Genomic DNA, 44,349 nt, shown 5'->3' with positions numbered 1-44,349 from the left:
ACGATTCCACGATCCAGCTTCCCTCGTTCAAGCATCTTTCATCACCCATGCTTATTTTACCATATAAATGCGAAAAAGCCCAGCTATGCTCGACTTTTTCGACAGCCTGAGAGCCGGGCCGTCTTCCGACGGCCCGGCTCTTTGTCCATCCGTATAATCTCTCCCGTTCCGGGCACACTGACCCAAGAAAACCTTGGGAGGCATCTCTATGGAATACGTCAACGCGTTTCTCTGCGGCGGCATCCTCTGCGCCATCGGACAGATCCTCATCGACAAGACAAAGCTGACCCCCGCCCGCATCCTGACGGGCTACGTAGTGGCGGGCGTCCTTCTGGGGGCCGTGGGCGTCTATCAGCCCATCGCCGACTGGGGCGGCGCCGGGGCCACCGTCCCCCTGACGGGCTTCGGCTTCTCCCTGGCCAAGGGCGTGCAGAAGGCCGTGGCGGAGAAGGGCTGGCTGGGTGTCTTCACCGGCGGGCTCACCGCCACCGCCGGGGGCATCGCCGCCGCCGTGGTGTTCGGCGTGGTGATGGCCCTGATCTTCAAGCCCGGCGACAAGCGATGAGCCCCGGTGTCCGGAAAATCAAAGACCGTCCCGCCATCAGGCAGGACGGTCCTTGCCGTTTCATGGAGAATGTTTACGCGAACAGGGCGTTGAAGCTGCTGACGATGCCGTCGCAGCCGCCGTTCATGCACACCAGCATCACATAGTTCCCGTTGGAGACGATCTGCGTGCTGTTCTTCCACGCCTCCACCGTGGCGGGATAGAAAGCCCCCTGTTCGATCTGGTAGTCGATCCGGGACTGGAAGATGTCCTTCACCGTCTGGACGTCGCCGGCGGAGGCCGTCTCCACCAGGGCGATCTCCGCCCCCACGGCGGAGATCATGGGGGTGTACACCAGGCACTGCCTGGGCTTCAGGTCGTTCAGGCCGGGATACAGGGCGTCCAGGGTGTCGCCGGTGAGGGCGGCCATGGCCGGGAAGTTGTCCCCGGCGCTGACGGTCTCATAGAACGCCGCCAGATCCACGGACTGGGCCGTCTCCGTACCGCCGGAGGAGGAACTGCCGCCGTTGGAGGAGCCGGACTGGCCGCTGCCATTGTCCGGCTTTTTGTCCGGCGTGGAGGCGGGCTTCTCCGCGGGCTTGCTCTCCGGCTGGGACGGGGCGGCGGGCTGCTGGTCCGCAGGCTGTTGGTTTTCGCTCTGTTCACCCTCGGGCTGCTGGTCTTCCGGCTCCGCCGTCTCCTCGTCGCTCTCCGCCGGAAGGGATACGTCTCCCGCCGCGGGGACAGAGACGTCCGGGCCGGAGGACGCGGCGCCGTCCTTTTCGCCGCAGGCCGTCAGGGCGGCCGCCAGGGCCAGGGCCAGCATCAGTGTCATCCATCTTTTTTTCATGGGTTTCTCCTTTTGTTTCATGTTCTGGAGATACAGACGGACGGAGAATCAGAAAAGTTCCCGGCGCTCCGGATTTTTTTTCACCGCCGTCACCACCACCGGCAGGTCCACCACGTTCACCCGCTGCCGCAGGGCGTATTCCACGGTGTACCGGGTGCCCCCCGCCGTGCCGTCGCACACGGCGATGAGCAGAGACGCATGGTCCACCAGATACCGGTTCCGCCGCTGCATACAGTCCCGGGTGTAGTGATCGGACACCATGGTCTCGTAATCGCAGGCCCGCACCAGCGTCCGGTAGCGGACCTGCTCCGCCTCCGGCCACTCCGCCGCCTGGGTGGGGCAGGGGATGGCCGCCTCCACCGTCACGTCCGGATGCCGGGCCCGGAGGGCCAGGACACACTCGCAGAAATAGAGGTCGCAGCCCTGGGCCATACCGCAGAGGAAATGGCGGTAGCCCTCCTGATAGGCGGTGTCCACGGCGTCCCGGATGCGGCGCTTCAGGTCCACGCACCGGGGGTCCCGCTCATTGTATCTCCAGGGCAGCTTGCCGGGCCGGTGGCCGGTGAAGCTGCACGACGACGGTCTTCCCCGCACGGCGGGTCCCCCCCTTCCTCCGGGACGGTCCGCCGCGGCGCCGTCCCCCTTTTTGCCTTTTATTATAGAACATCTGTTTCTGCCTGTAAAGGCTTATTTTGGGGGTTGCAATTTCGATGATCCTGTCGTATACTACCGTCAGAAAACAACTGAATTCTTTGTCTTCAGGGCGGGGTGCGACTCCCCACCGGCGGTACAGTCCGCGACCGGCGCGTCCTTCGGCGCGTCCGCTGACCCGGTGAAACTCCGGGACCGACAGTAACGGCCTTTCCGGTGCCGAAGTCTGGATGGAAGAAGATGAGTGCGGCGGAGCCGCGCGCCGTTGGTGCGCTCCTTTGCTGTTGATTCACCTTGGAGATCCCGCAAAGTATCCAGGGTGTTTTCAGACAGTAAAAAGGAGTGTTTTATTATGTCCGATCCCACCGTCCGCGCCGCAAGCCGCACCAGCGCCATGTCCCGCACCCACAAGCTCACCGTCACAGCCATGCTGTCCGCGGTGGCCTTCGCCCTGATGTTCATTGAGTTCCCCATCCCGGCGCTGATCCCGTCCTTCGTGAAGCTGGACATCTCCGATCTGCCGGAGCTGCTGGCGGCCTTCTCCCTGGGCCCCGTCTACGGCGTCACCGTCACGTTCCTGAAGAACCTGCTACACATCCTCATCAAGGGCACCTCCTCCGCCTATGTGGGCGAGCTGTTCAACTTCCTGATGGGCTCCGTGTTCGCCTTCTCCGCCGGTATGATCTATCAGTGGAAGAAGTCCCGGAAGACCGCCCTCATCGGCTCCGTGGCGGGCGCCGTCCTCATGGCCGTGCTCTCCGTGCCCCTGAACTACTTCCTGGTCTATCCCGCCTATGTGGTGTGCTACGGCCTGCCCCTGGACGCCATCATCGGTATGTACCAGGCCATCCTGCCCTCCGCCGACAGTCTCATCAAGTGCCTCGTCATCTTCAACATGCCCTTCACCTTTTGCAAGGGGATGCTGGATGTGGCGCTGTGCTTCCTGATCTACAAGCCCCTGTCCCCCCTTCTGCACAAGTAAGAGGAACCATATGTACGGCAGGCGCTGCGGCGTCTGCCGTTTTTTCCCTTTTGATTTTCCAATATCCCCCAGAGAGGAGCTATGAAGTATGGAACCGGAACTGCTGACCACCGGTACTGCCCCCACAATTGAATTCCCGGAGGAGACCGGCGGCGCCGTGCCGGACGCCCCCGTCACAGATACCCACGTATCGGACGCCCCCGCCGAAGCATCGGAGGGCGTCTCCCAGGAGACGGAGGCGCCCCGTTCGCCCCGGTTCCGGCGGCTGCAGGCCTTCCTGCTGCACCGGGAGAACGCCGCCCGGGCGGTGTTCGTCATCGGCCCCTGGCTCACCTATCTCATGGTGGAGTACCTGAACAACAACGACCCCTTCCACTCCCTGACTACGGAACAGGTGGCCCTGAACCTGATGTGGTACTATCTGATCTTCTGGCTGTTCCGGCTGGTGCTGGGCCGGAAGGGTCTGGCCGCCTGGACCGCCTCCGCGGCCTGCTTCCTGTTTGCCCTGGCCAACCACTATGTGCTGACCTTCCGGGGGCGCATCATCTTCCCCTGCGACCTGTTCAGCATCGGCACCGCCGCCAACGTGGCCGGGAACTTCGACTACACGCCGGACAAAAACGTCTGGATCGCCGCCGGCATCCTGGCGGGGTACTGGGTGCTGCTGCTCCTGGGCCAGCTGGTATTCCACCCCAAGGGACGGCAGAAGCTGCGGCTCCCGGCGGCCATCGCCTCCTGGGCGGCCATCGCCGTGTACTTATACGTGTTCTTCTGCACGCCCCTGCTGCCCACCATCGGCATCTACGCCCAGCAGTGGAAGACCCAGGCCAACGGCTTCCTGCTGAACTTCATGACCGCCCTGCGGTACAGCTTCGTCTCCGCCCCGGAGGACTACTCGGCGGAGCGGGCACAGGAGCTGGCGAATGAGATCGATCAGCAGCCCGCTGTCTCCAGCGGACTGGAGCTGCCGGAGAATCTGGTGGTGATCATGAACGAGTCCTTTGCGGACATGGCCGCCGCCTTCCCCAATCTGGAGCTGACGGAGGACCCCCTGCCCTTCTTCCACAGCCTGACGGAGAACACCGTCAAGGGCACCATGATCTCCCCCGTCACCGGCGGCGGCACCGCCAACGTGGAGTTCGAGTTCCTCACCGGGGACTCCCTGGCCTTCCTGCCCTCCTCCACCGTGGCCTATCAACTGTACTGCTACGACGGGATGCCCTCCCTGGTGTCCCAGCTGAAGAAGCTGGACTATCACGCCATCGCCTTCCACCCCTATCTGTCCTCCGGCTGGAACCGGACCTCCGTGTACCCCTGGATGGGCTTTGACCGGCAGTTCTACCAGGAGGACGTGGAGAATCCCCGGCTCATCCGGAAGTACGTCAGCGACTCCAGCGACTATGAGCAGCTCTATCGCTGGACCGATGAGACCGAGGGCCCCGCCTTCCTGTTCAACGTCACCATGCAGAACCACAGCGGCTACGCCCAGGGCTGGAACAATCTGGACCGCTCCGTGGAGGCGGCGGCCCCTGACGGCGCCTCCTCCAGCGCCGTGGCCCAGTACCTGTCCCTGGCGAAGGAGAGCGACAACGCCATCCGGGAGCTGATCGAGCACTACAGTGCCAGCGACGAACGGACCATGGTGGTGTTCTTCGGCGACCATCAGCCGCCTCTGGGCAGCGACTTCTACAAGGCGGTGTACGGCAAGAATCTGGACGACCGCACCACGGAGGAGGTCTTCCAGGAGTACGCGGTGCCCTTCTTCATCTGGGCCAACTACGACATTCCGGAAGCGGAGGACCTGACCATCTCCGCCAACTATCTGGGCACCCTCACCGCCTATCTGGCGGGGCTGGAGCTGACGGACTACCAGAAGCTCCACTGGGAGATGATGTCCCAACTGCCGGTGGCCACCACCATCGGCTTCATGCTGCCGGACGGCACCGTCACCGACAGGGAGGACGATCTGCTGGAGGAGGCCCGGACGCTGTACGAAGCCTACCGCATTCTGGCCTACAACCACCTGTTCGACGAGGACAACCACCCGGATGGGTTCTACGACTGAGAAAACGCCCGCCGCGTGATCGCGGCGGGCGTTCTGCTTGTCGAAAAACCCTGTCTGAAGGAAAAGGGTCCTTTTTTGCAGGGGGAGTACGAGGGGGCGGGAGCCCCCTCGTGTTGGATTGAATGCCTGCAAAAAGCCTGTGTCAGCAGGCGTTTGCGCCGCGCAGCGGCAGCTTTTCGGCCCGCGGCGCGGGCAGAAAAGCGAGGATTTGTGAAGGCTGTCGAAAATTACCTACGGAGTTTTTCTAAAGCGTTAACGCCCGCCGCGTGATCGCGGCGGGCGTTCTGCGCTTACTTATGGGGCGTCTACTCCGGCGTCCCGCTCCCATTCGGGCAGACGCATCCGGTAGAGGTACTGTCCGCCCATGAGCTTACCGAACCGGAAGCGGTTGGCGGCGGACTCGAACAGCACGTACAGCTGGCCGCCGTCGTACACCGTCTCCTCGGAGTAGGGCGGCAGATGGAGGACGTCCACGCAGCTGCCGGTGTCCAGATAGTAGATGGGGATGGGGGTTCCGTCGTTCCAGTAGATGCCGTGGGGGCTTTGCACCACGGTCTTCCGGTCGTGGAAAAACAACTGGGAGCTGTTGCGGAAGCTGGAGGCCGACAGGACGATGCGTCCGTCGCCGGTGACACAGGTGCCCTGGACCCGTTCCGGGATGGAGTAGGCCCGATCCGGCTCCGGCTCCACGCCGAACTCCGCCTCGCCGTTCAAGGGATAGGACAGCAGCACCGCCGTGTTGCGGTCCCCGGCGGGGGTGGTGATGTGGTGGGACTCCTCGGTTTTGAACCGGCCGTACTCATACTCCCCCACCAGCAGATGGTCCTCCGTCAGATAGCAGAAGGAGGCGGCGTTGTCCGTCTTCAGCACCCCCAGCACGTTGGCCTCATAGGAGGCGCTGTCGAAAATGTCCGCCGAGGGCAGGACGTAGCAGTTCCCGCCGCTGCCCGCCAGATAGGTGAAGGGCCCGTTGGTGCAGATGCCGCCGGAGTGGCTCACCAGGGGCTTTCCGTCCCTGTCCACCACCCGGATCAGCCGGGCCGCGCTGTTGGCCTTGATATAGTACAGCCGGGAGACGCCGGTGGTGGAGATATAGCCGCTGATGAGGAACTCTCCGCCGCCGCAGGCCTCCAGTCCCTGGGGCACGAAGTTCTCCGCCAGGCCGGGGATGTGGACGTCCGCCACGGCGGCGCTGTAAAATTCGTTGTAATAGACGCGGAAGCCCAGCCAGAAGATGCCCAGCGGCGCCAGCACCGCCAGGATCATCAGCGCCGGCAGCCGCCGGAGCCATTTCCGGCTCCTTCCGTTCTCTCTTGATTGTCTCACGGACGGTCCCCTCTCTCTGCATACCGGACTCACCGGCCGCGGCCGGTCCGGCAGACAGTAGTATAGCACATCCCGCCGGAAAAGAACAGCTCCCCCGGCGGCGCCTCTTTGTGCAGGTCAACGGGGAACTGGAAAAAAACGGCGGTCATTTTGTGGATTTCTCTTTCCTATCCCGTCGGTTTATGCTATCATTCACTTATATGACCCATGCTATGAGCGGCCGGGACGGCCCGTGGATCGCTGTATCCGCCGTCCGCCGATGGAGGTTTTTTTATGCTGATGGAACACGATGCCGCCCTGGATGCCAGCGCCGCGCTGGAACGGGCCTTTCAGGAGCCGGGCTTCCTCCGGCGTCTGCGGATGAACCAGGCGGACGCCCGCCGCCTGCTGGAGCAGGTGAACTGGAACGCCGCCCTGCGGCCCCTGCTGCCCATCCGGCAGCGGCTGACCTGCGGCCAGGTGCTGGAGCTGTGCCGCCCCATGCTGTCCGCCGCCGCGCCGGAGCCGGAGGAGGGCTGGCTGCCCTTCGCCTATCACACGGCGGTGTCGCTGCTGTATCCGGAGCTGGACCGGAAGCACTCCGCCGCCCAGACCGACGCCGCGCTGTGCTTTTTGCAGGTGCTGCGGGTACTGCTGGACATGGAGCGGCGGGACCTGCCCTTCGACCCCCAGTACGATTTCGCCTTCTGCACGGAGGAGGAGATCCGCCGCAGCTTCGTGGCGGAGGAGTACCGCCGCTTCCTGACCCGCTTCCGGGAGGAACACGTCTACGAGCTGCTGCGCCTGGGCCGGGAGGTGACGCCCTTCCGCACCCTGGAGCACATCGCAGGCGTCCACCACGTGTCCATGACCGTAGCCCGGGCCTTCGAGGCCGCCGGCGGACTGGTGGATCTGGCCCTGATGAGCGGCGCCGCCGCCGGCCACGACATCGGCAAGTTCGGATGCAAGGCCGGTGAGCGGGTGCCCTATCTCCACTACCACTACACCAACCAGTGGTTCTCCCAGCGGGACCTGAACACCATCGGCCACATCGCCGCCAACCACTCCGTCTGGGATCTGGAGATCGAGAACCTGTCCGCCGAGTCGCTGATCCTGGTGTACGCCGACTTCCGGGTGAAGCAGTCCCGGGACGAGAGCGGCAACGAGATCGCCCGCATCTACTCCCTGGCGGAGGCCTTCGACGTGATCCTGGCCAAGCTGGACAACGTGGACGACGCCAAGCGCCGCCGCTACCGCTTCGTCTACTCCAAGCTCCACGACTTTGAGGAGTACCTGCTGTCCTTCGGCGTGGACGTGACGCTGCACGGCAACGACACGCCGCCCCTGCCCCGGAAGGACGCCGCCCTGCTGACCCCCGACGAGGTGGTGTCGGCCCTGCGGCGCACCGCCGTGGACCACAACATCCGGCTGATGCACAGTCTGACCCATGACCAGCTGTTCGCCAGCATTCTGGAGGCCGCCCACAGCGAGAAGGACCTGGGCCGCCTGCGGGCCTACGTGTCCGTGTTCGAGGAGTATTTCACCTATCTGTCCTCCTCCCAGAAGGACCAGACCCTGGACTTCCTGTACGAGCTACTGATGAATCCCGACGGCGACATGCGCCGTCAGTCCGCCACCCTCATCGGCCGCATTCTGGCGGGGTATCACTCCGGCTACAAGAAGGAGCTGCCCGCGGGGTCCGCCCCGGACCCGGAGGACGACCGGCCCTTCCAGCGTTGGGCGGAGTATCTGGAGAAGCTCATCCGCCCCGACGGGCTGCTGACCCCTGCCCAGACCAGCAAGATCCGCTACACCGCCAAGCTGGTGGTGGACGCCCTGCTGGAGAACTGCTCCGACGCCGACGTCTCCCGGTTCGCCGCGGAGCTGCTGCGCCACTACACCGACCCCGCCCAGGTGGACGTGGACACCGCCTTCGCCCTGCTGGATACGGTGGTCAGCTTCCCCGCCAGCCGCTGCGACGAGGCCACAGTGCTGACCCTGGCGGACTTCGCCTCCTACTGGCTCCGCACCGGGGGACTGCCGGAGCGGGCGGCCGCCCTGCGGCTGTTTCTCCACCTGCTGGCCGTCCGGCCGGGGGACGAGGTGCTGCGGCAGCGCATTGCCGGCGACGTGCTGGCGGCAGACTGCCAGTCCTCCGCGCCGCTGCTGTTCCTCCAGGTCCAGCTGGGCCGCGCCCTGGGCTCCGACGTCTCCGCCCAGGAGCGGGAGCTGGCAGACCCGGACGTGGTCAGCAACGTCTTTCTTGACAACCTGAAGACCGCCACCCACTGGGTGCTGAAGGCCGTGGGCGTGGAATACCTGCTGGATCAGGTGGAGCGGGGCATCAACCCCAACGTCCTCCACATCGCCACCCACTTCTCCAATCTGATGAAGGTCAGCGAGCACGTGGTGGTGCGGCGTCTGGCCGGCGGGTCCCTGCTGGCGCTGGCGCCGTCCCTGACGCCGGACCGGCGGAACGAGATCGCCGTGGAGCTGTCCAAGTCGTTGGAGACCGGCCAGTCGGAGATGTCCAAGTACATTCCGGAGTACCTGGGCCGGTTCGCCCTGTGGCTGACCCCCCGGGAGCTGGACGAGGTCATCGCCCAGATGCAGTCCCTGCTGTCCTCCCCCAGCGACAGCGTGGTGGCCGCCGCCCTCAGCACCATCGGCTCCATGCTGGAGTACTACGCGGTGTACGGCGGCCGGTTCCATGAGGAGGAGGACGTGCTGGAGGCCCGCCGCCGCCAGCTGATGGGCCTGCTGCTGCGGGGCCTGGCGTCCTATCGGGAGCCGGTGCGCCAGGAGGCCCTGCGGATCCTTGGCGAGGGGCTGTACGCCTCCCAGACCCTGTCCTACGTGGAGAAGACCAGCCTGTTCACCCTCACCGCCAAGAAGGTGCTGTGCCTCATTCAGGAGGGCGACGAGGGGGATCTGATCTTCTTCTACACCGCCGCCGCCCTGTCCCACATCTACCGCTTCATCGTCCTCCACCGGATCGAGAGCGGTCCCTTCCAGTTCACCATCCCTCACAAGGCCGCCTTCTTCCCCGGCACCTTCGACCCCTTCTCCCTGTCCCACAAGGGCATCGTCCAGAACATCCGGGACCTGGGCTTCGAGGTGTATCTGGCCATCGACGAGTTCTCCTGGTCTAAGAAGGCCCAGCCCAGCCTCATCCGCCGCCAGCTGGTCAGCATGTCCATCGCCGACGAGTTCGACGTGTACCTGTTCCCCCACGACATCCCCGTGAACCTGGCCAATCCCGGCGACCTGAATCGCCTGCGGGAGGTCTTCGCCGGACGGGAGCTGTATCTGGCTGTGGGCTCCGACGTGGTGGCCAACGCCTCGTCCTACAAGGCGCCCCCCTCCCCCGGCTCCGTCCAGAACATGAACCACATCGTCTTCCGCCGGGCCAGCGACAACGACGGCCATGAGATCGAGGCGGACCTGACCCGCATCCGGGGCAAGGTGCTGCAGCTCCAGCTGCCCACCCATCTGGAGGACATCAGCTCCACCCGCATCCGGGAGAACATCGACCTGGGCCGGGATATCTCCAACCTCATCGACCCCAGCGTGCAGGACTTCATCTACCGCAACAGTCTGTACCTCCGGGAGCCCCAGTACAAGCAGCTCATGCGGGTGGGCGCTTTGGACTTCTCCTACGCCGCCCATCCCGGCGAGGGACTGGTCCGGGAGCTGGAGGAGTTCCTGGCGGCCATCGGCCGCCGGGTGAAGCTGGACCCCCGGGACGCCCTGATGATCCTCCGGGACCGCACCGGCCGTGGCCGCATCCTGGGCGTGCTGTCCATGCGGGTGGTGAACACCGTGGGACTGTACAGCGCCCTGGGCGACGCCCGGCAGGCCAACTACATCCGGGCCCACTCCGCCGGACGGGTGTGCCTGCTGACGGGTCTGTATGCCCAGCCCCATCCCGGCGGAAACTATGACGTGCCCCAGCTGCTGCTGACCGACGCCCTGGTGCAGGCCCTGTCCGACGACTGCTGCTACGCCGTCTACGCTCCCCGGGAGTCCTCTCCCGCCGAGGTGGACGATCTGATGCGCCGCACCGGCTTCCTGCCGGTGCCCGCCGAGCCGGGGGACCGTCCCCTGATGCTGGTGGACATGCGGGCGCCGGTGGCCGTCATCCAGAACATCCCCACCACCCTGAAGGAGCCCTTCGCCTCCGACCGCAATGTGCTGGCCGCCGTCCGGAAGGCCCACGTGAAGTTCCAGGCCGCCATCACGGAGCTGTATCCCGGCGGGCTGGTGCTGTCCCTCAACGCGGAGGTCATCTACCACCGGCTGGTGCGGAAGATCGTGGAGATCAACGGCGTCCCGGCGGAGCCCACCCATCCCCGGGTGCTGGGCCCCAAGATGTGCGTCCCCTTCGGCAAGATCCTCCGGGGCAACGCCATCCCCAACACCGTCACCAAGACCATCCACACCGACAAGGTCTTCGCCCCGGACCTGCGCTCCTTCACCATCGAGGCCTTCCCCGGCTACGCCCCTCTGGAGAGCCAGATCCGCACCATCAAGTCCTTCCGCCGCCCCGTGATCCTGGTGGACGATCTGCTCCACTCCAGCAACCGCTTCCAGGTGCTGGACCCCATGCTCCGCCGGTACGACGTGCCCATCGACCGGGTGCTGGTGGGCGTCATGTCCGCCCGGGGCCGGGACCTGATGGCGGACCGGAACATCGCCGCCGACTGCGTCTACTTCATCCCCAACCTGCGGGCCTGGTTCATCGAGTCCACCATGTATCCCTTCATCGGCGGCGACACCGTCAGCGGCGCCAAGCCCTCGGTGCCCGGCCTGACCCCCGCCGTCAACCTGATCCTGCCCTACGCCTTCCCCAACTTTTACAAGGAGTGCAGCCACCAGACCGTGTTCCGGTTCTCCCGGGCCTGCATTGAGAACTCCCGGGACATTCTGGCCTCTCTGGAGACCGCCTACCGGGAGCGGTTCGCCCGGAACCTGACCCTGTCCCGGCTGAACGAGGCCGTCATCCTGCCGCTGTCCCCGGACAAGGGCAACTGTCTGGCCTACGACCCCAACCTGCCCGCCTCGCTGTGCCTGGACAACGACCTCCAGGCCCTGCTGCGGATGCGGAACGTGCTGGAATAAGGCCCATCCCGCCAAGCGCCTGTGACCGGACCGGTCCGGAAAGGAGCCGCCGCCATGAAAGCGAAACGAACCCTCCTCCCCGTCCTGCTGCTCCTGCTGGCTCTGGCAGCCGCGGGACTGTTCGTCCTCCGGGACGCCGCCATGCTCTATCACGGGCCGGTGACGGAGGGTGCCCAGGAATATTATGTCAACAGCCTCAGCCGTCGGGCCTTTGCCGGAAGCTGGCTCTGGGACGGCGACCCGGACCACATGACCGTCACCGTCCCGGACAGCGTGGACGGAGTGGCCGTCACCGCCCTGGGAGGATACTATGGCCGGGGCGTGCCCGTCCGGTTCGGCGTGACCCTGCCGGAAGCGTACCGCTCCACCCTGGAGCCCAGTCCGGACATACCCCTTGCGGAGGAGCTGGTGTTCACCGTGGAGCTGGGGAAGTCCGTCACGGAGATCCACGCGGCGGACACGGGCTATGACACTGTGGCCGTGGGCACCGGCGCCGCCGTGGCCCGGTATCACGTGTCCTACCGCTATGTCTGTGACGCGGAGAACCCCGTCTTTTACGCAGAGGACGGCGTGCTGTACCGCCGGGACGACGGCCGGCCCGCCCTGTCCTGAAACGATTTTCTTTGCCTGAAGGAGAGATCACCCATGTACTGCTATTCCCTTGATGATACCACGGCTGCCTCCCTGCTGCCGGACCTGCCCCTTTCCCACGCGGACGCCCCGGCGGAGACGCCGCAGCGGTTCCTGGTCAGCCGGGACCCGTCGGACGGCCGCGCCCTGTTCTGCGTCTCCGATCCCCGGCAGCTGGCGGCGGAGACAGACGATCTCCGGGCGCTGGACCCCGGCCGCATCCCCAACCCCGCACCGGAGCTGCCGGAGGACGTGCTGCGGGCCATCGGTGAGCGGCGGCTGTCCGCCGTCAACGTCCGCCATCCCAGATGGCGGGAGGCCCTGACCTTCTGCCGCCCCCGCACCGGCAAAAAGCGGGTCCACATTCTGGCGGTGGGCGACGTGGGCAGCACCCTGCTCACCGCCCTGAAGCTGGCGGGCGGCGACTGCATCGGCACCATCGGCATCTGCGACCTCAATGAGAGCACCGTCCGGCGGTGGGTGGCGGAGATGAGCCAGATCTCCGCCCCGTGGGACTACGATGCCTTCCCGGAGGTGGTGGCCGTGGACCTGGACCACCTGTTTGAGTGCGACGTGTTCGTGTTCATCGCCACCAAGTCCATCCCCGCCGTGGGCAGCGGCGTAAAAGACGTGCGGATGGCCCAGTTCGAGGCCAACCGGTCCATCGTGGCCCACTACGCCCGGCAGGCCCGGGCGGCGGATTACCGGGGGCTGTTCATCGTCATGAGCGACCCGGTGGACCCGTTGTGCAAGGCGGCGTGGCTGGCGTCCAATGAGGATGAAAACGGTGCGTGGGACGGACTGGGCCTGCTGCCGGAGCAGGTCCACGGCTTCGGTCTGGGCGTCATGAACGCCCGGGCGGCGGCGCTGGCCAAGCAGAACGACGCCTACCGCTCCTTCCTGACGGAGGGCCGCAGCTTCGGCCCCCACGGCCAGGGGCTGATCATCGCCAACTCCGTGGCGCACTACGACGACGATGTCTCCCAGGCGCTGACGAAAGAAGTGGTGGAGGCCAACCTCCGCATCCGGGAGATGGGCTTCAAGCCCTACGTGGCCCCGGCCATCTCCTCCGGCGCGTTGCAGTTGCTTCTGCTGCTGCGGGGCCAGTGGCACTGCGGCTCCGTCCATCTGGGCGGCGTCTGGTTCGGCTGCCGGAACCGCTACACCCCCGCCGGTCTGGAGACGGAGGCCCTGTCCCTGCCGGACGGCCTGTTCGCCCGGCTGCGGGAGACGGAGCAGATCCTGGCCGGGATCATCTGACCCGGGGCGCGTTCCCGGCAGGCGCTCCGGAAACTCGATTTGGAAGGAGACAGCCCCATGTCTGATCTGCTGACCGTCATCTGCCCCGGCGGCATCGCCGGGGAACGGTTCACCACCACGCTGGAATACGCCCTGAAGGGCCATCCGGCCCGGGTGCTGACCCGGCTGGAGGGGCCCGTCTCCCATGCCCGCATCCTGTTCGCCGTCCCCCTGGACGACGCCGGCATGAACGACGGACTTTGGCCCCTGCTGGCGTATCTCCGGCGGCATCCCGGCTGTCTGGCCGGGTCCGTGGGCGGCATTCTGGTGGACGGCCCCAGCGACCTGTACACGAAAGCCGCCGCCCGGGATCTGGCCCTGGCGGCCAATCAGGCGGGGTGCCTGCTGGTGGGCCGGCCCCTGGTGGAGGCCACTGGGGACCTGCGGAACTTCACCGTCCAGGCGAAAAACGCGGACTGCTCCCTGGAGGACGCCTACCGTCTGGCGGCCCGGGATCTGGCGGCCCGGATCCTGGACTTCGCGCCGGTGCGGCATCCCCGGCCCCGGATAACGGTGCTCCACGCCTCCAGCCGCCGGACCTCCAACACCCTGGACCTGTGGGGCGCGGTGCGGTACCGGCTGGCGGACCGGTGCGACATCACGGAGATCGGCCTGCGGAACGGCACCATGGAGGACTGCGCCGGGTGCCCCTACACCACCTGTCTCCACTTCGGTGAGAAGGGCGGCTGCTTCTACGGCGGCGTCATGGTGCAGGAGGTCTATCCGGCGGTGCGGGACACCGACGCCCTGGTGCTGCTGTGCCCCAACTACAACGACGCCCTGGCCGCCAACCTGACGGCGGCCATCAACCGCCTGACGGCCCTGTACCGCACCACCCCCTTCACCAACAAGGCCGTCTACGGCATCGTGGTGTCCGGCTACTCCGGCGGCGACATCGTGGCCCGGCAGCTCATCGGGGCGCTGTCCATGAACAAGGGGTTCTATCTGCCCCCCATGGCCTGCCTGCTGGAGACCGCCAACGACAAAGGCTCCGCCATGCGCCTCCCCGGCATCGAGGACCGTCTGGCCGCCTTTGCGGGCCGGATGCGGGAACAGCTGTGTACGTGAAAAGGGACCCGCTGTTTTGCGGCGGGTCCCTTTTGTCCAATTCAACGATTTACCGCAGTGAAATTTCAGCAGTCCGCCAAAATCAAAATTGGCCCTTGACATTTCCGCTTTCCGGGGAGTATACTCTCCACAAGTTCAAAGCAGAAAACCGATGACGCAGACGAGTAAGCAGAGAACCCCTCTTTCAGAGAGCTGCCGGTGGTGGGATGGCAGCAGAGACGGCTCTGACGAATGGACTGCGGAGGGCGGGCTGAACGCGTGAGCCAGTAAGCGCCGACGGGCTTTTCCCCCGTTATCAGGGAAAGACGTGTGATGGCACGTCGCCGAGCGGGCGAGGAATTCGCCAATTTGGGTGGCACCGCAGAAGTTTCAGACTTTTGTCCCAAAGGACCCTATTCATTTAGGTCCTTTGATGGGACAGAGGTCTTTTTTGTTTCCTTTTCCCCAAAGGGCCGCAGGACGAAAGGAGACACACCATGAAGTACGACAACAACATCCCCTACAAGATCTATCTGGAAGAGTCCGAGATGCCCGCGGCCTGGTACAACGTCCGGGCGGACATGAAGGTCAAGCCCGCGCCCCTGCTGAATCCCGGCACCGGCCAGCCCATGGCCTTTGAGGATCTGCGGCCCGTGTTCTGCGACGAGCTGATCCGCCAGGAGCTGGACGACGATACCGCCTATATTCCCATCCCCCAGGAGATCCGGGACTTCTACAAGATGTACCGTCCCGCCCCGCTGGTGCGGGCCTACTGCCTGGAGGAGAAGCTCCAGACCCCGGCGAAGATCTACTACAAGTTCGAGGGCAACAACACCTCCGGCTCCCACAAGCTGAACAGCGCCATCGCCCAGGCGTACTACGCCAAGATGCAGGGGCTGAAGGGCGTCACCACCGAGACCGGTGCCGGCCAGTGGGGCACCGCCCTGTCCATGGCCTGCTCCTACTTCGGCCTGGACTGCAAGGTGTTCATGGTGAAGGTCAGCTATGAGCAGAAGCCCTTCCGCCGGGAGGTCATGCGGACCTACGGCGCCTCCGTCACCCCCTCCCCCTCCGAGACCACCAACATCGGCAAGGCCATCCTGAAGGAGCATCCCGGCACCACCGGCTCCTTGGGCTGCGCCATCAGCGAGGCCGTGGAGGCCGCCACCTCCACCCCCGGCTACCGCTACGTGCTGGGCAGCGTGCTGAATCAGGTGCTGCTTCACCAGTCCATCATCGGTCTGGAGACCAAGGCGGCGCTGGACAAGTACAACATCGTCCCCGACATCATCATCGGCTGCGCCGGCGGCGGCAGCAATCTGGGCGGCCTGATCTCCCCCTTCATGGGCGAGAAGCTCCGGGGCGAGAAGGACTATCAGATCATCGCCGTGGAGCCCGCCTCCTGCCCCAGCTTCACCCGGGGCCGCTTCGCCTATGACTTCTGCGACACCGGCAAGGTCTGCCCCCTGGCCAAGATGTACACCCTGGGCAGCAACTTCATCCCCTCTCCCAACCACGCCGGCGGCCTGCGGTATCACGGCATGAGCTCCATCCTGTCCCAGCTGTACCACGACGGCTACATGGAGGCCCGCTCCGTGGAGCAGACCAAGGTCTTTGAGGCGGCGGAGCAGTTCGCCCGGGTGGAGGGCATCCTTCCCGCCCCCGAGTCCAGCCACGCCATCCGGGTGGCCATCGACGAGGCGCTGAAGTGCAAAGAGACCGGCGAGGAGAAGACTATCGTCTTCGGCCTGACGGGCACCGGTTACTTCGACATGGTGGCCTACGAGAAGTTCCACAACGGCGAGATGAGCGACTATATCCCCTCTGACGCCGAGCTGGAGGCCAGCTTCGCCACCCTGCCCCAGGTCCCGGGCCAGGAGTGATACTGATTCTTGATGAAAAAGTTTCATCAAGAATCCCGCGTGCTGCGCACGCTCGAATTGTGCAGAGGCACAATTCGGCGTCTCATAAAAACTGAACGCGCTTCGCGCTATAAAACGGTTTGAACCGTTTTAATCAGTTTTAATATATTTTTTCCCAAAATAGCAGCAGGCGCGCGGCAGTTTGCCACGCGCCTGTTTCGTTATGCCTGCGCGTCTCCGCGCTTCCGCCGCAGGAAGTACCCGCCGCACAGGGCGATCTGTACCACGGTGGAGGCGGGGGTGGACAGTCCCAGATGGAACAGCGATCCCGGCGACAACCGGCTCACGAGGAACGCCATGGGCAGCCGGACGCCCAGCGCCCCGGCGAAGCCCTGGAACATGACGAACACGGTCTGTCCGCAGCCGTTGAAGTAGCCGGTGAAGCAGAACAGGAAGCTGGTCAGCAGACAGTCGATGGCGTAGGCCTTCAGATACTCCCAGGCGGCAGCGATGACCGCCGTGTCCCTGGCGAACAGTCCCGCCAGCACGTCCCCGTGGAAGAACGCCGCCCAGCCCATCAGCAGTCCCGCCGCCACGGAGGAGGCGATGCCGCAGGCCAGCGCCCGCCGTGCCCGGTCCTCCCGTCCCGCGCCGATGTTCTGGGCCACGAAGGCGGACATGGACTGCATATAGGCGGAGGGCACCAGCATCACGAAGGCGCACATCTTCTCCGCCACGCCCACACCGGCGGAGGCCACGGTGCCCATGGCGTTGGCGATGGCGATGATGGCCAGGAAGGACAAACTCACCAGCAGGTCCTGGAGGGCCACCGGACTGCCCAGCCGGAGGATGCGGCCGGTGATTTCCCGGTCAAAGCGGATGTCCGCCCGGGTCAGGGCAAAGGGCAGCTTCCGGCGGCGGATGATGACCATGGACAGGGCCACGCTGATGCCCTGGGCGGCCACGGTGGCGACGGCGGCTCCCGCCACCCCCATGCCGAAGCCCCCCACCAGCAGCAGGTCCCCGGCGATGTTGAAAAAACAGGCGATGGCCACGGTGATCAGGGGCATGTTGGAGTCCCCCAGCCCCCGGAAGATGCTGCCCAGGATGTTGTAGGCCACAATGAACACCGCCCCCGCGGAGCAGATGCGGACGTACCGCACCGTGCCGTCGAAGGCGTCCGCCGGGGCCTGCATCACCACCGCCATTCCCGGCGCCGCCAGCAGCATGACGGCGGTGACGATCAGCGTCACCGCGGCGAACAGGCAGATGCCGCAGCCCACGGTGCGGCCCGCCTCGTCGGGCCTGCCCTCGCCGATCTTCTGGCCCAGCAGCACCGTGACGCCCATGGCCAGGCCCGTGATGACCATGGTGACGGTCTGCATGATCTGGCTGCCGGTGGAGACGGCGGAGATGTCCGCCGCCGCGCCGAATCTCCCCACCACCTGCAAATCCACCGCGCCGTACATGGCCTGCAGCAGCAGCGCCAGCAGCACCGGCAGCGCGAATCGCAGCAGGGCGGACAAAATGGGTCCCTGGGTAAAATCGTGTTCCCGTTCCATGGTTCTCCTCCTTCTTTCCGGGCAAAAAGAAAAGCCGGCTAAGACCCCGGGCGCACCCGGCATCTTATCCAGCTTTGCGATTGCGATCACAAGCCCTCCGATGAACGTCCTATAATCTAGCACAGCGCCGCCGGATTGTCAAGGCCGCGCCTGAAAAAGCTGGTCTATTCCGGACAAACCCCTCATAGCCTGATAGTGAGCTTACGGGACACGCCTTCACCGGCGTCTCCCAATCCTGTATGAAAGATACTTACGACCGAGGTGTACGATATGGATGAGATCAGCCGCAATCAGGTGGAGCTGGAGGGCCGGGTCCTCACCGCCCCCGTCCTCTCCCACGAAAACCACGGGACCCGCTTTTACCGCTTCTCTCTGTCCGTTCCCCGCCTGTCGGGACAGGCGGACCTCCTGCCCGTTCTGGTGACGGAGCGGTATTTGCCCCTGGCGGCGCCGGAGGCGCCCCTGCGGATCCGGGGACAGTTCCGGTCCTTCAACAACCGCAGCGGACACGGCAGCCGTCTGGTGCTGACGGTCTTCGCCCGGGAGGCGGAACCGGGCACCGGCACGCCGGAGAACCGCATTCTCCTGTCCGGCACGCTGTGCAAGCCGCCGGTATACCGCCGGACGCCCCTGGGCCGGAGCATCTGCGACCTGATGCTGGCGGTGCCCCGCCGGTACGGCCGGGCGGACTATCTGCCGGTGATCGCCTGGGGGCAGCTGGCCTCCCTCCTCAGCAGCCGTGGGGTGGGGGATCGGTTGGCTCTGGAGGGCCGCGTCCAGAGCCGGCTCTACACCAAGGTCACGGAGGACGGCCCCCAGGAGCGCACCGCCTACGAGGTGTCGGTGATGCACCTGACGGAAGAGGATGGCCAGTAACACACAGCGCGCCGGGATCTCTCCCGGCGCGCTCAGCTTGTCGAAAAACCCTGTCTGAAGGAAAAGAGTCCTTTTTTGCAGGGGGAGTACGAGGGGGCGGGAGCCCCCTCGTGTTGGATTGAATGCCTGCAAAAAGCCTGTGTCAGCAGGCGTTTGCGCCGCGCAGCGGCAGCTTTTCGGCCCGCTGCGCGGGCAGAAAAGCGAGGCATTGTGAAGGCTGTCGAAAAAGTCCATCGGACTTTTTCGACAGCCTGAGCGCGCCGGGATCTCTCCCGGCGCACTGTTGTTTACCGTTGATATTCAAACTCGAAGTCGTACATGGAGACGGTGTCGCCGTCCTGAATGCCCATCTCCTCCAGACGCTGGAACAGGCCGGACTCCCGCAGGGTCTTGTCGAAGTACATCCGGCTCTCGTAGTCGCTGAAGTTGGTGTTGGACATGACCCGGGCCAGCCAGGGGCCCTCCACGATCCAGGTGTGGCCGTCGTCCACCCGCTGGATGTCCAGGGGCTGGTCCGTGTCCGGCTTGGGGGGCTGGGGCACGTACTCCGGCTCGAACACCCGCACCGGCGGTAGCACGGACAGCATCTCCGCCACCTTCTTCACCAGCTCCCGGGTTCCCATGTGGGCCGCCGCGGAGATCTCGAACACGGGATAGCCCAGTTCCTCCGCGTGCTTCCGCAGCCGCTCCAGATTTTCCGGATCCTCCATGATGTCCACCTTGTTGGCGGCCACGATCTGGGGGCGGTTGGTCAGTTCGGCGCTGTACTGCTTCAGCTCCTCGTTGATGGCGTCGAAGTCCGCCACCGGGTCCCGGCCCTCGCTGCCGGAGACGTCCACCACGTGGACCAGCAGGCGGCAGCGGTCGATGTGCCGCAGGAAGTCGTGACCCAAGCCCGCGCCCTCGCTGGCGCCCTCGATGATGCCGGGGATGTCCGCCATGACGAAGCTGACGCCCTCGTCCACCCACACCACGCCCAGGTTGGGGTACAGGGTGGTGAAGTGGTAGTTGGCGATCTTGGGCTGGGCCTTGGACACCACGCTCAGCAGCGTGGACTTGCCCACGTTGGGGAAGCCGATGAGGCCCACGTCCGCCAGCAGCTTCAGCTCCAGGATCACGTCATGGGCCTCGCCGGGAAGGCCGCCCTTGGCGAACCGGGGCACCTGCCGGGTGGGGGTGGCGAAGTGCATGTTGCCCCAGCCGCCCCGGCCGCCCCGGCACAGGACGAAGGGCTCCCGGTCGGACATGTCCTTCATGATCTCGCCGGTCTCGGCGTCCCGCACCAGCGTGCCCAGGGGCACCTTGATGATCAGGTCCGCACCGTCCTTGCCGGACTTCCGGGCGCCCTGGCCGTCGGCGCCGTTGGGGGCCACGTACTTGCGCTTGTAGCGGAAGTCCATCAGGGTGGACATGTTGTCGTCCACCTGGAGAATGATGGAGCCGCCCCGTCCGCCGTCGCCGCCGTCGGGACCGCCGGCGGCCACGTACTTCTCCCGGTGGAAGGCCACCACGCCGTTGCCGCCGTTGCCCGCCCGGACGGTGATACGGGCTTTATCGATGAATGTTGTTGCCATCTCTGTATCCTCTCAAAATTGATGTCTTGTCATTAGAATGTCCAGTTTCGTCCATTTTAGCGAAAACACCGGCACTCGTCAAGACAATGGGGCAAATCCGGCGGTTTCGCACCGGCGGCGCTCTGTGAAAAACGCCCCCCGGACGCTTGTCCGGGGGGCGGCAGAGCGGCAAAAACGAATGCTTTTGCCGCTCTGCCTGATGTCTCGATTTTTGGAACGCTGTTCGTTCCAAAAACCTGCCGCTGTGCGGCGCAAACGCCTGCTGCCGCAGGCTTTTTGCAGACATCCGATCCCATTCGAGGCGGGCTCCGCCCCCTCGAGCTCCCCCCGCAGCGGATGACCTTTCTTTTTCAGGAAACGACCCCGCAGAAAACGGCCCCCGGACAAGCGTCCGGGGGCCGTTCTGTCAGCCAGTTATTCCGCGACAGTCTCGATGAAGACCTGCTTGCGGTCTTTGCCCAGGTGGGAGAAACGCACCACGCCGTCAGCCTTGGCGAACAGCGTATTGTCGGTGCCCATGCCCACGTTCACACCCGGATGGATGTGGGTGCCCCGCTGGCGCACCAGAATGTTGCCGGCCTTGACGAACTGGCCGTCAGCCCGCTTGGGACCCAGGCGCTTGGCCTGAGAGTCACGGCCGTTCTTGGTGGAGCCGCCGCCCTTTTTGTGGGCGAAGAACTGTAAACCGATACGGATCATGTTAGGGACCATCCTTTCTGTAGATTTTAGAATGGGGAGGAATCACTCTTCCTCCAGAACCTCGATGTTTTCAGGATACTCGTCGTGAAGCTCCGCGAAATACACCATCAGTCCCGTCAGCAGGGACTGGCAGGCGTACTCCGCCTCCGGCGAGAGACCGCCGGGGAGCCGCAGCTCAATGCGGGTGTCCTGTTCCCGGACCTTCACCGACGCGGCCAGGCCCAGCACATCGTTCACCGTGGCCTCCACCAGGCGGATGGCGCTGGTGACGGCGGCGCAGACGATGTCCGCGCCCTCCTCGGCGTAGCCGCTGTGCCCCTGGGAGTCGAAGCCGGTGAGCCGGTCGCCCTCCATGTGAAAGGTGACGGTGGTCATCTTACACGGAGATCTTGCCGATGGTCACCTTGGTGTAGGGCTGACGATGGCCCTGGCGCTTGCGGTAACCCTTCTTGGGATTGTACTTGAAGATACGGATCTTCTTGCCCTTGCCGTTCTTCTCGACGGTGGCCTCCACGGAAGCGCCCTCCACCACGGGGGTGCCGAAGGTGGCGTTGTCGCCGTCCAGGATGGCCAGGACCTTGTCGAACTTGACGGTGTCGCCGGCGTTGACGTCCAGCTTCTCGATGAACAGGACGTCGCCCTCCGCGACCTTGTACTGCTTGCCGCCGGTCTCGATGATAGCGTTCATTGTGTTTTCAACTCCTTCAATACGGGCTCGCTGTCGGGGGCGGCGCGCAGGGCGCACTTGTAGACCCATTCAAAGCGGCTTATCAAGTATAACAGTCCGTTTTCAAAATGTCAACAGGTTTGGCGGAAAAAATCCGCTTTTCCGGTCAGGCGGCGGAATTTTCCCCGGCGCCGTGGAAGTCCCTCCCGGAAAAGTTCTGGCCCCAGTCTATCACAGACTGGGGCCGGTTGTCACGCAAAGGGCATTTGCGGCGGGTCAGTAGGCCAGTTTTTCCACGGTCCAATCGGAGATCAGCTCCGCGTACCAGCGGCAGACCGCCTTGCCGGTGTCCACATCCAGATTGGCGTAGTTGCCGCACTCCATGGCGCTCCTGCCGGGCATCTCCCCCGCAAAGTCCGCCGCCTTGGCAAAGACCTCCTGCAAAAGCTGGATGGCCCCCTCGCAGGACAGCAGCTGGTTGTTGAACAGGAAGTAGAAGCCGGTCTGACAGCCCATGGGGCCGAAGTAGACCACCGCCTCCTGGTCCTCGGAGTTCCGCAGCAGCGTGGCGATGAGATGCTCCACGGAGTGCATCTCGCTGTTGGTCAGCAGGTCGCCGGTGTTGGGCTTTTTGAACCGCAGGTCGAAGGTCAGGATGTCCCCGTCCCGGCGGGACAGGTACAGTCCCGGCTGGAGCTTGGTGTGGTCCACGGTAAAGCTGGCGATGCGTTCCAGTTCTTCCATATCGTCTTCCCTTTCCGCCGCCGGCCGGCGGCACGAATCGAAACGGTCTTCAGGGTTCTTCCTTCTGCAAGGTCTGGGCCAGGGGCAGCAGCAGACGTCCCAGGTCCGTCAGAGCCTGCTGGAAGTCGAAGAACTCCTCGGCGTTGTTCTCCCGGAACAGGTGGTCCGACACGGACTTCACCGCCACGAACTTCACGTTGTTCCGCAGGCACACCTGGGCGATGGCGCAGCCCTCCATCTCCACCAGGGTGGGCTGGAAGGTGTCCCGGATCCAGGCGGAGCGGTCGCCCTTGACGGCGAACCAGTCGCCGGTGGCCACCCGGCCGATGCCGGCGTTGAAGCCCAGGTCCTTCAGGATGGCCGCGCACCGCTCCGGCTCCCAGGTGGGGAAGGCCACCCGGTTCACCGTGGATACCAGACCCACGGGGTCTCCGATGGCGGTGGTGTCCACGTCGTGCTGGACGAACTCCGACGCCACGATGAGGGAGCCCACCGGCAGGTCCGTGGCGCAACCGGCCACGCCGGCGTTGATGATCATGTCCACGCCGTATTTCAGGCAAAAGATCTCGGCGGCCATGGCGGCGTTGACCTTGCTGATGCCGCCGGCGCAGGCCAGGATGCCCGGCGCCGCCTGATAGAAGGGCACGCCGGAGACGGTCTCCACCGGCTCCAGATCCTTGGCCCCTGGCAGGGCGTGGAACTCCTCCGGCATGGCGAATTGCAGTCCGATCTTCATAGGTTCCTCCTTGTGGTAAATGTGGTAAAATTTGTCCGCCCCTGCGGGCGGACAAATTCAGGCTGCTGAAAAAGTCCTGCGGACCTTTTCAGCGCCCGAATAATGTCTCGGTTTTCTGACCGCACAGCGGTCTGAAAACCTGCCGCTGTGCGGCGCAAACGCCTGCTGCCGCAGGCTTTTTGCAGACATTTGATTTGATTCGAGGCGGGCTCCGCCCCCTCGAGCTCCCCTTCCTGCTTCTTTCAGTCTGTCCGCTGACAGCAAGTTTTCGGCAAGCTGAATTTGTCCGCCCCTGCGGGCGGACAAATTCTTTCGGTGCAGCGGAACTCTTACTTCTGGGTCAGAGCGGCGGTGTCCTTGGCGATCATCAGCTCTTCGTTGGTGGGGATCAGCAGGATCTTCACCTTGGAGTCAGCGGTGGAGATGACGCACTCCTTGCCCCGGACGTTGTTGGCCTCGGCGTCCAGCTTCACGCCCATGTACTCCAGGCCCTGGCAGACCATGGCGCGGATGCCCTTGTCGTTCTCACCCACGCCGGCGGTGAAGATGATGGCGTCCACGCCGCCCATGGCCGCCGCGTAGGCGCCCACGTACTTCTTCACCTCATAGGCGAACTTCTCCTCGGCCAGCAGGGCACGCTGATTGCCCTCGGCGGCGGCGTTCTCCAGATCGCGGAAGTCGGAGCTGACGCCGGACAGGCCCTCCACGCCGGACTTCTTGTTCAGCACGTTCAGCATCTCGTCGATGCCCATGCCGTACTTGTTCATCAGATACTGGAGGATGCCGGCATCCAGGTCGCCGGAGCGGGTGCCCATGGGCAGACCGGCCAGGGGGGTGAAGCCCATGGAGGTGTCCACGCTCTTGCCGCAGTCCACGGCGGCGATGGAGGAGCCGTTGCCCAGGTGGCAGGAGACCAGCTTCAGCTCCTCGGGCTTCTTGCCCAGCATGGCGGCGGCGCGGCCGGAGACATACTTGTGGCTGGTGCCGTGGAAGCCGTAGCGGCGGACCTTGTCGGTCTCATAGTAGGCGTAGGGCAGGGCGTACATATAAGCCTTGGCGGGCATGGTCTGATGGAAGGCGGTGTCGAACACGGCCACCATGGGCACGCCGGGCATCACCTTCTGGCAGGCACGGATGCCGGTCAGGTTGGCGGGATTGTGGAGGGGGGCCAGGGGGATGCAGTCCTCAATGGCCTTCAGCACCTCGTCGGTGATGACCACGGACTGGTTGAAGGCCTCGCCGCCGTGCACCACCCGGTGGCCAACGGCATCGATCTCCTGCATGGAGCCGATGACGCCGTTCTTGGCGTCCACCAGAGCGTCCAGCACGGCCTGGATGGCCTCGGCATGGGTGGGCATGGCCACGTCCACGGCGCTCAGGGTCTCCTTGCCCTCGATCTGGGGCTTGTAGGTGAACTTGCCGTCGATGCCGATGCGCTCGCACAGGCCCTTGGCCAGCAGATCGCCGGTGTCGGGGTTCAGCAGCTGATACTTCAGGGAGGAACTGCCTGCGTTGATGACGAGAATGTTCATGATGTTGACTCCTCTTTCGTGGGACCCTCTTGCGGATATCCCGTTTTTCGTGTAAAATACAGTTGTGTTCAGCATGCGTTTTCCGTAAATTTTCCAAGGGAAACGCAATGTTACCATATATTATAGCAAATCCTCCGCAGGTTACAACCTGCATTTTTACCGAAATGTCACTTTTTTGTCATCGAATCAGGGTGAATTATATGCAAGTCGCTGGTATCATAGCTGAGTATAATCCCCTGCATACCGGCCATACGGGCCTGATGGCCCGCGTCCGGGAGACGCTGGGTCCGGACACCGCCGTGGTCTGTGCCATGAGCGGACAGTTCGTCCAGCGGGGCGGTGCCGCCATCCTGCGCAAGCACGTCCGGGCGGAGGCCGCCGTGCGGGACGGCGCGGACCTGGTGCTGGAGCTGCCCCTGCCCTGGGCCGTCAGCTCGGCGGAGCGGTTCGCCGCCGGCGGCGTGGAGGTTCTGGCGGCCACCGGTGCCGTCACCCATCTGGCCTTCGGCAGCGAGTGCGGCGACGCGGCCGTGCTGACAGAGATCGCCCGCTGTCTCACCACGGAGGCATATCACGCCGGAGTCCGGCGTTTTCTGAACGAGGGCATGAGCTTCGCCGCCTGCCGCCAGTCGGTGGTGCGGGAGCTGCTGGGGCCGGAGAAGGCCGCCCTACTGGAGACCCCCAACAACAATCTGGGCGTGGAATACTGCAAAGCCCTGCTGCTGCGGAACAGCGCCATCCGGCCGCTGGCCTTTCTCCGGGAGGGCGGGGCCCACGACAGCGCCGACGCCGTCCCCGGCTCCGCCGGCGCCATCCGGCGGCTGCTGCGGCAGGGGCGGCGTGAGGACGCTCTGTCCCTGATGGCGCCGTCCATGGCCCCGCTGTACAGAAGCGAGGAGGACGCGGGCCGGGCTCCTGTGCTGCTGGAGACCTGTCAGCGGGCCATTCTGTCCCGGCTGCGGAGCATGAGCGAGGCGGACTTCGCCGCCCTGGATCAGGGCCGTGAGGGCCTGTACCGCCGCCTGTACGCCGCCAGCCGGTCCGCCGCCACCCTGGACGCCCTGCTGGAGGACGCCAAGACGAAGCGCTACGCCCATGCCCGGCTCCGCCGGATGGTCCTGTGGGCGTATCTGGGGCTGACGCCGGAGGACTTTCCGGAGACGGTCCCCTATCTCCGGGTGCTGGCCGCCAACGAGACGGGCCGCACCCTGCTGGCCCGGATGCGGAAGACCGCCGCCGTCCCGGTACTGACGAAGCCCGCCGATGTGCGGCAGCTGAGCCCCGCCGCCCAGGCGCTGTTCGCCCTGGAGGTGCGGGCCACGGACCTCTATGCCCTGGCCTATCCCGATCTCAGCGCCGCCGCGGGCGGCAGCGAGTGGAGGACCGGGCCGGTGATGATATAATCGCTCCGCGTCCGGCCGGTATGGACCGCCGGACAAGTCCGCAGCGCGTCCGGGGCCCGTTGGAGCAGCCGCCGTCCCAGGCCGTGGGACCGCGGCTGACGGCGCGGTCTTCAGCCGCACCCAAGGGAGGGATCTCCATGAAGACACTTGTTACTCATATCACATCCTGCCTTCTGTGCGCCGGACTGCTGTGCGGCTGCGGCGCCGCCTCCGCCTCCATGATGGTAGACCGCTCCGTCTCCGTGCAGTACGAGGCCATGGGCACCGCCGCCTCCTCCGTGGGGATGGTCCCTCAGACGCCCCGGGAGGTGGGCATCACCTATGCGGTGGAGACGGAGGTCCTGGAGAGCGAGTCCTTCTCCGAGGACGGCGTGAAGCTCATCTCCTCCCGCTATGAGCTGCCGGTGCTCCGTGCCCTCCGCAGGGACGGCGAGACGCTGGAGACGGCCTCCACCCCGGCGGAGGAACAGGCCCTGCTGGTGGTCAACACCTTCAACGCCGCCTTTGACGCCTGGCGCTCCGAAATGGAGGACGTGAAGGATATGGCCCTGGCGGATTATGAGCTGCGGCCGGAGATGTTCCTGGAATACGGCATGTACTATCAGGACTCCCTGACCTACACCGTCTACACCACAGACCATCTGGTCAGCGTTCTGGCCTCCACCTACAGCTATTACGGCGGCGCCCATCCCAACACCGGCTTCTGCTCCTGGACTTTTGATCTGGATGACGGCGCGTTCCTCAGCCTGCCGGTGATCGCCCAGGATGAGATCCGGTTCGAGGAGGCGGTGGCGGCGGATCTGGCCCGGCAGGCACGGGCCGCCGCTCTGCAGGCCGAGACCTCCATGGCGGAGTTCTACTGGGAGGACTACGAGGACATCCTGGCCAACTGGACCACCTACACCGTCAGTTTTGACGCCGGCGGCATGACGGTGAGCTACGCCCCCTATGAGCTGGGCTGCTACGCCTCCGGTCCCCACGTCTTCACTCTGTCCAACGAGTTCCTGGAGCCCTATCTCAGCGAGTACGGTCTGGCGCTGCTGGACCTGGAGCGGAACGGCACTCCCTCATGACCCATCGGACCGCCGGGCCGCCGCGCCCTGCGGTCCTTTCTGTTTCCGCCCTTGTATTTTCCGGATAATGTGATACACTACCCTCAGTGAACAACAGCCAGATCGATTGAATGATAAGGAGAACTACCATGGATAAGAGAACAACGGATATCGTGGCCTATATCACCCCCATCGGACTGATCATCGCCTTGCTGCTGGGCCAGCGGGAGGACTCCAAATTCCACGTGAACCAGGCCCTGGTCATCTGGATCGCCAGCCTGCTGGGCGTCATCCCCTGCGTGGGCTGGATCTGGGGCATCTTCTGCGTGATCTGCGCCATTATGGGCTTCGTCGCCGCTATCAACGGCGAGGAAAAGGAGGTCCCCCTGCTGGGCCAGTTCCATCTGCTGAAATGAGCGCTCCCTCCGAAGCGCCGTCCAGAGGTCCCGTCACGGACCGGGAGGTCTATCCCGCCCTGTGGGCGGCGCTGGGACTGCTGGCCGCCGGGTATCTCCTGTGGCGCTTCCCCCTGGGACGGCCCACCGTCAGCGCCTGCTGGTTCTACAGCCGGTTCCACATCTACTGCCCCGGCTGCGGCGGCACCCGCGCCCTGACGGCGCTGGCCCACGGTCAGGTGGTGCGGTCGATGTATTATCACCCCGCTGTGCCCTTCGCCGCCGTCTCCGCAGGCGGGTATCTGGCAAGCCAGACCCTCTGGCGGCTCCGGGGCCGCCGTGGATGGGTCCTGCGGTGGGACATCCGGTGGCTGTACGCCTTTCTGGTCCTGCTGGCGGTGAACTGCGCTCTGCGGAACCTGCTGTGGTTCGGCTTCGGTGTCCCGCTGGCGTGAGGGCATCGGCGTACTTCCCTAATAACGCACACCGGAGGATACGGTTTCCCGTATCCTCCGGTATTTTTTGCTCCTGATCACACCGGGTTCAGTACCCGTTGACCATGATGTCCAGCACCTTCCCCGCCACGGTGCCCGCCACGGAGCTGCCGCTGCCGCCGTTCTCCACCAGCACCACGAAGGCGTAGGGAGCGTCCTCGTTCCGCAGGAACCCGGCGAACCAGGCGTGGGGCTTCTGATCCGCCCCCACCTCGGCGGTGCCGGACTTGGCGCACAGGTCCATGTTGGGGAACCGCTGGGGGCCGTAGCTCTCCGCCGTGTCCGCCATCATGTCCGCCAGCTTTTCAGCCGTATCCTCGCTGATGAGCTTCCCGGTCCGCTCCGTCATACGCACCGGGTTGTACAGCCCCAGGGAGTTCACCGTCTTGTCGATGATCCGGGGCACGGCGGCCTTGCCGCCGTTTGCGACAGCCCCCATGTACACCATCAGGGCGCAGGGATTCACCATGTCGTGGTACTGGCCGATGCCCGCCCAGCCCAGGTCCGCATCGGAGATGTTCTCAAAGCTGAAGGTTCCCTTGGCGGTGGACAGCCCGTCGATGGAGTAGCTGGACGTCAGGCCCGCCCGCTCCGTGTACTTCTTCAGGGTGGAACCCCCCAGCTCCTCCGCGATCTGGGCGAAAGCCACGTTGCAGGAGTTGGTCAGGGCCGCGCCGATGTCCTGTTCCCCGTGGACGCCAGAGCAGACGATGGTGTCGTCTCCGACGCGGACGCTGCCTTCGCAGGTCCAGGTGCGGCTGTCCAGGTCCGGCAGCGTCTCGATGGCCGCCGCCAGCGTCACGGTCTTGAACACGGACCCCGGCGTGAAGGTAGAGGACAGGAACCGGTTCAGGTACGCTCCCTTGTACCGGTCATTGGTCTCGATGTCGGCGGGCACGTTCAGGGGATCGTAGGACGGGGCGGACACCAGACACAGGATGTCTCCCGTCTTGTAGTTGTACACCGCCACCGTCCCGGCGCGGCCATTCAGGGCCTGATAGGCCTCGTAGTTGTACCGGGCGTCAATGGTGAGATACATCTCCGACCCCCGCTGGGCGCCGAAGGCGCCGTTGACGATCCCGTAGCCCGTCAGACGGTCAGCGAAGGCGTTGAGGGCGCCGGTACCGATATTGCCCTGCAAGTCCCCCACCACGTGGAGGGTTGCCTTCCGGACCGTCTCATTGCTGTAATAGGTGCGCTTGCCGCTGCCGTCCACGGTGGTGAGGACGTCGCCGTCCCGGTCCAGCACCGTGCCCGCCGCCAGCTGGCCGGAGGTGTTGTACAGATGGCGGTTGAAGGCCGCAGACACCCAGCTGCCGCCGCTGACGAACCAGCGCACCACGAACACCAGCGTACCCGCCGCCAGCAGCAGCGCCAGCAGAATGCACACCACCGCCCGGCGCTCAATCTTCTTCATCGGTCCGCTCCTTTCTGTCCGGCTCATGGAACGCGCCGTCCGCCGTCTCCACCCGCCGGGCGGAGGCCTCCTCCATCCGCCGCCGCAGCTTCATGCTGGTGGCGAAGCTGGCGTTTTCCCGGGTGTCCGTGGCCTTCAGGAAGGCCAGCAGCCCCCAGGCGGACATCATGGCGGACCCGCCGTTGGACACGAAGGGAAAGGTCACGCCGGTGAGGGGCAGGATGTCCACGGAGCCGAACACGTTCAGGCAGGTCTGGAACACCATCAGCGACGCCGCCGCGCAGCCCGCGATGGTGTAGAAGCTGGACCGTCCCACGCCGCAGGCCCGGGCGGCGAACACCGCCAGCGTCACGATGGACGCCACCGCCAGCAGGGCGATGATCAGTCCCCACTCCTCGCAGACCATGCCGAACACCAGATCCGTGTCCGCCGCCGGGACCCGGTGGAGCCAGCCGTTGCCGGCTCCCATGCCCACCAGGCCGCCGGAGGCGGCGGCGGACATGGTGCGGGTCTGCTGGAAGCCGGAGGTGGAGGCGTTCTCCCAGGCATGGCCCCAGGCGGCGAATCGGTTCAATATATAGGGCTTAAACTGCAATATAATACCCACGCCGAAGACGCCTCCACCGCAGATCAGGGCCAGGGTGGCGAAGTCGCCGGAGCGGAGGTAGGCGATGACCAGGAAGGTGACAAAGAAGATGGCGGCGGTGCCGAAGTCGCTCATGAGCCCCAGGCAGCCGATGCATACGCCGGTGAGGAGGATGAACAGTCCCAGGTTCCGCTTCCGGAACAGCCGCTCCAGCGTGGCGGACCCGGCGAAGATATAGCAGATCTTGGCCAGCTCCGAGGGCTGGAAGGACATGCCGCCGATGGAGATCCAGTTGGCGGCGCCGTACTTCCGGGTGCCCGCCACCAGCGTCAGGCCCAGCAGGCCGATGGCCGCCGCGGCCATGAGCCACCGGATGCGCTGGGTGCGGCTGAGATCCCGGAGGAACAGTCCCAGCACCAGAAACAGCACCAGTCCCAGCAGGATGGCCAGAAACTGCTTGGGCAGGGCCGACGGCGTGGAGGATGCCGTCACCGCCAGGGACAGGGTGGAGAGGAAGAAGGCGATGGTCTCCATCTCAAAGCCCACGCACCGGGCGGCCCGCAAGGCCGCGAAGTAGATCCACATCACCGCCGTCAGGCCCAGGAAGGCCAGAGGGATGTCCGCGCTGGCGTCCGTCCCGGCGGCGATGATCAGCTGGACGCAGGTCAGCACCTGGAAGATGGTCAGCCATAAAAAGGAGGGCCACACCGTGGCGGGACGCTCCGCCTGCCGCCGCTTTTCCATGGCGGCCTGGTCCCCCACGGTCTGGGGCAGGAACACCAGGGGCACGCCCCCCAGGGTGATGGTGTCCCCCAGCTTCACCGGCGCGGAGCCGGTGATGGGCTTTCCGTTCACCAGGGTGCCGCCTTTGGAATCCAGATCGTAGACCGTCCAGTCCTCCGTCTCGCCCCGGCACAACGCGGCGTGCTGGCGGGAGATGCTGGGATAGTTCAGGAACACGTCGGCGGTCTTTCCCCGGCCGATGATGTTCTCCCAGTGGGTCAGCAGAATGGGCGTGCCGTTGGGCAGGCTCAACTGGCCCCAGACCTCCGGCGTGTGGGGGATCTTCAGCAGGGACCGGATGGCCCGGATCAGGATCAGCGCCGCCAGCACAGGGAACACGAACCGCACTATGGCGGAGTACCACTGCTCCGCCAGGGGATATTCCGTCAGAAAGCCGGTGAGTCCGTCCAGCAGGGTCTGCAAGGGCGCCGTGAGAAGCTCCATAACTGCCCCTCCTTTCCGCAAATGTCCTTTGGAATCAGGGCCAGTATATCATTTTTTCCCCGGTCTGTACAGTCCCCCCGGCAGTTGGGGACTTTTGGGAGCGCCCCGGAATTTTTGCGGAACTATGGCATTTTTCCGTGTTTTGTGGTAAACTGTTGTGGTATATCCGCCGGAGGGGAGGATGGATGCCGTGGAGCCGAAGGACCGCATCATTCTGCACTGTGACCTGAACTGCTTTTACGCCTCCGTGGAGCTGCTGAGCCATCCGGACCTGCGGGACGTGCCCACGGCGGTGTGCGGCGACCCCGCCTCCCGCCACGGCATCATTCTGGCCAAGAACGAACCGGCAAAACGCTTCGGCGTCCGGACGGCGGAGACCATCTGGCAGGCCAAGAAGAAGTGCCCGGATCTGGTGCTCCTGCCGCCCCACCACGACCTCTACCGGCAGTATTCCAAAAAGATCAACGCCGTCTATGAGCAGTACACCGATCTGGTGGAGCCCTTCGGTATCGATGAGAGCTGGCTGGACATCACCGGCACCGCCCATCTCTTCGGCGGCGACCCGAAGGCCATCGCCGACGGCATCCGGGACCGGGTCCGCCGGGAGTTCGGCCTGACCCTCTCCGTGGGGGTCAGCTTCAACAAGGTCTTCGCCAAGCTGGGCAGCGACTACAAAAAGCCCGACGCCACCACCGTCATCCCCCCGGACCGCTGGCGGGATATGGTCTGGCCCCTGCCGGTAGAGTCCCTGCTGTTCGTGGGCCGGGCGGCCCAGAAGACCCTGAACCAGTTCGGCATCCGGACCATCGGCCAGCTGGCAGCCTGCAAGCCGGAGATGCTGGAGACCCTCATGGGCAAGCTGGGCCTCCAGCTCCATCAGTACGCCAACGGACTGGAGCATGAGCCGGTCCGCTCCCGGTACGACCGGGAGCCGGTGAAGTCCGTGGGCAACGGCACCACCTTCCGGGAGAACCTCACCACCCGGGACCAGGTCCGCACCGGCATCTCCCTGCTGGCGGACAGCGTGGCCATGCGGCTCCGTGCCGCCGGGCTGTACGCCGGCGGCGTCCAGGTGACGCTGCGGACGCCGGATTTCAAGAACCGCAGCCGCCAGAAGCAGTTCCCCGCGCCCACCCATCTGATGCGGGATCTCACCGCCGCGTCCATGGAGCTGGTGGAGTCCATCTGGAAGCCCCCGGCCCCCATCCGGATGCTGACGGTCACCGCCATCAGTCTGGTGCCGGAGGACCAGGCCTTCCAGCAGGTGGACCTGTTCCCCTCCGCCCCCCGGTCGGAGCGGCAGGAGAAGATCGAGGCCGCCATGGACGCCATTCGGGGCAAGTACGGCATGGGCGCCATCCAGTTTGGCGCCGCCGGGAACATGGATGCTTCGGAGGACGGTCCTCCGGAGCTGTGACAGATATCAACGATGCCGCAAGGAGGCGTTTTCATGACAAAACAGGAGGAAAAGCAGGCGCTGCGCAGAGCCGTCCGGGCGGCAGAGCGCACCCTTTCCGATTCCTATAAGGCCCGGTCCGCTGCCGCCGTCTGCGGCCATCTCACGTCCATGCCGGAGTATCTGGCGGCAGACACCGTGTTCTGCTTCGTGGGCACCGCCCACGAGATCGATACCCGTCCCCTGCTGGATGACGCCCTCCGCCGGGGCAAGCGGCTGTGCGTGCCCCTGTGCACCGGCGCCGGCATCATGGAGGCCAGGCAGATTACATCTCCGGAGCAGCTGGTCCCCGGGGCCTACGGCATTTTGGAGCCGCCCGCGGACGCGCCGGTGATCCCGCCGGACCAGATCGACTTCACAGTGGTGCCCTGCGTGGCCTGCGACCACGCAGGACGGCGTCTGGGCCAGGGCGGCGGGTACTACGACCGCTTTCTGGCGGGCTACCGGTCCGCCGCGGTGCTGGTGTGCCGGGAGCGGCTCATCCGGGAGGAGCTGCCGGTGGAACCCCACGACCGGCCCATCCCCTGGGTGGTGACGGAGCGGGGCCTCTACGAGGACGGCGTCCCCGCCCGCATCGAATGATCCGATGACTCCGCCGGGGCCACCGGCGAACAGTTCATAAATTCAGAGAAAAACACAAAGGAGCGCGACATGATCCAGGATACCATGCGATTCATTGCCCAGACGGACCCCGAACTGGGCGCGGCCATTCACAAGGAGTTCGACCGGGAGTGCCGGAACATCGAACTCATCGCCTCGGAGAATCTGGCCAGCGAGGCCGTCATACTGGCCATGGGCACCTGCCCCACCAACAAGTACGCCGAGGGCTATCCCGGCAAGCGGTACTACGGCGGCTGCTACGCCGTGGACGAGAGCGAGGAGCTGGCCCGCCAGCGGGCCTGCCAGGTCTTCGGCTGCAACCACGCCAACGTTCAGCCCCACTCCGGCGCCAACGCCAATCTGGCGGCCTTCATGGCCCTGATGGCCCCCGGCGACACGGTGCTGGGCATGGGCCTTCCCGCCGGCGGACACCTGTCCCACGGCACGCCCATGAATATCTCCGGCAAGGCCTTCCACGCCGTCCAGTACGATCTGAACCCGGAGACGGAGCGCCTGGACTACGACCGCCTGCGCCAGATGGCGAAGGAGTGCCAGCCCAAGCTCATCGTGGCGGGTGCCAGCGCCTATCCCCGGATCATCGACTTCAAGGCCTTCCGGGAGATCGCCGATGAGGTGGGCGCCTATCTGATGGTGGACATGGCCCACATTGCGGGCCTGGTGGCCGCCGGGGTCCACCCCTCCCCCATCCCCTACGCCGACGTGGTGACCACCACCACTCACAAGACCCTCCGGGGTCCCCGGGGCGGCCTGATCCTGTGCAACGACGACGACATCTACAAGAAGGTGAACTCCGCCGTGTTCCCCGGCACCCAGGGCGGTCCCCTGGAGCACATCATCGCCGCCAAGGCGGTGTGCCTGGGCGAGGCGCTGAAGCCGGAGTTCAAGGCCTACGCGGAGCAAGTGGTGAAGAACGCCGCCGTTCTGGCGGAGTCCCTGAAGGCGGAGGGCTTCCGTCTGGTGTCCGGCGGCACGGACAACCATCTGATGCTGGTGGACGTGCGGAACTTCCACATCACCGGCAAGGAGATGGAGCACCGGCTGGACGAGGTGCGCATCACCGTCAACAAGAACGCCATCCCCAACGACCCGGAGAAGCCCTTCGTCACCAGCGGCATCCGGGTGGGCACCCCCGCCGTCACCACCCGAGGCTTCCGGGAGCCGGAGATGGAGACCATTGGCCGTCTCATGGGTCGGGTGGCCCGGGGCGAGACCGCCGGCGTCCTGGAGGAAGTGGAGGCCCTCTGCGCCCGCTTCCCCATCTATCAGTAACAGCTCGTACACAGGCAGGAGCCGGGCAGACCGCCCGGCTCCTGTCATTTTTCCATAGCCTCCTGCAGCTTCCCCAGCGCCCGCTTTTCGATGCGGGATACATAGCTCCGGGAGATGCCGAAGGAGGCGGCGATCTCCCGCTGGGTCAGAGGCACCGTGCCACCCAGGCCGTAGCGCAGGCGGATGATCTCCGCCTCCCGCTCCGTCAGGCACTCCTTCACCAGCCGCCGCACCTTCAGCGCGCTCTCCCGGTCGTGGAGGTCCTCCAGCATGGTGTCGTCCACCCCCACCACGTCCATCAGCTCCAGGGCGTTGCCTTCCTTGTCCGTGTCGATGGAGTCCGACAGAGACACCTCCCCCTGCAGCTTCTTCTGGGCCCGAAAGTACATCAGGATCTCATTCGCTATCCTCTCCTGACGGATACATAGATTGGTCAACAGGCGGCAAATCCGCCTCTCCATCCTCCGCAAACAGGTAGACGTAGGCGTTTTTGCCGTCCCAGACCACTTTTTTGACAATGGTGCGCAGCAGGCGGCGTTTTTCTTCCAGCGTCGCCGTATCCACTGCGTTGGCGAAGGACTCGATCATTTCCTGATGGAAGGCTAACTCCTGATGCAGCATCCGGCTCTGCTCAGTGAGGGCTTCCAGCTCAGAAAGCCTTGCCTGCTGCGTCTCGCTCTCCCGGTGGAGCTCGTCAATCTGCTCCATGACGTATTTGGCTGAGGTCTCGCTGGCAACGGACAGAGATTCCACCAGACGCTTGATACGGTCCTCCGTTTCGGCGTGCTTTTCTTTCAACAGCGCCAGCTCCGCGTCGTAGCCCTCCTTGCTGCCGCTGATGACCTTCTTGGTCTGCGCCAGCAGCCGGGTAAGTGTCTCCTTGTCGGCGGACAGCTTGCGGATCTCCTCGATGATCTTGGCGTCCAGCGTGTTGCCGTTGCAGTTTTTCATAGAGCAGACCGTACCGTGGCTGCGCTCCTTGGTGGAGCACATGTAGGTGTAGATCAGCTCACCGTCCGCCGTGCGGCGGTTGGTCAGCTTTGGGCGCATATAGTCGCCGCATTCGCCGCAGCGCAGAAGGCCGGACAGCAGCGCCACATTGCTGCGCGGTCTGCGGTAGCTCTTGGATTTGTTGACGTCCAGCATGGCCTGCACCCGCACCCAGTCGCTGCCCGCGATGATGCCGGGATGCTTGCCCACCGCCACGATCCACTCCTCCATGGGGCGGATCTGGTTTGCCTTGCCGGGACGCTGGAGGGTGCGGTTATAGGCCATGATGCCGTGCTCGCCGTCAAATTCCGAACGCTCGGCAAACAGGTCAACATTATTTTCTTTCAGATACTGATACGCCGTCTCGTCGGCGATCATGTAGACCGGGTTCGTGAGAATGCCCCGGATGGCAAAGCGGGTGAACTGCTTGCCGCGCTTCGTGACACAGCGGTGCTCCAACAGGTACTGATCGGTCTTGCAGAGAGAGCCGGTTTCCATGAACACCTCGAAGATCGTCTTGACCAGCTGGATTTCCTCCGGAATGGGTTTGAGCTTGCAGGCTTTCTTCACCTTGCCGTCCACCGTCACGCTGGACAGGCTCTCCGAGGCGTAGCCCGTGGGCGTTGTGCCGCCCAGCCAGCGTCCGGTCTTGGACAGCTCGTGCATATTGTCCCGGATGCGCTCGGCGATGGTCTCCCGCTCCAGCTGGGAGAACACGGATGCAATGTACATCATGGCGCGGCCCATGGGCGAGGACGTGTCAAACTGCTCGCGGATGGAGATGAAGTCGATGTGCCGGTCGCCCAGGTCCTCGATGAGCTTGGCAAAGTCGCCGATGTTGCGGCTGATGCGGTCGAGGCGGTAGACCACGATGGCGGCAAAGGCGATCTTCTGGGAGTCCTTCATCATTTTCTTGAACTGCGGGCGCTCCAGATTGCCGCCGGAAAAGCCCTCGTCCTCGTAGACCAGCACGTTTTCCGCCGCATCCTCGCCAAAGTGCATGGCGATGTACTGGCGGCACAGCTCGATCTGGTTCTCGATGCTCTCGCCCTTGCCGGTGAATTTGGACTTGCGGGAGTAGATAACGTATTGCTTCGGCGTATCTTTCGTTTTCATGGCGGCACCTCGCACTATTCGTTAGGTTGGTAGATATATTATAACGTATTGGAATCCATTTGAAAAGGTACCGAGAGAAGAATCTGAAATATTTCTGCGAAAATGTTCTCTCTTTCCGGTTTTTGAAAAGTGTTGATTTCCACGAAAAAAGCCTCCGTTTTGCCTCTCGGATGTGTTCCATAAGGAAACATCCACGCCCACCAGTTTGCGGCGGTCTGAGAGAAAAAAGCAGAGGCTTTCGCACCCTAAATGATGCAGTTTTGAGGGCATCGCTCATGCAAGCTCAAAATATGATTGATGAAATGAGCGATGCATGTTATAATATGGGCAATCAAACTACGCTGTGAGGTGCTCATGAAAAACAAACAGCCGCCTTTTCAAATTACAAACAAAATCATTGATGAGGTTGCAGAAATTTCAGAGCTGACCGGCAGACTTTCTGCGCACGATCATCTTTCCAGTAACCCCAATCTGCGCCGCACCAATCGGATCCGAACCATTCACGGCTCCCTTGCCATCGAGCAGAACACCCTGAGTCTGGAACAGGTCACTGCCGTTTTGAATGGCAAACATGTTCTGGCTCCGCCCAAGGACATTGCCGAGGTCAAAAACGCTTATGAGATTTACGAGCGCTTGGACGAGCTTGATCCGTATTCCGTGGACGATTTGCTGACCGCTCACGGTATTATGACCCGCGGACTTGTAGAAGAATCCGGCATGTTCCGCACGCGGCCCGTCGGTGTTGTAGATCAGGAGGGACATGTCCTGCATTTTGGCACGCTGCCGCAATATGTGCCTGATTTGGTCGTGGAACTGCTGAATTGGGCAAAGCACAGCGACCTGCACATGCTGATCCGAAGCTGCGTGTTTCATTATGAACTGGAGTTGATCCATCCCTTTGCTGATGGCAATGGCCGTGTTGGGCGGCTCTGGCATACATTGCTGCTCTCCAAATGGAATTCTGTGTTTGCATGGCTGCCGGTCGAGTCCATCATCCACGACCATCAGCAGGAATACTACGATGCCATCAATGCCAGCAACGATGCAGGCGAGTCCACCGCGTTCATCGAGTTTATGCTCTCCGTCATCAAAGCCTCGCTCATCGACGCCATCCATACGAGTGATGCAGTGAGCGCCGGAAAGATGGACAAGAAAACTCTGCGCTGGCAGAAGATTGAGCAGTTCTTGCAGACGCATGAATATATCATGAACGCCGATGTGCGGGAGCTGTGTGGGGTTTCAGCAGCGACGGCAAACCGGGTGCTGGCGACAATGGTAGAAAACGAAAAATTGAACAGAGAAAGATTAAATGGACTTTGGGTGTATAAACTCACGTTTTAATTGGTCTGGTTCCTTGCAAGCAGGAAATAAATCTTTATGATATCTAAAGGTTTAATGAAGTGATTAAATCGATTTTAAAAGGAGGTAAAAACATGGAACTTATCGAGGGCATTAAACACATCATTGATGGAGATGCAGTCATCATTATGGGCGCTGGTGCATCTCACGGTGCTCAAAATCTTTTTGGAGAATTTCCCTCAGGTTCTCTCTTAGCTGAAAAACTATACAAAAAATGTGGTATTGTTCCAGACGATATAAACGACTTGCAAGACGCGGCCCAATGTTATGAGGAAGCATTTTCCGCATCGGCCCTTGTGTCTGAAATTCAATCGTTGCTTAAGTGCGTGTCAGTTACCAACTCGCACGAAATTATTTATAGTCTTCCTTGGATGCGATACTATACTACTAATTACGATGATGTTGCATTACTTGCAGCAAAGAAAACCAATATAAATCTTACACCGGTAACGCTTTCATCTAATATTAAGCAAAACCTTAATAATAATCGGTTATGCATACACATTAATGGTTATATTGGGAATCTCAATGAAACAACTTTGCACCATGAATTCAAATTGACTGCAAATAGTTACTTGTCTCAAACGAATATTCTGAATAGCCCGTGGGGAGACTATCTCATTAATGACCTCGAAACAGCAAAGTGCATTGTTATTCTGGGGCTTTCGTTAAAATATGATTTGGACTTAAGCCGGGTTATTTTCTCAGAAGAATTCAGGAAGAAAGCAATGATTATTAGTGCCCCTAATCTGTCTCCCAACTCTGAAAACAGGCTAAATCGATTTGGTACAGTATATAAAATTGGCGTTGATGGTTTTGCAAGTGAAGTTTTCAAAGTTAGACAGTCATATGAACCACACACAAAAACACCAACCGAAAGGCTCTATTCAGCGTTTACCTATTCTTATAAAGAGAAGCGCTATCCAGAGAGACCACGGCCAGAAGATATATTTAGGCTCTTCTTGAATGGATCATACAGTGATTCACTTTTCTTTAGAAATAATGGAAAATATGATGGATTCATTTACCGTAAAAAGTTCTCAAAAATTCGAGATGCAGTTTTAAACGGAGTAAAGCTCATATTCGTTCATTCTGATATGGGAAATGGAAAAACTGCATGTATAAATGAGCTACAACATACTCTTTCCGGTGAAGACATCCATATTTTCCAATTGACTAATGCTGATTCTCAAAAAATAAGTGAAGAAATCTCAGCAATCGCTTCGCTATCAGAGACCTCCTCGGTTCTGGTTATTATAGACGACTATACAAACTATATGGAGGTCCTACATAAATTTTCACTACTTGGCGGAAAAAAAGCGCAGTTTCTTTTGACTGCTCGCTCTGCGATAAATTATAACAAAATGCCGATAATCCTTGAGGAATTCTTTGTAGAAGAGGGAGCTACTGCTATTTTTGATATTAACAAGCTCGACGAAGATGACCTTGGAAACTGTGTTAGAGTATTTGATCAGTATGGGCTTTGGGGTACAAATGCAGGGCTAAACACATCTCAGAAAATCAAATATCTAACTAGTCGAAAGAGTGGAAACTGTCGCTTTCAATCTATTATGCTTGATGTAATTCAATCGGACTTAATGCAAAGAAAGATTGCTGACACGGTGCAGATTATTAGGGGGGGATCGCTTCAATACCATACCGCAGTGTTACTAATCTTGTTAACCAAGGTTATGAATCTGCGCTTATCGACATCCGATATAGAAAGACTTTTAGAGGTCAATTTCACGACAGACGCCTTATTTAAGTCTGATCCCGCAATTAAGGAAATTATTACTTTTAACGATAATGGGGACATTACGATAAAGGCACCTGTTACTGCACAATTTATCTTGCAAAAAGTCTCAGACCCGGAAGATATTATTAAATCTCTGTATTCTCTTGCCTTATACGCTGTAAAGTATTCAAACCTCCCCAAATACGCTAACATCCTAACATCAATAATTTCCTACTCACATATCAATTCCTTTCTTAGGGGATTCAAAAATCCGGAGCAATTCTTGTCTGAATACTATGACGAACTGAGCAAAATTGAATACTATAGGAAAAACAATTTCTTCTGGCTACAATATGCAATATCATGCATCGAGGTCGGAAAATTTGATCGCGCCCAACGCTATTTAAATAATGCATATGGGCTGATTCCTGTTGGCTTTGTACCGTTTCAAATTAACAATCAACAAGCACGTCTTTATCTTGAGAAGATAATCACAGGGCAGTCAGAAAATATCCTTGACGACTTTAGTGCAGCTCATAAATTGCTTATGATTCCTATTTCTTCCCCAAAAGACAATGAATATAATGTAGTTCGTTTGTTTGGCTATTATTGTAGGGGCAAAATAAAGAGAGCTATGTTGAGCGATTCTAACGAAGAGTTTTATAAGTCTGCCTGTAAAAGCGCATATCAGAGAACAACTGTCTTTATTGAAAGGTATCCAATTTATTCTGAAGATCTAACCGATTTGCGGACTAAGCTTTTAAATTCGTATGTAAGCAGAAACGATGCGGGCTAATATTGCAAGGTCTTTTTTACCTGATTATACTTTTAGTTCATTAACTGCATGCGCACATTCTTACCTCACGATCTTTGCGCATTACTACTTGTCATACGTCAAGTTTATTTTGCGTCACAGCTTGTCATATGACAAGCTGCATCATAAAAACCGCCGCCCCGAACGAAAAATCGGGGCGGCGGTTTTGTTATGCAAGGCTTCTCAGATATTCTTCCACGTTCTGATACTGAATGCCGTCTATCACTTGGCTTTCCCCGCGATAGAGGACGAACTTTCCGGTGATCGGGCCGTAGCGGTGCTCGGTCTGGGCGCATTTTTGCTCGTCGATCAGATGGCGATACTGCTGCGGGACAGCTTCCTCGCTGTGCTTGATCTCGAAAATCCGGCAGGAGCCCGCCTCCGGGTCAAACACCACCATGTCAAATTCGCCCACAGGGAATTGCAGGACAAACACCTGCTTCTTGGGGTTTGCCAGCTTGGTTTCCAGCAGAACGATATCCTCCAGCATCCGTCCTTTGATCTCGGTCAAGATGCGCTGCTGCACGGCGGTGCGCTCCGCAAGAGACAGGGCACTGAACGTCTCATCCAACAGCAAACTGCGAATCAGCGCGTCCGCCTGCGCATAGCGGAGACCCGGCTGCGCGATCACCGTGCGGCTGGATTTCGTGCTGACATCCGGCAGGTGCAGCACATCGATCTCCCGCGTTAAGTCCAACAAGTCCAGATACTCCTTGATCTCCGACGCGTGAACATCGTCCAGTGCCACGGTCTGCTCTGCCCTGTTGCGGATCTCCAGCAGCTTCCGCAGACTGTCGGTGACAAGCGCAAGGTCGATGCGGTCGAGGATGTCCGTCGGGTTCTTCCGATCCCGGCGCAGGTTGCTGGCGGAAATGCCAAGGTCGTGGGACTTCCAATCCTGCGCTAGCACCTCCAGCGTGAAGCGGTGGTTTATGTCCTCCACCACCCGGTTGATGGCGCTGGTCAGCTCGCCCTTCTCGTATAAATCCCGCAGATGGCGGAAGTGCCCCTCGTACTGATAGCAACGCAAGGAGTGCTGGATATTGCGGGCGATGGCGGTGTCCACGTATTCGTCGGTGCTTTCCTTGCTGGCAAAGGTGGAGGTCTCGTTGTAGTGGACGCCGCCGAGGCTCATGGTGCCGCCGTAGCGGATATACTCGTCGATGCCGTGAACGCCGAGGACGGATTCAAACTCACGGTAAGGGATGAATGTGGTGTGCAGCAGGATGCAGCGGTCGTAAAGCTGCTCGTCCTCTGTAAAGAGGAAGCCCAGCGAGTCCGTGCCGGAGAGCACGATCTTCATACCGCAGGCCGCAAACACGTCAGAAAACAGCGCTGCGCCCTCGATGAAATCCTCCATCAGCGTCACCTCGTCGAGGAACACATAGCGAAAGCCCTGCGCTTCCAATGCCTTGAGGTCGCGGTTCACGTCTGCCAGTGTGTCTTTTGCGGTGATCTGAATGAACGCTGCCTTGGCAAGCTCTGCGTCGCTCATCTCTGCGAAAATCTGGCGGATCATTGTGGTTTTCCCCGTCCGGCGCAGGCCGTAGAGGATGAATACCTTGTCCTGCGGCTCGCCGCAGACAAAGTCGTGCAGCTGCCGGAAACACTCGCGCCTGCGATAGCCGCGAACAGACGCCGCGAAGGAACGCAGCGCCTCGCCGGTACGGACATTGGTGGTAAACGCGGAAAGGTTCGCAGATTTCGCCTTGGGCAGCTGCTTTTTCAGCGCTTTCAGCTCCTGTTCCAGCGCCTTCCGACGCTCGATCTGCGCGCGGAAATTCTCCAATTCGTCAGCAGGAATATACTTCTCCCGCCTTTTTTTGTTCTCTGTCCAACGGTGGTAGAAATAGTCCTTGCCTCTGACGGTTTTCTTCGTAACAGAGCCAGCGGGCAAAGCAGAAATCTGCTGTTCCAGCTCTGCCGCGCGGGTTTGCATTTCAGATAAGTCCATAGCGCACCTCCTGTGAGATACTATTCTATGCAGAATTATACCCCATTATACCCTTGAAATCAAGGGTATAGCAAAAACAAACTACCAGCGGAAAGTACATCCAACTGGTAGTTTGTTCTATTGTGGTATGCTCAAATATGTCAGAAGAATTCCTCTTGTAGGAGATCATCCGCATCAATATCAGATAATCCTGCATCTACTAAGCTATCAATGTACTCGTCCATAGAATCAGTTACGACCGCATCCCATGATCCGCTTGTCCGCAGCTTTTCAGCAAGTTTTGAAGCTGGAATTCTTGTTCCAAATGTTTCGTTAAATGTATGCTCAAGATTGGTAATTGACATTTTGCCGTGTGTCGATGCAATCCATTCGCAAATCCGGCTTAAATTCAATGATGCACTTTCAAGAGAAAGGATAATACCTCCCGCAACAGAAAGCGACGCAACCGCATCTTGCTGCCTCATAATACACGTCAGCATCCAATCATTTCCTTGGAGCTTTTGTACTATTGGCAAATTTTCTACTTCAGCCCAAATACTTCGACCGTTAAAGAATGGCTCGTCATAGAAAACGGACATCAGCGATTGAATCTCTCTAATCTCTTCAACACTCAGGTCATAGACAGTCCTGATCTTTTCTATCGACATAAGGATTTTAGGGGCTGTTTCGATATATTCAAGCGTCTTTTTCTTTTTATCAAGAGCAGCAGCAAACATTCCAAGATTGACCATTCGTCTATCAAGGCTCGTAAGATCAACAATATCCTTCGAGAAAACTGTCTCCTCAAAGAAATTCAGCGCAGTACCGTAAGAGGAACAATATACATACGAAGAGTTGAGAGTGTAACCAATCCGTCTGAAAGCAGCTGCATTGATTGCGTCATGAGGTGTATACTGGCAAATTCTATCAAATAGATTTTCAATATCCTCAATAAACCACAGTGATTTTTCGCTTAATGCATCTAGTACTTGCTGAACATCTCTCTCATCTATGGCCGGTACATCTATAATGTACTGTCCATCAATATAGTAGGCACTAAGCGCGTTTGCTATAACCGGATTAGCTTGAGCAGATTCTTTCCTAACTCCGTACCTTTCTTCATAGAATTCATAATAGTCAAAATATGCCACAGGTGAAATTTCTTTAAGAAGCCCTATAGCTTGATCTTCTTCAGAAGCGTCTCCAAGCACAATCGTTGGAACTCTCCTGCATCGAATAGCTAACTGCTTCTCATGCCACATGTCTAGTGAAGACTTGATGACATAAAATAATTCGTAACCATCTCGGATATCTAGTTCTTCCATTTCATCTTGATAGTCGCGGAAAATTAATTCTGATGAAATTACCGTATTCCTATACTGGCTAAAGTCCACAATTTGCCATATGATATGTGGATCTGCGTCGCAGAATCTGACCTTATTATCTCGATTAAAAACTATGCCTCTCGCATTCCTTAAATGATTGCCGACTGTCCGTAGATTAATTTTCAAGCGCTCAACGGGATATCCCCGCCGTTCGATGTATTTGTAATATTCTTCAGCAAACTCATCAACCGAAAGCGGCTTGTCAGCATTACTAATTAGGGTCTACTGAATGGCTGGAACATTTGGAAATCTCGGAAAAATGACCAGCTCGCCGAGGTCAAAATCGTAGTCCAGAGCCCAACCGCAGTCAGGCGCAAAAAGGAGACGTAGTTTGCGCTCCATATTTGCGGC

General features: G+C 61.5%; 35 protein-coding genes, 1 riboswitch and 1 other annotated feature. Of the genes, 18 read left to right on the top strand and 17 right to left on the bottom strand.

Going from position 1 to position 44,349, the window contains the following annotated elements; all coding sequences use genetic code 11:
* Positions 1-208 precede the first annotated feature (208 nt).
* Entirely contained in the window at positions 209-565 is a 357-nt protein-coding gene (gene spoVAE, locus ACTNBU_RS06210; protein ID WP_441031851.1) for a stage V sporulation protein AE, read from the top strand.
* 73 nt (positions 566-638) lie between these two features.
* Here spoVAE and ACTNBU_RS06205 read toward each other — a convergent pair whose 3' ends face one another.
* Together ACTNBU_RS06205 and ACTNBU_RS06200 are read right to left on the bottom strand one after the other, a co-directional pair.
* Positions 639-1,394, bottom strand: a complete 756-nt coding sequence (locus tag ACTNBU_RS06205; protein WP_441031850.1) for a DUF4358 domain-containing protein — start codon at positions 1,392-1,394, stop codon at positions 639-641.
* 48 nt (positions 1,395-1,442) lie between these two features.
* A complete protein-coding gene (locus ACTNBU_RS06200; protein ID WP_441031848.1) occupies positions 1,443-1,988 on the bottom strand; it encodes an SLOG family protein in 546 nt (181 codons plus the stop codon).
* Between the two features lie 156 nt (positions 1,989-2,144).
* Positions 2,145-2,291: riboswitch (FMN riboswitch) on the top strand.
* A gap of 106 nt (positions 2,292-2,397) precedes the next feature.
* Between ACTNBU_RS06200 and ACTNBU_RS06195 the strand changes: the two genes are divergently transcribed.
* Both ACTNBU_RS06195 and ACTNBU_RS06190 read left to right on the top strand, forming a co-directional pair.
* A complete protein-coding gene (locus ACTNBU_RS06195; RefSeq protein ID WP_441031846.1) occupies positions 2,398-3,027 on the top strand; it encodes a Gx transporter family protein in 630 nt (209 codons plus the stop codon).
* A gap of 88 nt (positions 3,028-3,115) precedes the next feature.
* Positions 3,116-5,092 (top strand): LTA synthase family protein, encoded by a 1,977-nt coding sequence (locus ACTNBU_RS06190; protein ID WP_441031844.1) that lies wholly within the window; start codon positions 3,116-3,118, stop codon positions 5,090-5,092.
* Positions 5,093-5,386: 294 nt separating this feature from the next.
* On the opposite strand, the gene ACTNBU_RS06185 is transcribed toward ACTNBU_RS06190, so the two are convergent.
* Positions 5,387-6,418 (bottom strand): hypothetical protein, encoded by a 1,032-nt coding sequence (locus ACTNBU_RS06185; RefSeq protein WP_441031842.1) that lies wholly within the window; start codon positions 6,416-6,418, stop codon positions 5,387-5,389.
* 273 nt (positions 6,419-6,691) lie between these two features.
* Here ACTNBU_RS06185 and ACTNBU_RS06180 point away from each other — a divergent pair, with 273 nt between their 5' ends.
* From ACTNBU_RS06180 to ACTNBU_RS06160, 5 genes are all read left to right on the top strand, one after another.
* Positions 6,692-11,518, top strand: coding sequence for a nicotinate-nicotinamide nucleotide adenylyltransferase (locus ACTNBU_RS06180; RefSeq protein ID WP_441031840.1), 4,827 nt, complete (start codon positions 6,692-6,694; stop codon positions 11,516-11,518).
* Positions 11,519-11,572: 54 nt separating this feature from the next.
* Entirely contained in the window at positions 11,573-12,130 is a 558-nt protein-coding gene (locus tag ACTNBU_RS06175; RefSeq protein ID WP_441031838.1) for a hypothetical protein, read from the top strand.
* 33 nt (positions 12,131-12,163) lie between these two features.
* Positions 12,164-13,408, top strand: coding sequence for a lactate dehydrogenase (locus tag ACTNBU_RS06170; protein WP_441031837.1), 1,245 nt, complete (start codon positions 12,164-12,166; stop codon positions 13,406-13,408).
* Between the two features lie 57 nt (positions 13,409-13,465).
* Entirely contained in the window at positions 13,466-14,515 is a 1,050-nt protein-coding gene (locus ACTNBU_RS06165) for an NAD(P)H-dependent oxidoreductase (protein ID WP_441031835.1), read from the top strand.
* 142 nt (positions 14,516-14,657) lie between these two features.
* Positions 14,658-14,903 (top strand) — a binding site (T-box leader).
* A gap of 88 nt (positions 14,904-14,991) precedes the next feature.
* Positions 14,992-16,377, top strand: coding sequence for a TrpB-like pyridoxal phosphate-dependent enzyme (locus tag ACTNBU_RS06160; RefSeq protein ID WP_441031833.1), 1,386 nt, complete (start codon positions 14,992-14,994; stop codon positions 16,375-16,377).
* Between the two features lie 200 nt (positions 16,378-16,577).
* On the opposite strand, the gene ACTNBU_RS06155 is transcribed toward ACTNBU_RS06160, so the two are convergent.
* Complete coding sequence (locus tag ACTNBU_RS06155; RefSeq protein ID WP_441031831.1) at positions 16,578-17,918, bottom strand: MATE family efflux transporter; 1,341 nt, start codon at positions 17,916-17,918, stop codon at positions 16,578-16,580.
* Positions 17,919-18,188: 270 nt separating this feature from the next.
* Between ACTNBU_RS06155 and ACTNBU_RS06150 the strand changes: the two genes are divergently transcribed.
* A complete protein-coding gene (locus ACTNBU_RS06150) occupies positions 18,189-18,794 on the top strand; it encodes a single-stranded DNA-binding protein (protein WP_441031829.1) in 606 nt (201 codons plus the stop codon).
* A 287-nt stretch (positions 18,795-19,081) separates the two neighbouring features.
* On the opposite strand, the gene obgE is transcribed toward ACTNBU_RS06150, so the two are convergent.
* From obgE to ACTNBU_RS06115, 7 genes are all read right to left on the bottom strand, one after another.
* Entirely contained in the window at positions 19,082-20,368 is a 1,287-nt protein-coding gene (obgE, locus tag ACTNBU_RS06145) for a GTPase ObgE (RefSeq protein ID WP_441031828.1), read from the bottom strand.
* Between the two features lie 414 nt (positions 20,369-20,782).
* Positions 20,783-21,067: a 50S ribosomal protein L27 gene (gene rpmA, locus ACTNBU_RS06140; protein WP_441031826.1), complete on the bottom strand. Its 285-nt coding sequence runs from the start codon at positions 21,065-21,067 to the stop codon at positions 20,783-20,785.
* Positions 21,068-21,109: 42 nt separating this feature from the next.
* Positions 21,110-21,442 carry a ribosomal-processing cysteine protease Prp gene (locus ACTNBU_RS06135; protein WP_441031824.1) on the bottom strand — a complete coding sequence of 111 codons (333 nt, stop codon included), beginning with the start codon at positions 21,440-21,442 and terminating at the stop codon, positions 21,110-21,112.
* Between the two features lies 1 nt (position 21,443).
* Entirely contained in the window at positions 21,444-21,755 is a 312-nt protein-coding gene (rplU, locus tag ACTNBU_RS06130) for a 50S ribosomal protein L21 (RefSeq protein ID WP_441031822.1), read from the bottom strand.
* Between the two features lie 255 nt (positions 21,756-22,010).
* Entirely contained in the window at positions 22,011-22,478 is a 468-nt protein-coding gene (locus ACTNBU_RS06125) for an S-ribosylhomocysteine lyase (protein WP_441031820.1), read from the bottom strand.
* Between the two features lie 49 nt (positions 22,479-22,527).
* Positions 22,528-23,214 carry a 5'-methylthioadenosine/S-adenosylhomocysteine nucleosidase gene (gene mtnN, locus ACTNBU_RS06120; protein WP_441031818.1) on the bottom strand — a complete coding sequence of 229 codons (687 nt, stop codon included), beginning with the start codon at positions 23,212-23,214 and terminating at the stop codon, positions 22,528-22,530.
* A 329-nt stretch (positions 23,215-23,543) separates the two neighbouring features.
* A complete protein-coding gene (locus ACTNBU_RS06115; RefSeq protein WP_441031816.1) occupies positions 23,544-24,746 on the bottom strand; it encodes an acetate/propionate family kinase in 1,203 nt (400 codons plus the stop codon).
* A gap of 200 nt (positions 24,747-24,946) precedes the next feature.
* Here ACTNBU_RS06115 and ACTNBU_RS06110 point away from each other — a divergent pair, with 200 nt between their 5' ends.
* From ACTNBU_RS06110 to ACTNBU_RS06095, 4 genes are all read left to right on the top strand, one after another.
* Entirely contained in the window at positions 24,947-26,149 is a 1,203-nt protein-coding gene (locus ACTNBU_RS06110; protein ID WP_441031814.1) for a tRNA(Met) cytidine acetate ligase, read from the top strand.
* A 137-nt stretch (positions 26,150-26,286) separates the two neighbouring features.
* A complete protein-coding gene (locus ACTNBU_RS06105; RefSeq protein WP_441031812.1) occupies positions 26,287-27,222 on the top strand; it encodes a hypothetical protein in 936 nt (311 codons plus the stop codon).
* A gap of 128 nt (positions 27,223-27,350) precedes the next feature.
* Positions 27,351-27,617 carry a hypothetical protein gene (locus ACTNBU_RS06100; protein WP_441031810.1) on the top strand — a complete coding sequence of 89 codons (267 nt, stop codon included), beginning with the start codon at positions 27,351-27,353 and terminating at the stop codon, positions 27,615-27,617.
* Positions 27,614-28,051 carry a DUF2752 domain-containing protein gene (locus tag ACTNBU_RS06095; RefSeq protein ID WP_441031808.1) on the top strand — a complete coding sequence of 146 codons (438 nt, stop codon included), beginning with the start codon at positions 27,614-27,616 and terminating at the stop codon, positions 28,049-28,051. The genes ACTNBU_RS06100 and ACTNBU_RS06095 overlap by 4 nt, the downstream gene beginning before the upstream one ends.
* A gap of 88 nt (positions 28,052-28,139) precedes the next feature.
* Here ACTNBU_RS06095 and ACTNBU_RS06090 read toward each other — a convergent pair whose 3' ends face one another.
* Together ACTNBU_RS06090 and ACTNBU_RS06085 are read right to left on the bottom strand one after the other, a co-directional pair.
* Positions 28,140-29,507: a penicillin-binding transpeptidase domain-containing protein gene (locus ACTNBU_RS06090; protein WP_441031806.1), complete on the bottom strand. Its 1,368-nt coding sequence runs from the start codon at positions 29,505-29,507 to the stop codon at positions 28,140-28,142.
* Complete coding sequence (locus tag ACTNBU_RS06085; RefSeq protein WP_441031804.1) at positions 29,494-31,320, bottom strand: FtsW/RodA/SpoVE family cell cycle protein; 1,827 nt, start codon at positions 31,318-31,320, stop codon at positions 29,494-29,496. The genes ACTNBU_RS06090 and ACTNBU_RS06085 overlap by 14 nt, the downstream gene beginning before the upstream one ends.
* 190 nt (positions 31,321-31,510) lie before the next feature.
* Between ACTNBU_RS06085 and dinB the strand changes: the two genes are divergently transcribed.
* The 3 genes from dinB (at position 31,511) to glyA (ending at position 34,666) form a co-directional block, all read left to right on the top strand.
* Positions 31,511-32,737, top strand: a complete 1,227-nt coding sequence (gene dinB / locus ACTNBU_RS06080; RefSeq protein WP_441031802.1) for a DNA polymerase IV — start codon at positions 31,511-31,513, stop codon at positions 32,735-32,737.
* Between the two features lie 33 nt (positions 32,738-32,770).
* Positions 32,771-33,358, top strand: a complete 588-nt coding sequence (locus ACTNBU_RS06075; protein WP_441031800.1) for a 5-formyltetrahydrofolate cyclo-ligase — start codon at positions 32,771-32,773, stop codon at positions 33,356-33,358.
* Positions 33,359-33,427: 69 nt separating this feature from the next.
* The gene (gene glyA / locus ACTNBU_RS06070; protein ID WP_441031798.1) at positions 33,428-34,666 is read left to right on the top strand and encodes a serine hydroxymethyltransferase; all 1,239 of its coding nucleotides are present in this window, start codon (positions 33,428-33,430) and stop codon (positions 34,664-34,666) included.
* Between the two features lie 44 nt (positions 34,667-34,710).
* Here glyA and ACTNBU_RS06065 read toward each other — a convergent pair whose 3' ends face one another.
* Positions 34,711-35,055 (bottom strand): sigma-70 family RNA polymerase sigma factor, encoded by a 345-nt coding sequence (locus tag ACTNBU_RS06065; protein ID WP_441031796.1) that lies wholly within the window; start codon positions 35,053-35,055, stop codon positions 34,711-34,713.
* 7 nt (positions 35,056-35,062) lie between these two features.
* The gene (locus ACTNBU_RS06060) at positions 35,063-36,772 is read right to left on the bottom strand and encodes a recombinase family protein (protein ID WP_441031794.1); all 1,710 of its coding nucleotides are present in this window, start codon (positions 36,770-36,772) and stop codon (positions 35,063-35,065) included.
* Between the two features lie 354 nt (positions 36,773-37,126).
* Here ACTNBU_RS06060 and ACTNBU_RS06055 point away from each other — a divergent pair, with 354 nt between their 5' ends.
* Together ACTNBU_RS06055 and ACTNBU_RS06050 are read left to right on the top strand one after the other, a co-directional pair.
* Positions 37,127-38,113: a Fic family protein gene (locus ACTNBU_RS06055; protein WP_441031792.1), complete on the top strand. Its 987-nt coding sequence runs from the start codon at positions 37,127-37,129 to the stop codon at positions 38,111-38,113.
* A 92-nt stretch (positions 38,114-38,205) separates the two neighbouring features.
* Positions 38,206-40,662, top strand: coding sequence for a hypothetical protein (locus ACTNBU_RS06050; RefSeq protein WP_441031790.1), 2,457 nt, complete (start codon positions 38,206-38,208; stop codon positions 40,660-40,662).
* A gap of 187 nt (positions 40,663-40,849) precedes the next feature.
* Here ACTNBU_RS06050 and ACTNBU_RS06045 read toward each other — a convergent pair whose 3' ends face one another.
* Together ACTNBU_RS06045 and ACTNBU_RS06040 are read right to left on the bottom strand one after the other, a co-directional pair.
* Positions 40,850-42,634 (bottom strand): AAA family ATPase, encoded by a 1,785-nt coding sequence (locus ACTNBU_RS06045; protein WP_441031788.1) that lies wholly within the window; start codon positions 42,632-42,634, stop codon positions 40,850-40,852.
* 140 nt (positions 42,635-42,774) lie between these two features.
* Complete coding sequence (locus ACTNBU_RS06040; protein ID WP_441031786.1) at positions 42,775-43,938, bottom strand: hypothetical protein; 1,164 nt, start codon at positions 43,936-43,938, stop codon at positions 42,775-42,777.
* Positions 43,939-44,349: the final 411 nt, after the last annotated feature.

The sequence above is a fragment of the Dysosmobacter sp. HCP28S3_G4 genome, assembly GCF_052065175.1.
Lineage (GTDB): Bacteria > Bacillota > Clostridia > Oscillospirales > Oscillospiraceae > Oscillibacter.
This window is presented reverse-complemented; position numbering and strand designations above follow the sequence as displayed.

Excerpts from the sequence above, each read along its gene's own strand:
- spoVAE (WP_441031851.1), top strand. The coding sequence starts at position 209 with ATGGAATACGTCAACGCGTTTCTCTGCGGCGGCATCCTCTGCGCCATC.
- ACTNBU_RS06205 (WP_441031850.1), bottom strand. The coding sequence starts at position 1,394 with ATGAAAAAAAGATGGATGACACTGATGCTGGCCCTGGCCCTGGCGGCC.
- ACTNBU_RS06195 (WP_441031846.1), top strand. The coding sequence starts at position 2,398 with ATGTCCGATCCCACCGTCCGCGCCGCAAGCCGCACCAGCGCCATGTCC.
- ACTNBU_RS06190 (WP_441031844.1), top strand. The coding sequence starts at position 3,116 with ATGGAACCGGAACTGCTGACCACCGGTACTGCCCCCACAATTGAATTC.
- ACTNBU_RS06180 (WP_441031840.1), top strand. The coding sequence starts at position 6,692 with ATGCTGATGGAACACGATGCCGCCCTGGATGCCAGCGCCGCGCTGGAA.
- ACTNBU_RS06175 (WP_441031838.1), top strand. The coding sequence starts at position 11,573 with ATGAAAGCGAAACGAACCCTCCTCCCCGTCCTGCTGCTCCTGCTGGCT.
- ACTNBU_RS06170 (WP_441031837.1), top strand. The coding sequence starts at position 12,164 with ATGTACTGCTATTCCCTTGATGATACCACGGCTGCCTCCCTGCTGCCG.
- ACTNBU_RS06165 (WP_441031835.1), top strand. The coding sequence starts at position 13,466 with ATGTCTGATCTGCTGACCGTCATCTGCCCCGGCGGCATCGCCGGGGAA.
- ACTNBU_RS06160 (WP_441031833.1), top strand. The coding sequence starts at position 14,992 with ATGAAGTACGACAACAACATCCCCTACAAGATCTATCTGGAAGAGTCC.
- ACTNBU_RS06155 (WP_441031831.1), bottom strand. The coding sequence starts at position 17,918 with ATGGAACGGGAACACGATTTTACCCAGGGACCCATTTTGTCCGCCCTG.
- ACTNBU_RS06150 (WP_441031829.1), top strand. The coding sequence starts at position 18,189 with ATGGATGAGATCAGCCGCAATCAGGTGGAGCTGGAGGGCCGGGTCCTC.
- obgE (WP_441031828.1), bottom strand. The coding sequence starts at position 20,368 with ATGGCAACAACATTCATCGATAAAGCCCGTATCACCGTCCGGGCGGGC.
- rpmA (WP_441031826.1), bottom strand. The coding sequence starts at position 21,067 with ATGATCCGTATCGGTTTACAGTTCTTCGCCCACAAAAAGGGCGGCGGC.
- ACTNBU_RS06135 (WP_441031824.1), bottom strand. The coding sequence starts at position 21,442 with ATGACCACCGTCACCTTTCACATGGAGGGCGACCGGCTCACCGGCTTC.
- rplU (WP_441031822.1), bottom strand. The coding sequence starts at position 21,755 with ATGAACGCTATCATCGAGACCGGCGGCAAGCAGTACAAGGTCGCGGAG.
- ACTNBU_RS06125 (WP_441031820.1), bottom strand. The coding sequence starts at position 22,478 with ATGGAAGAACTGGAACGCATCGCCAGCTTTACCGTGGACCACACCAAG.
- mtnN (WP_441031818.1), bottom strand. The coding sequence starts at position 23,214 with ATGAAGATCGGACTGCAATTCGCCATGCCGGAGGAGTTCCACGCCCTG.
- ACTNBU_RS06115 (WP_441031816.1), bottom strand. The coding sequence starts at position 24,746 with ATGAACATTCTCGTCATCAACGCAGGCAGTTCCTCCCTGAAGTATCAG.
- ACTNBU_RS06110 (WP_441031814.1), top strand. The coding sequence starts at position 24,947 with ATGCAAGTCGCTGGTATCATAGCTGAGTATAATCCCCTGCATACCGGC.
- ACTNBU_RS06105 (WP_441031812.1), top strand. The coding sequence starts at position 26,287 with ATGAAGACACTTGTTACTCATATCACATCCTGCCTTCTGTGCGCCGGA.
- ACTNBU_RS06100 (WP_441031810.1), top strand. The coding sequence starts at position 27,351 with ATGGATAAGAGAACAACGGATATCGTGGCCTATATCACCCCCATCGGA.
- ACTNBU_RS06095 (WP_441031808.1), top strand. The coding sequence starts at position 27,614 with ATGAGCGCTCCCTCCGAAGCGCCGTCCAGAGGTCCCGTCACGGACCGG.
- ACTNBU_RS06090 (WP_441031806.1), bottom strand. The coding sequence starts at position 29,507 with ATGAAGAAGATTGAGCGCCGGGCGGTGGTGTGCATTCTGCTGGCGCTG.
- ACTNBU_RS06085 (WP_441031804.1), bottom strand. The coding sequence starts at position 31,320 with ATGGAGCTTCTCACGGCGCCCTTGCAGACCCTGCTGGACGGACTCACC.
- ACTNBU_RS06075 (WP_441031800.1), top strand. The coding sequence starts at position 32,771 with ATGACAAAACAGGAGGAAAAGCAGGCGCTGCGCAGAGCCGTCCGGGCG.
- glyA (WP_441031798.1), top strand. The coding sequence starts at position 33,428 with ATGATCCAGGATACCATGCGATTCATTGCCCAGACGGACCCCGAACTG.
- ACTNBU_RS06065 (WP_441031796.1), bottom strand. The coding sequence starts at position 35,055 with ATGTACTTTCGGGCCCAGAAGAAGCTGCAGGGGGAGGTGTCTCTGTCG.
- ACTNBU_RS06060 (WP_441031794.1), bottom strand. The coding sequence starts at position 36,772 with ATGAAAACGAAAGATACGCCGAAGCAATACGTTATCTACTCCCGCAAG.
- ACTNBU_RS06055 (WP_441031792.1), top strand. The coding sequence starts at position 37,127 with ATGAAAAACAAACAGCCGCCTTTTCAAATTACAAACAAAATCATTGAT.
- ACTNBU_RS06050 (WP_441031790.1), top strand. The coding sequence starts at position 38,206 with ATGGAACTTATCGAGGGCATTAAACACATCATTGATGGAGATGCAGTC.
- ACTNBU_RS06045 (WP_441031788.1), bottom strand. The coding sequence starts at position 42,634 with ATGGACTTATCTGAAATGCAAACCCGCGCGGCAGAGCTGGAACAGCAG.
- ACTNBU_RS06040 (WP_441031786.1), bottom strand. The coding sequence starts at position 43,938 with ATGGAAGAACTAGATATCCGAGATGGTTACGAATTATTTTATGTCATC.